Annotated in this window: 52 protein-coding genes, 1 rRNA gene and 2 other annotated features (1 of these 55 running past the window's edge); of the genes, 50 read left to right on the forward strand and 3 right to left on the reverse strand. The window is 39.8% G+C overall.

The annotated features are described in order from the left end of the window. Window positions 1-131 precede the first annotated feature (131 nt). From rrf to BHU72_RS03515, 3 genes are all read left to right on the forward strand, one after another. Window positions 132-248: ribosomal RNA gene (gene rrf / locus BHU72_RS03505) — 5S ribosomal RNA — on the forward strand. A gap of 382 nt (window positions 249-630) precedes the next feature. Further along, window positions 631-1,473, forward strand: a complete 843-nt coding sequence (locus BHU72_RS03510; RefSeq protein WP_069701255.1) for a phosphate ABC transporter substrate-binding protein — start codon at window positions 631-633, stop codon at window positions 1,471-1,473. Window positions 1,474-1,485: 12 nt separating this feature from the next. Continuing rightward, entirely contained in the window at window positions 1,486-3,120 is a 1,635-nt protein-coding gene (locus BHU72_RS03515) for a methyl-accepting chemotaxis protein (protein WP_069701256.1), read from the forward strand. Between the two features lie 248 nt (window positions 3,121-3,368). On the opposite strand, the gene hflC is transcribed toward BHU72_RS03515, so the two are convergent. Together hflC and hflK are read right to left on the reverse strand one after the other, a co-directional pair. Continuing rightward, on the reverse strand, window positions 3,369-4,376 hold the full coding sequence (gene hflC / locus BHU72_RS03520; RefSeq protein WP_083248237.1) for a protease modulator HflC: 1,008 nt from the start codon (window positions 4,374-4,376) through the stop codon (window positions 3,369-3,371). 1 nt (window position 4,377) lies between these two features. After that, window positions 4,378-5,307, reverse strand: coding sequence for an FtsH protease activity modulator HflK (hflK, locus tag BHU72_RS03525; protein WP_069701257.1), 930 nt, complete (start codon window positions 5,305-5,307; stop codon window positions 4,378-4,380). Window positions 5,308-5,688: 381 nt separating this feature from the next. Here hflK and BHU72_RS03530 point away from each other — a divergent pair, with 381 nt between their 5' ends. The 11 genes from BHU72_RS03530 (at window position 5,689) to BHU72_RS03580 (ending at window position 18,561) form a co-directional block, all read left to right on the forward strand. Beyond that, a complete protein-coding gene (locus tag BHU72_RS03530; RefSeq protein ID WP_069701258.1) occupies window positions 5,689-7,170 on the forward strand; it encodes a methyl-accepting chemotaxis protein in 1,482 nt (493 codons plus the stop codon). A 99-nt stretch (window positions 7,171-7,269) separates the two neighbouring features. Further along, a complete protein-coding gene (locus BHU72_RS03535) occupies window positions 7,270-7,701 on the forward strand; it encodes a peptidylprolyl isomerase (protein WP_069701259.1) in 432 nt (143 codons plus the stop codon). Between the two features lie 303 nt (window positions 7,702-8,004). Beyond that, the gene (locus tag BHU72_RS03540; RefSeq protein WP_069701260.1) at window positions 8,005-8,493 is read left to right on the forward strand and encodes a DUF2867 domain-containing protein; all 489 of its coding nucleotides are present in this window, start codon (window positions 8,005-8,007) and stop codon (window positions 8,491-8,493) included. Window positions 8,494-8,495: 2 nt separating this feature from the next. Further along, window positions 8,496-9,113, forward strand: a complete 618-nt coding sequence (locus tag BHU72_RS03545) for an ABC transporter ATP-binding protein (protein WP_069701261.1) — start codon at window positions 8,496-8,498, stop codon at window positions 9,111-9,113. Window positions 9,114-9,145: 32 nt separating this feature from the next. Then, window positions 9,146-9,925 (forward strand): ABC transporter permease, encoded by a 780-nt coding sequence (locus tag BHU72_RS03550; protein ID WP_069701262.1) that lies wholly within the window; start codon window positions 9,146-9,148, stop codon window positions 9,923-9,925. Between the two features lie 147 nt (window positions 9,926-10,072). After that, window positions 10,073-11,089, forward strand: coding sequence for a sodium:calcium antiporter (locus BHU72_RS03555; RefSeq protein ID WP_245671848.1), 1,017 nt, complete (start codon window positions 10,073-10,075; stop codon window positions 11,087-11,089). A gap of 300 nt (window positions 11,090-11,389) precedes the next feature. Further along, window positions 11,390-11,734 carry a cupin domain-containing protein gene (locus BHU72_RS03560; protein ID WP_069701263.1) on the forward strand — a complete coding sequence of 115 codons (345 nt, stop codon included), beginning with the start codon at window positions 11,390-11,392 and terminating at the stop codon, window positions 11,732-11,734. A gap of 221 nt (window positions 11,735-11,955) precedes the next feature. Next, window positions 11,956-12,942, forward strand: coding sequence for an ABC transporter substrate-binding protein (locus BHU72_RS03565; RefSeq protein ID WP_069701264.1), 987 nt, complete (start codon window positions 11,956-11,958; stop codon window positions 12,940-12,942). Next, the gene (locus BHU72_RS03570; RefSeq protein ID WP_069701265.1) at window positions 12,917-13,687 is read left to right on the forward strand and encodes an ABC transporter permease; all 771 of its coding nucleotides are present in this window, start codon (window positions 12,917-12,919) and stop codon (window positions 13,685-13,687) included. Before BHU72_RS03565 ends, BHU72_RS03570 begins: the two co-directional genes overlap by 26 nt. Then, on the forward strand, window positions 13,678-14,400 hold the full coding sequence (locus BHU72_RS03575) for an ABC transporter ATP-binding protein (RefSeq protein ID WP_069701266.1): 723 nt from the start codon (window positions 13,678-13,680) through the stop codon (window positions 14,398-14,400). The genes BHU72_RS03570 and BHU72_RS03575 overlap by 10 nt, the downstream gene beginning before the upstream one ends. Before the next feature lie 33 nt (window positions 14,401-14,433). After that, complete coding sequence (locus BHU72_RS03580) at window positions 14,434-18,561, forward strand: acyl-CoA dehydratase activase (protein ID WP_069701267.1); 4,128 nt, start codon at window positions 14,434-14,436, stop codon at window positions 18,559-18,561. A 116-nt stretch (window positions 18,562-18,677) separates the two neighbouring features. Here the strand turns inward: BHU72_RS03580 and BHU72_RS03585 are convergent, their stop codons facing one another. Next, window positions 18,678-21,335, reverse strand: coding sequence for a cation-translocating P-type ATPase (locus tag BHU72_RS03585; RefSeq protein WP_069701268.1), 2,658 nt, complete (start codon window positions 21,333-21,335; stop codon window positions 18,678-18,680). 209 nt (window positions 21,336-21,544) lie between these two features. Here BHU72_RS03585 and BHU72_RS03590 point away from each other — a divergent pair, with 209 nt between their 5' ends. From BHU72_RS03590 to rpsG, 36 genes are all read left to right on the forward strand, one after another. Beyond that, complete coding sequence (locus tag BHU72_RS03590) at window positions 21,545-22,549, forward strand: sodium:calcium antiporter (RefSeq protein ID WP_069701269.1); 1,005 nt, start codon at window positions 21,545-21,547, stop codon at window positions 22,547-22,549. Window positions 22,550-22,916: 367 nt separating this feature from the next. Next, on the forward strand, window positions 22,917-24,965 hold the full coding sequence (locus BHU72_RS03595) for a sensor domain-containing protein (protein WP_069701270.1): 2,049 nt from the start codon (window positions 22,917-22,919) through the stop codon (window positions 24,963-24,965). A gap of 282 nt (window positions 24,966-25,247) precedes the next feature. Beyond that, entirely contained in the window at window positions 25,248-25,916 is a 669-nt protein-coding gene (locus BHU72_RS03600; RefSeq protein WP_069701271.1) for an HAD family hydrolase, read from the forward strand. Window positions 25,917-26,007: 91 nt separating this feature from the next. Continuing rightward, window positions 26,008-26,475 (forward strand): CtsR family transcriptional regulator, encoded by a 468-nt coding sequence (locus BHU72_RS03605; protein WP_069701350.1) that lies wholly within the window; start codon window positions 26,008-26,010, stop codon window positions 26,473-26,475. Between the two features lie 12 nt (window positions 26,476-26,487). Further along, window positions 26,488-26,979, forward strand: coding sequence for a UvrB/UvrC motif-containing protein (locus tag BHU72_RS03610; protein WP_069701272.1), 492 nt, complete (start codon window positions 26,488-26,490; stop codon window positions 26,977-26,979). Window positions 26,980-26,989: 10 nt separating this feature from the next. After that, a complete protein-coding gene (locus tag BHU72_RS03615; protein WP_069701273.1) occupies window positions 26,990-28,060 on the forward strand; it encodes a protein arginine kinase in 1,071 nt (356 codons plus the stop codon). Window positions 28,061-28,105: 45 nt separating this feature from the next. Continuing rightward, window positions 28,106-30,529, forward strand: coding sequence for an ATP-dependent Clp protease ATP-binding subunit (locus BHU72_RS03620; RefSeq protein WP_069701274.1), 2,424 nt, complete (start codon window positions 28,106-28,108; stop codon window positions 30,527-30,529). Window positions 30,530-30,650: 121 nt separating this feature from the next. After that, window positions 30,651-32,024 (forward strand): DNA repair protein RadA, encoded by a 1,374-nt coding sequence (gene radA, locus BHU72_RS03625; RefSeq protein WP_069701275.1) that lies wholly within the window; start codon window positions 30,651-30,653, stop codon window positions 32,022-32,024. Next, window positions 32,021-33,091, forward strand: a complete 1,071-nt coding sequence (gene disA, locus BHU72_RS03630; protein WP_069701276.1) for a DNA integrity scanning diadenylate cyclase DisA — start codon at window positions 32,021-32,023, stop codon at window positions 33,089-33,091. Before radA ends, disA begins: the two co-directional genes overlap by 4 nt. An 86-nt stretch (window positions 33,092-33,177) precedes the next feature. Beyond that, window positions 33,178-33,819 (forward strand): phosphatidylserine decarboxylase, encoded by a 642-nt coding sequence (locus BHU72_RS03635; protein ID WP_069701277.1) that lies wholly within the window; start codon window positions 33,178-33,180, stop codon window positions 33,817-33,819. Next, on the forward strand, window positions 33,810-34,523 hold the full coding sequence (pssA, locus tag BHU72_RS03640) for a CDP-diacylglycerol--serine O-phosphatidyltransferase (RefSeq protein ID WP_069701278.1): 714 nt from the start codon (window positions 33,810-33,812) through the stop codon (window positions 34,521-34,523). The genes BHU72_RS03635 and pssA overlap by 10 nt, the downstream gene beginning before the upstream one ends. Window positions 34,524-34,616: 93 nt before the next feature. Continuing rightward, entirely contained in the window at window positions 34,617-35,111 is a 495-nt protein-coding gene (locus BHU72_RS03645; protein WP_069701279.1) for a CarD family transcriptional regulator, read from the forward strand. A 128-nt stretch (window positions 35,112-35,239) separates the two neighbouring features. Then, window positions 35,240-36,322 carry a PIN/TRAM domain-containing protein gene (locus BHU72_RS03650; RefSeq protein WP_069701351.1) on the forward strand — a complete coding sequence of 361 codons (1,083 nt, stop codon included), beginning with the start codon at window positions 35,240-35,242 and terminating at the stop codon, window positions 36,320-36,322. 324 nt (window positions 36,323-36,646) lie between these two features. Next, the gene (gene ispD, locus BHU72_RS03655) at window positions 36,647-37,333 is read left to right on the forward strand and encodes a 2-C-methyl-D-erythritol 4-phosphate cytidylyltransferase (RefSeq protein ID WP_069701280.1); all 687 of its coding nucleotides are present in this window, start codon (window positions 36,647-36,649) and stop codon (window positions 37,331-37,333) included. Continuing rightward, window positions 37,330-37,803 (forward strand): 2-C-methyl-D-erythritol 2,4-cyclodiphosphate synthase, encoded by a 474-nt coding sequence (gene ispF, locus BHU72_RS03660; RefSeq protein WP_069701281.1) that lies wholly within the window; start codon window positions 37,330-37,332, stop codon window positions 37,801-37,803. The genes ispD and ispF overlap by 4 nt, the downstream gene beginning before the upstream one ends. A 100-nt stretch (window positions 37,804-37,903) precedes the next feature. Beyond that, window positions 37,904-39,358: a glutamate--tRNA ligase gene (gltX, locus tag BHU72_RS03665; RefSeq protein WP_069701282.1), complete on the forward strand. Its 1,455-nt coding sequence runs from the start codon at window positions 37,904-37,906 to the stop codon at window positions 39,356-39,358. A 46-nt stretch (window positions 39,359-39,404) separates the two neighbouring features. Then, window positions 39,405-39,606, forward strand: a binding site (T-box leader). A gap of 129 nt (window positions 39,607-39,735) precedes the next feature. Then, entirely contained in the window at window positions 39,736-40,389 is a 654-nt protein-coding gene (gene cysE, locus BHU72_RS03675) for a serine O-acetyltransferase (protein WP_069701284.1), read from the forward strand. Beyond that, the gene (cysS, locus tag BHU72_RS03680) at window positions 40,379-41,785 is read left to right on the forward strand and encodes a cysteine--tRNA ligase (protein ID WP_069701285.1); all 1,407 of its coding nucleotides are present in this window, start codon (window positions 40,379-40,381) and stop codon (window positions 41,783-41,785) included. The genes cysE and cysS overlap by 11 nt, the downstream gene beginning before the upstream one ends. A gap of 18 nt (window positions 41,786-41,803) precedes the next feature. Further along, window positions 41,804-42,217 (forward strand): Mini-ribonuclease 3, encoded by a 414-nt coding sequence (locus BHU72_RS03685; RefSeq protein WP_367114445.1) that lies wholly within the window; start codon window positions 41,804-41,806, stop codon window positions 42,215-42,217. A 40-nt stretch (window positions 42,218-42,257) separates the two neighbouring features. Then, complete coding sequence (gene thyX, locus BHU72_RS03690; RefSeq protein ID WP_069701287.1) at window positions 42,258-42,905, forward strand: FAD-dependent thymidylate synthase; 648 nt, start codon at window positions 42,258-42,260, stop codon at window positions 42,903-42,905. Further along, complete coding sequence (gene rlmB, locus BHU72_RS03695; RefSeq protein WP_245671849.1) at window positions 42,898-43,809, forward strand: 23S rRNA (guanosine(2251)-2'-O)-methyltransferase RlmB; 912 nt, start codon at window positions 42,898-42,900, stop codon at window positions 43,807-43,809. The genes thyX and rlmB overlap by 8 nt, the downstream gene beginning before the upstream one ends. A 14-nt stretch (window positions 43,810-43,823) precedes the next feature. After that, complete coding sequence (locus BHU72_RS03700) at window positions 43,824-44,333, forward strand: NYN domain-containing protein (RefSeq protein WP_069701288.1); 510 nt, start codon at window positions 43,824-43,826, stop codon at window positions 44,331-44,333. Between the two features lie 107 nt (window positions 44,334-44,440). Further along, on the forward strand, window positions 44,441-45,073 hold the full coding sequence (sigH, locus tag BHU72_RS03705; RefSeq protein ID WP_436796448.1) for an RNA polymerase sporulation sigma factor SigH: 633 nt from the start codon (window positions 44,441-44,443) through the stop codon (window positions 45,071-45,073). Between the two features lie 169 nt (window positions 45,074-45,242). Beyond that, on the forward strand, window positions 45,243-45,392 hold the full coding sequence (gene rpmG / locus BHU72_RS15375) for a 50S ribosomal protein L33 (RefSeq protein WP_083248240.1): 150 nt from the start codon (window positions 45,243-45,245) through the stop codon (window positions 45,390-45,392). Between the two features lie 35 nt (window positions 45,393-45,427). Then, window positions 45,428-45,637 (forward strand): preprotein translocase subunit SecE, encoded by a 210-nt coding sequence (gene secE, locus BHU72_RS03710; RefSeq protein WP_069701289.1) that lies wholly within the window; start codon window positions 45,428-45,430, stop codon window positions 45,635-45,637. Between the two features lie 35 nt (window positions 45,638-45,672). Further along, on the forward strand, window positions 45,673-46,206 hold the full coding sequence (gene nusG, locus BHU72_RS03715) for a transcription termination/antitermination protein NusG (RefSeq protein WP_069701290.1): 534 nt from the start codon (window positions 45,673-45,675) through the stop codon (window positions 46,204-46,206). Window positions 46,207-46,297: 91 nt separating this feature from the next. Then, complete coding sequence (rplK, locus tag BHU72_RS03720; RefSeq protein WP_069701291.1) at window positions 46,298-46,723, forward strand: 50S ribosomal protein L11; 426 nt, start codon at window positions 46,298-46,300, stop codon at window positions 46,721-46,723. Window positions 46,724-46,808: 85 nt separating this feature from the next. Next, a complete protein-coding gene (gene rplA / locus BHU72_RS03725) occupies window positions 46,809-47,501 on the forward strand; it encodes a 50S ribosomal protein L1 (protein WP_069701292.1) in 693 nt (230 codons plus the stop codon). A 63-nt stretch (window positions 47,502-47,564) separates the two neighbouring features. Beyond that, window positions 47,565-47,714: a sequence feature (ribosomal protein L10 leader region), on the forward strand. Between the two features lie 51 nt (window positions 47,715-47,765). Beyond that, complete coding sequence (rplJ, locus tag BHU72_RS03730) at window positions 47,766-48,266, forward strand: 50S ribosomal protein L10 (protein WP_069701293.1); 501 nt, start codon at window positions 47,766-47,768, stop codon at window positions 48,264-48,266. A gap of 43 nt (window positions 48,267-48,309) precedes the next feature. After that, complete coding sequence (rplL, locus tag BHU72_RS03735; RefSeq protein WP_069701294.1) at window positions 48,310-48,672, forward strand: 50S ribosomal protein L7/L12; 363 nt, start codon at window positions 48,310-48,312, stop codon at window positions 48,670-48,672. Window positions 48,673-48,792: 120 nt separating this feature from the next. Next, window positions 48,793-49,389, forward strand: coding sequence for a class I SAM-dependent methyltransferase (locus tag BHU72_RS03740; protein WP_069701295.1), 597 nt, complete (start codon window positions 48,793-48,795; stop codon window positions 49,387-49,389). 141 nt (window positions 49,390-49,530) lie between these two features. Then, window positions 49,531-53,067, forward strand: coding sequence for a DNA-directed RNA polymerase subunit beta (gene rpoB, locus BHU72_RS03745; protein ID WP_069701296.1), 3,537 nt, complete (start codon window positions 49,531-49,533; stop codon window positions 53,065-53,067). Between the two features lie 22 nt (window positions 53,068-53,089). After that, window positions 53,090-56,701 carry a DNA-directed RNA polymerase subunit beta' gene (gene rpoC, locus BHU72_RS03750; protein ID WP_069701297.1) on the forward strand — a complete coding sequence of 1,204 codons (3,612 nt, stop codon included), beginning with the start codon at window positions 53,090-53,092 and terminating at the stop codon, window positions 56,699-56,701. A 121-nt stretch (window positions 56,702-56,822) separates the two neighbouring features. Further along, entirely contained in the window at window positions 56,823-57,074 is a 252-nt protein-coding gene (locus BHU72_RS03755) for a 50S ribosomal protein L7ae-like protein (RefSeq protein ID WP_069701298.1), read from the forward strand. Window positions 57,075-57,193: 119 nt separating this feature from the next. After that, window positions 57,194-57,613 (forward strand): 30S ribosomal protein S12, encoded by a 420-nt coding sequence (rpsL, locus tag BHU72_RS03760; protein WP_069701299.1) that lies wholly within the window; start codon window positions 57,194-57,196, stop codon window positions 57,611-57,613. A gap of 56 nt (window positions 57,614-57,669) precedes the next feature. Further along, window positions 57,670-57,671, forward strand: partial view of a 30S ribosomal protein S7 gene (rpsG, locus tag BHU72_RS03765; RefSeq protein WP_069701300.1) — a 2-nt sliver only. Its footprint extends 469 nt past the window's final position; only 2 of the gene's 471 nt are visible here; the start codon is cut by the window's right edge — 2 of its three bases fall inside, at window positions 57,670-57,671; its stop codon lies beyond the right edge, outside the window.

Consider the following 57,671-nt stretch of genomic DNA (forward strand, 5'->3'; position numbering starts at 1 on the left):
ATAGTGATATGTTAAGCGGACAGATACTAATCGGTCGAGGGCTTAACCAAAAGGGTTAACCCAAAAACGCACACAGAGTAAGACAAAAAATGTTTCGATGTCGATAGTAGGTTTTAGCGTGTAGTTGAATGTCTGGTGGCGATAGCGGAGGGGACACACCCGTTCCCATACCGAACACGATCGTTAAGCCCTCCAGCGCCAATGGTACTTAGGACGTAGGTCCTTGGGAGAGTAGGACGTTGCCAGGCATACATGAGAAAAGCACTTATGGTAAGGATAAGACCTTACTATAAGTGCTTTTTTTGCGTATCAAAACTTATGATAATTCTGACAATCTATATATGGATAATCTATATATGTAGCTTTGCATTAGCAAAACACAGTAATAAATTACTGTGTTTTTGCGTCAGTGTAACTAGGTCATTCTTAAAGTAAGACTTATGCTAAGCATTTAGCGAGACTTATGCGCTTGTGTGCTTCGCCAAAGCTTTCTTTTTATACTTATAGCTAAGTGAAATCCAGTATACATTTCACAAGGTTCTTGGAAACTTAAGCGATATTTAATACAAATCACCAATAATATGGTACTATTTATATATGCATATATAAATACTATTGGGAGTGATATAAATGAAGAAAATATCGATAACAGCTTTCCTTATTGTGACTTTGTTGCTTATAATATGTCATCCGATTTATGGACAAGCAAATAAAATTGATATTTCAGGTTCTAGTACGATGTTGCCTTTTATAACTGAAATTGCAGAGTTGCATAAAGAAATACAAGGGATAGACTTTTCTATTTCGGCAGGTGGTAGCGGCACAGGCGTCAAGAATACGATTAGCGGTACATCTCACATCGGAATGGCTTCAAGGGTCATTAAAGCGGAAGAGAAACAACAGCTAGCAGACTTGCTTGTTGGATTAGATACGATAGTATTTGTAGTGAATGAAAGAAATCCGGTGAATGAAATTAATAAACAACAACTCATCCAAATATACAGCGATGGTAAGACATCATGGGAACAATTTGGTGGGGAAAAAACTCCTATATTTTTAGTAAGTAAAGAGATCGGAAGAGCAACTTTAGAGTTATTCGAAGAGTTTACAGGTCTGAAAAGTCCAAAGAGAAAATTAGAAAATCAAATAGAGATTCTCGATACAGCTATAGAAGTAGGTGCGAATATTGAAGTAGCAACGCTTGTTGGGGGCATTCCGAATGCTATTGGATATTTATCATTAGGAACGGCTATCGAATTACAAGAGAAAGGTATGCCTATAAAGATACTTAAGCTTGAGGGTGTAGAAGCTAATGTAGAAAACGTCGTAAACGGAAGTTATCCTATACTAAGGGAATTGAACGTTGTATATCGTGACGCGAACGAACTACAGGTTCGAACCTTACTAGATCTGTTATTAAGCGAACAGGGGCAAGCAATTATTGAAAAGCATTCTTTTATACCAGTGCGATAGGGGGACGGACATATGCGAATTACAATTGGTAGAAAAATAATTATTCCATTTGCTGTCCTAGGAATTTTTATTGTAAGTGTATTAATAGGAATGAATTATTATCAGAACAATACATTAGATACGTTATTAAAGACAGAGCGAACAGTAGGCGCTATTCAGAGTAATAGCAAATCGATTATAGGGAATATAAAAAGCGGGATACTTACAGGAAATGATTATTACGCAGTACTTGCAGCGAATCAATCACTAGAAATATATGACTTAATCGAAGAGTTAAAGAAGTTCGACGCAGAGCAAGCACTCAATATTGAGACAGAGTATGTTAGCTTTTACTCTAGTGTAGTGGCAGTGCAAGCTGTTTTCTTAGAAAACCGCATTGAAGAGGGTTCCCAAAGGCTAGCTGAAATTGCAGATAAGGAACATATGATGAACCGTTTCCTTGATGCAATATTAACGAAATTAAATAAGGAATACGAACATGCTCGTAATATAATGGCAATCGTGATGACGATTGTGGTTATTGTATTTGTACTGATGATAACTGCGGTACGTTTTATTGTACTACCGAAATTCGTCTTAAAACCGATAGAACAGACTGTTCATTTCGCTGAGGCATTTGGCGATGGAGATCTTACTAAAACCATTAAAGTTTCTTATGATGACGAAATTGGAGATCTTGCAAAAGCATTAAATCAAGGGATTGAGAAAACCCGTTCTGTTATGAAAGATGTCTTACACTCAGCAACAGAAGTAAGTGCATCAAGTGAAGAGTTATCAGCTACTACACAGGAGATCTTGGCCCAAACACAAAATATAAATCATAGTAGCCATGAGATATCGTCAGATATGGAATCCACCCGTTATGCGACAAAATCAGTAGAATCGATTGGTGGTCAGATTGTTGAACTAGCACATACCTTAGTTGAGAAAGTAGACGATGGAAATCGCTCTGTAAAAGAAATAGAACAAAGAGCAGAATCGCTCAAAACAAACGCTGAAAATTCATTGTCCAATAGTAGAAAGATGTACGATGAAAAACACTCTTCGATTGTTCGAGCCATTGAAGAAGGAAAGATTGTTGAAGAAATAGGGAAGATGGCAGACACTATTTCAGAAATTGCTTCGCAAACCAATTTACTTGCTTTAAATGCGGCGATTGAGGCTGCTAGGGCAGGAGAACAAGGGAAGGGATTTGCTGTTGTAGCTGATGAAGTAAGGAAATTGGCTGAACATTCATCGAAAACAGTTGCAGAAATCCAAAATACTATATTACTTGTTCGAAAAGCTTTTGATAACTTGTCCACCAATACGGAGCAGATATTGCAGTACATTGATGAAATAGTAGGTCAGGATTATCGAGATATGGTGAGCAATGGTGAAGCATACTCAAATGATGCAGAAATGGTAAGTAAATTATTTGCTGATTTCTCTCAAACTTGTGAGCAACTTGTTGCTTCAATGGGAGAGGTCAATCAAGGGATACAAAATGTTTCAGTAGGAGTTGAAAATGCAACGACTAGCTCCCAAGGTATTACATCTAATATTAATGAAACAGCTCAAGCCGTCGAAGACATTGCAAAGGTAACCCAGTCTCAGACTGAACTAGCAGAGCACTTGAATGAGTTAGTACACAGATTTAAAGTATAATAAACATTAGATTGAGGTTATTGGATGTCATTCAGTGTCGATGCAGTGAGCAAGGTATGAATGCAAATTCGTAACGACTTATAAGATTGCAGAATTTCATATCAAAATAGAAAATGTTTAAAAATAGAAAAGGGTAGTGACTGATATGTATTAGATATCAGTCACTACCCTAAGTTTTATATAAGTTTTATATAAGTTTTATATAAGTTTTATATAAGTTTTATGAAAGCTTATTGAAAGCTTAAAGTTTAATTTCCGCGTAAGAATTTTGCGTAAGGAGAGTTAAGTGGAAGTATGATTACAGGTTCTCCGCGTAAAGTGGTACGATATGATTCCAGAGTTCGGTAAAGTTCATAAAAATTAGGATCCTTCCCGTAGGAGTCATTATAAATTCTCGCCGCTTCATTTTCCCCTTGAGAAATGATGATTTTGGCTTCAGCATTAGCAGTTGCAATCATTTCTTGCACTTCACGGTCAGTTTCTGCTTTGATTTTCGTAGCTTCTGCATCACCTTGAGATAAATACTGCTGGGCTGTACTTTCGCGCTCTGAAATCATTCGATTAAACACAGCTTGTTCATTACTTGCCGGTAAGTCCGTTCGTTTCATACGGATATCCACTACTTCAATACCGTTTGAGTTTGCTAGAAGTGTATTATTAACCTGCGTGCGTACCAAATCGTTAATATTTCCTCGGCTACCTTTTTCTTCATTAATAATTTCATCGTAATTTAATCGCCCTAATTCTGTGCGGATATTAGAGTAGATAATGTCTCCTAAGCGACCTTCGGCTGCATTCATCGTTCTGAGAGTCTCTATCATAGACCGCGGTGATGTAATTTTCCACACGGCATAATGGTCTACCATAATTCGCTTTTTATCAAAGGTATTAATCTCGGCTGGAGCTACATCGTATATTAATAAATGCTTTGGCAGAGAAGTAATACTTTGAATAATAGGGAGCTTATAGTTTAAGCCAGGTTCATCAATCACTCTAACGACTTCACCGAATTGTCGGACCAGCTTATATTCATTAGGTTTTACAATATATAAGTTACTTAACGCGACCATACTGACTACGAGAAATAACGCTATAGCAATAAAAGATGAACCATACCTTTTGAAATCAAACCCACTTCCCGATGTTTTTGGAGATACATTGATATACTCTTTAGGGTCAGAACCCTTTTGAGAACCGCCACCATTTTGATCGGTAAAAGCATTAATAGCATCTATAAACTTTTTGAAGTCGGACATATTATCGTGCTCCTCCTCTCGTAGCGTCAATCGGCAGATATTTCACAGTACTGCTACTATCTTCCATAATATAGATTTGCGCGCCAGGAAGAATTTCTTCAAGCACCTCTAAGATTAGACGCTGCTTTGTTATATTTGGGTTGTTGGCATATTCTTTGTGAATTGCATTAAACTTCGCAACGTCCCCACGAGCACCTTCGATTCTTTCAATTTTTTGGCCTTCAGCTCTACTGATAATGGCCTCTTTCTCCCCAAGTGCTACGTTAACTTTTTCATTACGATAACGATTGGCTTGATTGATTTTCGTATTACGTTCTTCACGGGCATCCGTCACTTTACGGAAAGCAAGACTCACCTCTTCGTTTGGCAAATCTACGTCCTGTAGGTTGACATTCACGATGGTAATACCAACGTTATACATGTTCACCATTTCTGTTAATAAGTCACGAATATCGTTCATGATAGTGCTTCTACCATCAGTAAGAGCATCATCTACGCTAGAGCTACCTATAACACCCCTTAACGAGGCTGATGTTGCATTGTATAAGACTCTTTGAGGGTCAGAGGTGTTGTAAAGATAAGCAACAGGATCTGTAATTCTCCATTGCACTTCAAGGTCTGCTAAGATAATATTTTCATCACCTGTCACCATTTTGGCATCCTTCTCGTGCTGAATAAAGCTATCGCGTGTTTCTTCATAACCAAAGGTAAGACTGAATGTTTCGCGGGATAACTTTTTTACTTGTTGAATCGGGTATGGCAATTTGAAATGCAATCCTGCTGGGATGATGGATGGGTCTGGATTTCCTAATGTAATTAAAATTGCTTGTTCGGATTGATCGACTGTATACCAGCAAGTAAAGGCACTTATGACAATGATTACAAGGGCAATCACGCCGAAAAAACTAGAAATTAACTTTCTATTACCCATGTTCTTCCTCCTTATCGATTCTATTGATAGACAACAACTAATTAATTATACCTTAAAAACATGTGTATTTATACAGATATCAGAAAACCATACATAATCACTATATAAAATGGCCATATAATATCATCAATTAAATTCATGCGGATTTAGTATATCGGTAAATATACAGGACTGCATCTACACATTCAATATCAAACAATTAAGTAAATTCTATTTATAAAAATGAGTTGTAAGCCTGAGGAATTAATACGTCAGTGTTTTAATCTAACAAAAACAATAATAAATAAATGAAAAAATATACACAGGAAACTGTTAATATAGTATAATGTTAAAATACATAACATACGGTGTCAGAATAATTACAACTGAGGGGTGATGTTGATGTTTTGGAGTAATCGAACGGCACTTAAGAAGCTTACGAATATAGTATCCAAGTATGCATCGGGTAAATTATCGGAAAAAATAAAGTTAGAAGAGTACCCTTCAGAGTACCAAGAGCTCGCTAATTACATCGATCAGTTAGCAGATACGATTCGAGAGTTCACGAAAGCAACACAAGTATCATCTAGTAAGGTTGTTGCTGCGGTGAATCAGGTAAACCAAGCAATTGGCAGTACCAATGAGATTGCATTAGATATTCATAGAGATATCGATCATACGAAACAAATGACAAATAACATTGTCGATGCGGTACAACAAGCGAATGAACAAATTGAAGAAGTGAAGTCCGCGGCAGAAATGATAACATCGATTGCGGGTGGGATTTATCAAGATAGCATCAATACGAATGACATTGCGAAGAAAGGCAGTTTAGCTGTAACGGAAGCAAATCACTCTATGATTGAAATTGCACAAGCTTCAGAAGAAATTGCAGAGAAGATACAAGCGCTAACACACATAACGAAAGAAATAGATAATTTCTTAGCAGCAATTCAAGGGGTATCTGTGCAAACCAATCTATTGGCATTAAATGCATCCATAGAAGCAGCGCGTGCCGGAGAACATGGTAGGGGTTTTGCAGTAGTAGCACAAGAGATTCAGAAGCTATCGAATGACAGTTCCACTGCTGCAGGTTCTGCCAACCGCCTTTTAGTCCAAATCAATAGTGGTGTGAATGATGCGGCTAGAGCCGTAGAAAAGGGAGCAGGTGCTGTAGAAAAGGGCATAAGTGCTACCAATGCGGCAGAAGCAAATTTACGGCTCATTCTTGAGGCGAGCGCAACAATGGAAGGGAAACTTGGGAAAGCCAGTGATGCAAGAAAAGCACAGTTAGATGCAAATCTTAAAGTCTCAAACTTCTTAAATGAAATGGTTGATATATGTAGAGAAGCGGATAAACACGTGTTGGGCATAACAGAAGCCCTGCAATTACAAGAAGAACACCTGCAGGAAACGCAGAATATGGGAGAGCTACTTGAGAATGTGGCGGATACACTAGTGAAAAATACGAATAAAATTTCACTTGTTAACTTATCTGAAGCCGATCGGATTGCATTGGATCAAAAGATTAAACATCTACAGAAAATTTTTGAGCAGGAGATAGCTAATCCGGAAATCTTAACGATGAACAAATCAAGTCATCAAATGATTTTGGAAAGACTAATGAGGCAGCATAAGGAATTAGAAGCTGCATGGACGAATAACCTCAAGGGGGAATTTATTATTTCATTACCTCCGGCAGGAATAGCCAATGCCTCCGATCGTGATTGGTTTAAAGAAGCGGCAAAGGGAAGTTTTTACATATCTCCAATTTATGTATCTGCAATTTCACAACAGTTATGCATTACTATCTCCATGCCAATACAGGCACCTGACAAAAAAATTATTGGAATACTAGGAATCGATTTAACGGTAGGATTTTGATGTTTTGACAGATTTGAAATATGTAGTAGAATATAGAAAGTCAAATATGACTTGAACGAGTAATCGTTCGAGTCAAGTTTATTTAAGGGGTGTAAATATATGGCAAAACAAGCGAAAATCACTATGGAGAACGGCAATGTTGTTGTATTAGAACTATTTGAAGCTGATGCTCCGAATACTGTAGGAAATTTTGAAAAGCTAGTAAATGAAGGCTTTTACAATGGTCTAACATTCCATCGTGTCATTTCGAATTTCGTAGCACAAGGGGGCTGCCCTCGTGGTAACGGAACTGGTGGTCCTGGGTATACAATCAATTGTGAAATCAACCCGAATAAGCATGAGCGTGGATCATTAGCAATGGCGCATGCTGGTAGAAACACTGGCGGCAGTCAGTTCTATATTTGCTACCAGCCACAACCGCACTTAGATGGACAGCACACTGTTTTTGGCAAAGTTGTATCAGGAATGGAACATGTGGATACAATCAAGGGCGGAGACGTTATGCAAAAGGTTGAAGTTTACGAAGCGTAAATCAATTGCGATTTAACGAAAGAATGTTAAAACCATTTATAGAAAAAAGCTGAGCCTATGGCCAGCTTTTTTCATTGCCTATCATGCATAATCATACTGCGTGTTGCGTCACGGCAACCAAGGCATTTACCTACGTCTACATAGACCAAGTGGTTGCCAAGTTATGTATATTGTCATCTTGTAAGACAACGTGAGTAGTATATAATGTGACGTAAGGTAGAATCTTTTCCATAGAGTCGAATGATAGCCTATATTGTTTATTGTTTGTAGTTTACATGTAAAGTGTCTGAAGGGGTTAGCGGAATGTTAGATATACAGAGAGAATACATCACTGATAAAAAAACAATTCATATCCATGCACCTAGGAGCACAGTTTTTGATGTAGTTACTAGTATAGGCGGACAGAATGGTTGGTATTATGCGAATGCTCTTTGGCAAATTCGCGGCTGGATTGATGAGCAGTTAGGTGGAGTTGGAATTGCGCGTGGAAGATTACATCCACAGCAGTTAAGTGTTGGTGATTACTTAGATTTTTGGCGTGTAGAAGCATGGGAAGAACATAAGTTATTGCGTTTGCGTGCAGAGATGAAGATTCCAGGAAAAGCATGGCTTGAATATCAATTGACTACCAACGAAGAAAATAGCACTACTATCGTAAAGCAGACGGCCTATTATGAACCTCATGGAGTATGGGGCTATTTATATTGGTATGCGATGGTGCCAGCACACTATTTCATATTCAACGGAATAGTCCGTGAAATAAAACAACGCACTGAAAAGAAAGGGATGTAGCCATGTTTTCGTTACATCAAGTTACCTATAAAAATATTTTGTCGATTGAGCATATGGAGATTCCAGATAAAAAGTTAACTTGCATTATAGGAGAAAGCGGAAGTGGAAAATCTACGTTATTAAAACTACTGAATCAGATGATCTCTCCAGATAGTGGAGAAATCTTATATAATGGCAAGTCGATAGACGTGTTAGATTCCATAGTCTTGAGAAGGGATGTTGTTATGCTTTCGCAAACGCCAATCATGTATCCAGCTTCTGTAAAGGAAAATTTATTGATAGGATTAGATTTTTCTGAACAAGAGCACCCCAGCGAACAAGCTTTAAACGATGTTTTGCGAGATTTCCACCTAAACAAAAGACTGGAGGACTCCTGTGAGAGGCTTTCTGGTGGGGAAAGACAAAGGATAGCTTTAGCGCGCATTACGCTTATGCAGCCCAAGGTATATTTGCTAGATGAGCCACCAGCATCACTGGATGAAGATACTGCAGATTGGATAATTCAATATCTAAAGGATTTAACCAGGCAACAAGGTGCGACTGTTGTTATGGTTACCCATTCACAAAATATAGCCCAGCAATACGCCGATCATTTGGTTGTGTTGAAAAAGATTGGGTAGTGCTGAAAAAGACGGAGAAGGTGGGATTTTCTATGTCGAGTGTCATTGAACTACAGATGTGGCAGTTAGGGGCTGCTTATGTTTTCATTCTAATATTATTAGTAATAGTAAGAGTCAAAGGGATTAAAAGGGAGACTGAAATTGTCCTTGCCAGTATTCGAATGACATTACAGCTTATTCTGGTAGCATATATTTTGAGCTATATGTTTGATGTGAATCAGCCAATGTTAACGGTGATATTTCTTATTTGTATGCAAGTGTTTGCTATACATAATATTTTTAATCGTGTAAAAATAGAGCTACTTAAAGCAACTAAACTTGTCATTGCTTTTTCTATGGTGGTGGGAACGGTAACGAGTATACTCTACTTTAATTTAATAGTCATTCAATTTAGCCCTTGGCATGACCCGCGCTATTTTATACCAATTGCAGGGATGATTATTGGAAACTCTATGACAGGTATTAGCTTAGGAGTGACTCGTTTAGTGAGTGGCTTTCATGAGCAAAGGGAAATGGTGGAATGTTCATTGATGTTAGGGGCGACACCGAAGATGGCATCTAGATCGATTATAAACCAAGCGTTTGACTCGGCAATATTACCCACGATAAACTCGATGGTTGGGATGGGCATAGTGTTTCTGCCAGGAATGATGACGGGGCAAATTTTATCTGGTATATCTCCGATTGTGGCGGTAGAATATCAAATTGCCATAATGCTAGGAATCGTCGGCAGTGTAACTTTGTCTGTCATTTTATTTGTGCAGTTAGGATACAAGACATTTTTCAATCAAAAGGCGCAGTTGAATATTTAAAATAAGACTCTTTCAATTTTAAAAATAGCCGTAGAGTAGTGTGTTTAGGCTATTGCAGCTTTGTACTGAAAGCAGTACAATCAGATATTGAGATGAAATACAGTAATTATTTACTATTGTATGAAAAGAATTTAGGAGGATATTTTGTTGGACTTTCTTATGTCAGATTTTCTAGTATTTGTGTATTTTTTCATTGCGGCAGGCGTAACAGTTTATTCAGCAGTAAAATTATCAACCTATGCAGATGTCATAAGCGAGAAGACTTCTTTTGGTGGTCTGTTGATTGGGACGGTTCTTCTTGCGGCAGCTACATCACTGCCAGAGGTAACTACTACAGCATCGGCTGTCCTAATTGATAATCCGGACATAGCAATTGGTAATGTGTTAGGAAGTAATATTTTCAACGTATTGATACTAGCGGTGCTCGACATATGGTTCAGAAGAGGACGACTATTCTTATTTGCTTCTGCAACCCATAGAATTACAGCGCTCCTAGGAATTATGATGTCAACGATTGTAATCGTTGCGATGCTATCGAATGTTTCCTACGAGTTTCTTGGTATTGGACTCAGTAGCTATATCATTGTTGCAACGTATATCATTGGCATGTGGGCAATTTCGAAGATTAACATGAAAGTAAAGTCGTCGATTCTCCAAGAAGAGATAAAGCCTCCAGCAAGTGACAATGAAGATATATCTGTAAAAACGGCAGTAATCGGTTTTGCTTCATTCTCTGTGGTCATTATGCTTTCGGGAACTGCATTAGCTGTGTTTGGAGATAAAATTGCAGTCATTACAGGTCTAGGCTCAACATTTGTCGGCAGTTTCTTAATTGCCGCTACAACCTCCTTGCCAGAAGTAGTCAGTGTGTATGCAGCGTTTCGATTATCGAATGTGAACCTGGCAATAGGCGCAGTATTAGGAAGCAATATTTTCAACATGTTAATTATTCCGTTTGCCGATCTTATGTATCGAAAGGGTAATATCTTGACGGCGATTGATTCAGTTCAGGTAATTACAGCCTTTGGTGGTGTTACTCTATCTGCACTTCTAATGTTTACGTTATACTACCGTAAGGCCAAGACAATTTGGCAATACTCTATACCGCCAGCCGTCATTACGGTTGTATACTTTGTCGTTACGTATATCATTTTTAACTATTAAGTCAAATCTAACGCTTAAACAAAATTTAACTGATAAGTCAAAAAGTAGTCTCGTGAAGTGCTTGTGAAAGTACTTTGCGAGACTTTTTTCGTTTCGAAATGTCGATGACTCGCTTTATAGAAGTATATTATGATTAAAATCTTCCTAAGGGGTATGATGAAATTCTTAGAAATGTGTGATGGAATTCACTGCGGAGGGAATTCTATAAGATTATAATCAAGATAACAAGTAACATTGATTATTGATATCGATGATGTTCGGCGAATACTTTTGACAAAAAACTAAGGGGGTTTTTTATTTATGCAACAACAATTTATTAAGAATATACCATTTTCTCAAGCCTTATCTATGCAAGGGCTAATTGATTACCAACCAGGTAAGGTCGTAAGTTTAACATTATCACAAAGGTTAGACTTCAACATGACGCTATTTGCATTTGAAAAGGGAGAAGGAATTAGTGCTCATTCTGCGCCTGGTGATGCGCTGGTTCATATTTTGGATGGTAAGGCGGAAATCACAATTGGCGATGAGAAGATTATTGCTTCCGCAGGTGAAGTGGTAGTAATGCCAGCGAATATCCCTCACGCATTAGATGCAATTGAGAGATTTAAGATGTTTCTAGTGGTGGTAAAGCCGTCAGTGTAAAAAAATAATTATCAAATCGAATAAGCAGTATAAAGAGAACCTTGTAGAAACGGTAGTTTTTACAAGGTTTTTTTGCATGCAAAATGCTGTGTTTTTTAAAAAAACCATAAAAATAATTATCATTATCAAAAATGTGATATAAATCATAGATTTTCAAGAAACAATCCTATATAATTCTGATTGTAAATGATAATTATTATCAAAAACAGGGGGAATGTACGTTGAAAAAAGTATTGTTATTCAGTCTAATTCTTGTAGCAACCTTTGTGTTTATGGTTGGGTGCGATATGGAAGAGGTAGCTCAACCAGCACTAAAGGAAACACCAAAAGAAAATGTGGTAGCAGAAAAAGCAAATTATGTGTTTCTAACACCAAAGTCAGCACCTGCATACCCAGCGTTGTTAATGAAGGAGCAAGGTATTGATAATTTAGAAATTAACACTTGGGACACGGTAGAACAATTAGTGGCTAGCCTGCAGAAAAATGAAGCACAATTTACAGCTGTTCCTTTAAATGTAGCTGCTACTTTAGCTAAGAAAATGCCATTACAGTTGATTAACGTAAATACATGGGGCACTATTTTCATGGTTAGTACGGATGAATCAGTGAAAAGTTTAGCAGATTTACAAAACGAAACAATATTTGTATCACATAAAAGTGGACCACCTGATGTGTTAATTCGATACTTATTAGAAAAAGAAGGTCTACTAGATAAAGTAACTCTACAATATGCAACACCGCCGGAAATCTCTCAACTAATCATTAGTGGAAAGATTAAACATGCGGTACTTCCAGAGCCTTCACTTAGCGGGGTTAGAATGCAATTAAAAGATAAGCTCTTTGAAGTAATCGATTTCCAAAAAACGTGGATGGCAGAGTACAATCAAAGCTTGCCACAAGCAGGCATAGTAGTAAATGCAAATTGGGCAAAAGCGAATCCAAAAGCAGTACAAGAATTCTTAGAAGCATATCAGCATGCTGCTGAAAACATTATGGTCGATCAAGCGAAAACAGCAAGTGTAGTAGCACGAGCTTTTGAGATGAAAGAGCCTGTAGTTCAAAGCTCACTTAATAAAATGATCATTCAAGCAGTACCTGCACTAGAAGCAAAGCCTGCCATTGAAAAATATTTTAATACATTATTATTGCTGCAACCAGAAGCTATTGGGGAGAGTTTACCTGATGAAGGGTTTTATTATAAACCTTAAAAAAATAATATTAGGCTCGTTAGCGATAGCAACGGTGATTCTGATTTGGTGGGGGATATCGAAAAACGTATCCCCTATCGTTTTACCGTCTCCTATAGAGACTATCGAAGCATTACAGAAGCTAGCGGAAAGTGGCAAGCTTTGGAAAGAAATAGCAATTACGGCAGAGCGTGTATGTATTGGATTCACAATATCACTAGTTCTTGGCACCTTTCTAGGATGCATGATTGGATCGTTTCCTATGTTGTTTCATTTTTTCAAGCCAATCATTGTCATAATTCAGACAACCCCACCTATATCTTGGATTATTCTAGCTATCATATGGTTTGATTTTGGGGGCGCAGCGCCAATCTTTGTAGTTGTCATAGCAACGTTTCCGATTTTTGTTATAAACGCGATACAAGGAACTCGCCAGATTCCTTCTTCTTTAGTTGAAATGGCAAAGATATTTCATGCAAGTTTTCTGCAAATTGCAAAAGACATATATTTTCCTGCCCTATGGCCATTTGTATCCTCAGCTATCTCGATTTGTATAGGAATAAGCTGGAAGACAATTGTTATGGCTGAATTGTTAAGTAGTAGTTCAGGAGCTGGTGCTGCTCTAAGCTGGGCGCGCTTGCAATTGGAAACAGCACAGGTGTTAGCTTGGACGTTAGTCATTGTAATACTTGGAGTTACGATTGAACAAGTTTTCCAAAGAATAAGTGATATGACAAGAGCCGGGAGGATTCAAGAATGGAAATAAAAAACCTTACTTTTTCATATCAAGGGAAACACGTATTTCAAGACTTCTCAATGACGATCCCGTCTCAAAAAATCACTTGTATATTAGGAAGGTCCGGGATTGGGAAGTCAACATTACTACAGCTCATCGCAGGAATCAAAACACCTAAGCTTGGAATGATAACTCACCGGAATCACCCGACGAATGATTGTAAAATTAGCTATATTTTTCAAGAACATAGACTTCTTCCATGGAAAACAGCGTTAGAAAATGTTGAATTCGTGCTATTCAATAGTTATGAGCAAGTCAAGAGAAAAGAGCTAGCCAAACAAATGCTAATGGCAGTCGGACTTGAGCAAGATTTACATGCATTCCCCCACGAGTTAAGTGGAGGCATGCGGCAGCGGGTATCGATTGCTAGGGCATTTGCTGTGAATCCAGACATTTTACTATTAGACGAACCGTTACAAGGGCTTGATATTACAACTCGGGGAGAAATCCAAAGACTATTCTTAAAGCTCTATCAAGAGTATAATCCTACGGTTGTCTATGTGACGCACGATTTAGAGGATGCATTGATGGTCGCGGATTGCATTGTGGTATTTGCATATCAGCCAGTATATATCGGTTTCGATGAATGTATTAATATATCAATTTATGAACGTGACAAAGATCCGCAAATACAAGATATTAGGCAGCGGTTATATAAACATATGGGACATATAGGGAAGTAAAGAAAGACATGAATCAATGAGGGGGAAAACATTATGCCATCCAGTCTTGGGATTGATATAGGATCATCTTCAGTTAAGGTAGCAATCGTTGATAAACATAACAAAACGCAATATACAAAGTATGTCTTACATTTTGGAAAGCCGCTAGATATATTGAAAGCAATACTAAATGAAATGCCTGATTCACTTCAAAAGGAAGTCCAATCCGTAGGTTTCACAGGAAATGGCAGTAAACAGTTTAAAGACTTAGACATTCCATATTTTAGCGAGCTATCTTCTCAATCGGTTTGGGCGAAGCATGTTTACCCTGACGTAAAAACGATTATAGAAATGGGTGGGCAAGAGACCAAACGCATTCGCTTTACTGATCGTGGTATGCAAGTCGATATGAGTAGTGATTGTTCTGCGGGGACAGGGTCTTTTTTAGAACATCAAGCAGAACGTTTAGGGTTACCGCTTGATTGCTATCGAGATGCATTAGCAAAACATACAGATATACCAAGAATAGCCGGGCGATGTAGCGTGTTTGCCAAGACAGATATTATTCATTTACAACAAGAAGGCACATCGATTGATAATATCCTCATGGGATTAAGTTATGCCGTTGCCCGCACTTTTAAAGGTGCAGTCATTAAGAAGCAAAGACTTGAATTACCTATCCTTTTTCTTGGCGGTGTAGCATCAAATCCTGCGATGGTTCACGCAATTGAGAAACTACTGGACGTGGAAGGGCAGCTAGTGGTACCAGAAGAACATAATGTTTCAGGTGCTATCGGTGCCGCGATGCAGGCATTACAACAAGCTAATGAATTAAAATGGGACGATATAGTATTAATCATCAACAGCTATAGTGATAATAAAATGGTAAGCACTGCAAGCTTAGCGAAACTAGAAATGGATAGCGATAGACGATTCAATCCGTTAACTGCAAAAAGCAGCAAAGGAATCTATGACGGCCCAAAAAACACTACTATCGATACATCAGAAATAACTGGCGTATATATAGGGGTTGACGTAGGTTCAACGAGTACCAATGTAGTAATGTTAAGCCAAAACGGTGATGTGCTTGATTACCGCTATCTTGCAACGGCTGGAAAACCATTACAAGTAGTTCAACAAGGGTTACAAGAAATTGGAGTGAATGTAAAAGGTATTAAAGTACTAGGGGTAGGTGTGACAGGGTCAGGCAGATATCTAACTGGTGAATATGTTGGAGCAGATCTCGTAAAGGATGAGATTACAGCTCAAGCACGTGCAGCAGCTGAATATAATGCAAACGTGGATACAGTTCTAGAAATTGGCGGTCAGGATTCCAAGTTTATTAGGCTCAACCAGGGTACAATTGTTGATTTTGAGATGAACAAAGTCTGTGCGGCAGGTACGGGATCGTTTCTTGAAGAACAATGCAAGAAATTGAACATACAAGTAGAGGACATGGGAGAAATGGCATTGGCGGCCGAGGAACCGAGTAATCTTGGGGAACGCTGCACTGTTTTTATGGAAACCAGCCTCACATCTTACTTACTGCAAGGGGCAAAGTTGAATGACTTAGTGGCTGGATTATGTTACGGGGTAGCTGCGAACTATCTTAACCGTGTTGTAGCTGGCAGACCATTAGGTGATAATATTGTATTTCAGGGCGGAGTCGCCAATAACTTAGGTGTATTAGCGGCCTTCGAGAAATTAACAGGGAAAAAAATTACACAGGCTCCCCATGCGAGTATTACAGGCTGTATTGGAGCGGCACTATTAGCAAAAGATGCGAACATCATCGAAAGCCAATTTAAGGGTTTTGATAAATTTGCAGGTTCTATCGATGTAGAATCTATAAAATTAAACGTAAAGGCAGTCGGGAATCTATCAAACGCTGACGTAAGTACGGGTAAAAATCCTAGTAGTGAGCCGGAATTATTTGCACTCCGTAACCAGCGATACCTTGCACATTACACTGGCGAAAAAATCCCTGGAAAGAAAACAATCGGGATTCCAAGGGTGCTATTTGTCCATAAGATGTTCCCAATGTTCCGCACTTTATTTACGCATCTAGGTTATAACGTGGTTCTTTCTGATGCTACGGATGAGTCTATTGTCAAGGCAAGTCAGGAGTATAGCTTTGAGGAAGCATGTTTCCCAGTGAAATTAATTAACGGGCATGTGGCCAATCTATTAGGTCAAGGTGTAGATTATGTATTCTTGCCGAACGTCGTAACAATGAAACACCCTGTATCTAAGACTCGACAGGATTATCCGTGTACGTTCATGCAACAGGCAGCACTAACTGTGAAACTGGCAATGGATTTAGAAGGTAAGGGAGTTGAGTTGCTAAACCCCACTCTCTCATTTAAATTCGGTAAATTGTATATGATGAAAACATTCGTTAAGTTAGGACTGAAACTTGGCAGTCTACCACATAACACGATTAAGGGCGTTAAGAAAGCCTTTGGAGCATTTGAAGCTTTTGATAAAGGCTTAGAAACTATGGGCAAGGAATATCTAAGCAAGGTATCTACGAATGAGTTGGTCTTCGTGTTGATGACTCGTCCTTATGGGGTTATTGATCCAGTGCTGAACATGAAGATACCACAAAAACTTCATCAAATGGGCCATAAGGTTATACCGATGGATGTACTACCAGTGCACGGATATGATATGAACGTAGATTATCCGAACATGTATTGGCCATTTGGTCAACATATTTTGGCAGCAGCCAAAATCATTAAGGATACACCGAATCTCTATGCAATCTATCTCACAAACCATGGTTGTGGTCCAGATACGATGATATCGCATTTTATGCAACAAGAAATGGGTGACAAGCCTTATCTTCATCTTGAGGTTGATGAACACTATTCCAGTGTCGGGGTACAAACTCGCTTGGAAGCATTTATAAATAGTCTAGAAAAGCAAATATCGTCAAGGGTTGATGTAACCGATACTGCGCCTAACCAAGTTGCAGCCACTACAGAAGCGCATGTGGAAGCTGTTAATACAGCTACGCAATCAATACTGACCAAACAAGGCCTGCATCAAGTACTTGTATTACCAAACTGGGGTAGCTATTCTAAAGTGGCAGCGAAATACTTAATCAATCGCGGTCATAAGGTGGAGATACTTCCACAAACCACTACTGTTTCGATGGCGATAGGTAGGAAGTTCAGCATATCGAAGGAATATTTCACCATGGTCAGTCTCTTAGGAGATGTGTTTTCTTATTTGGCTAAGCCTACCCAGGAAAACACGCAAGTATCGCTGCTAATACCAACTTCCGAGGGTGCTGAAATTCATGGTTTATATGGGCAGCTAGTACAGAGAGAATTATTGAATGCTAATTATACCGACGTCAAAGTAGTGAGTCCATTCATTGAAGACCTGTTCCAGGATGGAGCGTGGTTGTCTTATGGAGAAGATTTGTTTAAAAGAATGCTAGCAGTTGACTGGTTAAATTATGTATTAAGTCAGTGTGGTGGTATATATGGGGCTAACAAACAAACGCTTACAGAATATGATCATGCGATTGATACGATTGAAGAATGGTTTGAAGATGGTTCGCAATGTAAAGCAATAGCTGCGAAACTTTTACAAGGTCATAACCCTAATCTCATTCCGATAGGGATGATTGGTGAAGCATGGGCAATTTACAATCCTGCTCTGCGCAAAGAGTTTGAGTTGGAAATCAACCGCTTAGGGGGCACATTGATTAATCCTCCCCTTTCAGAGTTAGTGCTTACGAACATCATGCAGAAACGTGATGAACACGCGGCACAAAAAGAAGGGAAGAAATATCTTCAATATATGATGCTTTATATGAAAACACACGGGCTCTATCAAGATTTTGCGAAAAAAGTAGAAGACTCCGGCACTATCTTTGCTGATCCTAAAGAAATTATGTTGGAAGGTACGAAATATTTAAAACATTTCTTTGCAGGTTTGGCGCAGCACCGTTTAGGAAAACCAAAAATCATGAGACAACAAGGCATAAAAGGCGTGATACACTTTACGAGTATGTATGAAAATGTCGGTATTATTGTCAATCTATTGAGTGGTAAAGCGAGGGAAGAAGCGAACGTACCATGGCTTAACTTCGGATATGATGGTAGATTAACACAGAAGGACGAACTCAACTTAGAGGCTTTCGTAGAGTCCTTAAAAGAAGAAAAATAGAGTCCCTAGGTAGAAACGGAAAAATCGAAAAAGTGTATCGAAAAAGTGTATCGAAAAAGTGTATAGGATTGAAGGAAATAAAAGCCAGGCGAATGCCTGGCTTTTATTAGTTATGCTCATTGTTTCTCAAGACGAAACTTAAACAATTCCATTACTACTAGCAGGAAAGATGCTAATAGTAAAAGTGGAAAGAATGTACCGAGCGGTATTGGTTCTACTTGCAGAATGTTTTGCAGCACGCTGTTATGAGTCGCAAAAATATGGATTCCAAAAGCGGCGACAACGCCGCCGATGACATAGTAATTTCGAGAGATGGGAACGCGGAAAGCGGAAAGCGTCTCGGAGCGGCAATTGAATACGTGTATATTCTCAAACAGCACCATTAGCATCAAGATTAGATTTCTTGCCATATGCTCATCCATACCTAATGATAAGAGTGAAGCCCATAATCCAAACGCCCCAATGGCCATAGTGGCTCCAGAAATACAAATTTGTTTGATCATGACTGGATTGAATATGCCTTCGGAAGGTTTTCTCGGAGGCCTTTTCATAATATCTCGCTCTGCGCCCTCTAAGGCTAGTGTTACATGCTGAAAGCCATTGGTTACTAAGTTCAACCATAATATCTGTACGGCAAGGAGCGGAATTGGTAGACCAAATAAAAGAGCAAATAGGAATAATAATACCTCTGCAAAGCCTGTTGCCACAAGAAGGTATATAACTTTGCGGATATTAATATAAGCTGTCCTTCCTTCTTCAATTCCAGCTACAATGGATGTGAAATTATCATCTGTAACAATGATTGATGCGATTTCTTTTGTAACGTCTGTTCCAGAACCCATTGCAACACCAATATTGGCATTCTTGAGGGCGGGAGCATCGTTGGCGCCGTCACCAGTAACGGCAACGAAATTTCCTAATTGCGTCAGGGCCTGTACAATTTGCAGTTTCTGTAAGGGAGTTACCCTTGCAAATACGCGAACACGCTTGACAACTTCAAGGAATCCCGGATGAGTAAAATCTTCGAAAACAGCTAATTGAGATCCTGTGATTACATCTTTCCCATTGTTTGCAATCCCTAACTCTTTAGCAATTGCAAGGGCGGTCAATGGGTGATCGCCAGTAATCATAGCGACTTGGACGCCTGCTTGGTGGCAAGTATCTACAGCTGCTTTTACTTCTGGTCGCAGTGGGTCGATAAGAGCAATCAGACCGAGAAGGTTTAAGTTCCTTACATCGGAAATCGCAGGTGTTACTCTTGGAACGTGTTGAGAAAGTGTAGCGTCAGCAATTGCGATCACTCGGTAGCCTTGATTCGCTAAATCATTTGCTTGTTGCTCAATCGCTTGTGTATCGATTGACGCCACTTCACCAGAGCTCATGGTATGGCTGCATAGGGGTAGAATCGACTCTAGAGCGCCTTTGATTGCTAATTTCACTACCTCCCCATCTTGATAAAAGGTTGCTGAATAACGCAATTCGGACTCAAAAGGGATGTCGTGAATAATTTTCTTGGAATTTCTAAACGCCTTGGGCTGTATGCCATGCTTATACCCTAGCGCTAATAATGCCACATCTACCGCGTCGCCACTATGGACCCATTCTTGTTGTTCGTCATCTAAGGTTGCTTCGTTCGTCATGATAGCCGACTCGACAATTCGATTGAGATGGGATGAATTATTTAGAATCTCCCCCGTGCCATTATAACCTTCCCCTGTGATTTTGAACTTGTCCCCGCTTGGCAGTACAATTAATTTTACAGTTTGTTGGTTCACGGTAAGTGTTCCTGTTTTGTCACTCGCAACAAAAGTACAGCTACCTAAACTCTCCACAGCTGTCAGCTTGCGAACAATGACACTTCGCTTCGACATCCTTTTTGTCGCGACTGACAATGCAACAGTAATGGCCACTGGTAAGCCTTCGGGAATCGCAGAAACAGCCAAAGCAACAGCCAAAAAGAATATGTCTACATAAGCAATACCTTGATAGGAGGCTAGCACAGCCAGTAGAACACAAACTCCTAGCACGATATAACTGATATCCTTTGAGAACTTCTCCATTCGAATAGAAAGTGGCGGCTTATTTGACTCTGTTGAAACAGTAGCATCAGCTATTTTCCCTAACTCTGTGCTATGCCCTGTTGCTACCACAATTCCTATGCCACGACCAGAAACAACAGTTGAACCTGCATACCCCATATTTAAACGATCACTTATAGGATTGTCTGTGGATAAGGACTGTACATCCTTCATTCTAGCTATCGATTCCCCTGTTAGTAGAGATTCGTCAATCGTTAATTGATTGACTTGCACAAAGCGTACATCCGCAGGGACTTTATTCCCGGATTCTAAATAGATAATATCTCCAGGTAATAATTCTTCTGCAGGAAGGTCGATGATTTTGCCATCACGTTTTGTTCTAGCATAAATCTTTAGTAGATTTTGTAGCGCTGCAGCACTTTTCTCCGCTCCATATTCTTGAAACGAGCCAAGTAATGCATTGGCGAGGATTACTATAAAAATAAACAACGCATCAATCGTTTCACCAATCATAGTTGAGAACAAACCAGCCGCAATCAGGATATAAATTAATGGACTTAGAAACTGGCGTGCAAATATTTCAAGCATGGTAGGGAGCTTTTTCGAAGGTAGCACATTCTGACCGTATACCTTTATGCGATTATTGGCATCAACAGTGGTCAAGCCTTCTTGTTCGTTTGTTTGAAGAAAATCTACTACATCTTTTATCTCTAATGCATGCCATTGATGATTCATCTTACCACCTCCCAGTGCTGAGTGTCCGTATAAATTAGTATATAGAATGTGTTGAATGGATTCATTGATTTATGTGTTTCTGCTCGTGTCAAACCCCAAGTTAAAGCCTCGTCTCGTATGCTCGGATTGAATAAACAGGATTGGGGCATATTGAAATTAAGCATAAATCATTTGGAACGAGAATAAATCATTGAAACGAGGCGACTGATTTGGTATTTGTATACTTTTTAATAGCTTCTATAGTTACTGTGTATTCTGCGATGAAGTTATCGAATTATGCAGATGTACTGAGTGAGAAAACATCATTCGGAGGTTTACTCATTGGTACTGTATTGTTAGCCGCTGCAACTTCACTACCGGAAGTTACAACAACGATTTCAGCCATTGTCATTGACAATCCGGACATTGCCATTGCTAATGTTCTTGGAAGTAATATATTCAATGTACTGGTGATAGCGGTCTTCGATATCCTGTTTCGTCGGAAACGACTGTTTTTGTTAGCTTCTTATACCCACAGAATTACTGCAACTTTAGGTATCGTATTAACGATTATTGTCATGGTCGCCATGCTCCTAGATACGACATATCAATTGATTGGTATTGGATTAAGTAGCATCCTCTTAGTTATTGTGTACGGATTAGGGATGTGGGTCATATCGAAAATCAACATCCAAGTAAAGTCGCATATTTTACAGGAGGAAATACAAGCAGAATCGAAGATTACCGAACCTAAAGTTGCAGATATATCAGTAAGGCAAGCGGTGATAGGATTTGCGGTTTTCTCGCTAGTCATCTTAGTCTCAGGAAGCGCCCTAGCAATCCTAGGAGATAAGATTGCGATTATCACTGGCTTAGGGTCTACCTTTGTAGGTAGTTTCTTGATTGCGGCTACAACGTCCCTTCCTGAGGTAGTCAGTGTATACGCAGCACTAAAGCTATCCAATGTGAATCTAGCCTTGGGTGCTGTTCTAGGTAGTAATATATTTAACATGTTGATTATTGCTTTTGCAGACTTAGTATATCGGCATGGTAGTATTCTTGGAGCCATTGATCCAATTCAGTTTGTTACAGCATTTGGTGGTGCAGTGATGGCGTTACTGTTACTTGTTACGCTGTTTTATCGGAAAGCCAAAAATCTATGGGTATACTCCATTCCACCTACAATTATAGTAATCACTTATTTTATCGTGACCTTTATCATCTTTACGCAGTGATGGAGCTATTGTACGATTAAGGCAATCGTATATAAGAATTATACTAGGATGTTATATATTGCATGCCGACAATGGGAAGGACTTATGCCATTTCGTGTAGAATAGATATATAAGGTGTAAAATAGATACATAAATAGATGTGAGTGAATAAATACGGGATTTTAACTTTATGATTTTAAACTTTTTAAATTTGAATAGTATTCTCATAATCAAATAAACAATTATAATATTTAATAATACTTTCAAATTAAGTAAGTGTAATATAGAGTATGTGGAGATAGAGATAGAGATAGAGATAGAGATAGAGATAGAGATAGAGATAGAGATAGAGATAGAGATAGAGATAGAATAGTTATGGGGTGAAAACATGGTAGACAATAACAGTTTCTTTGTTTATCGTCAAAAAACATTTGAAGCTTTATTTGAGCATTCCCCAGATGCGTTTGTTTTTTTTGATACAGACGAGCGAATTATTAACATCAATCGACAATTTACGAATCTTTTTGGGTATACCCTTGAGGACGTTAATGGTGAGAACTTAAACCGTATCTTAGACCCAGCAAAAAAGGCTGAGAGTTACTTTTCTGGAAAAATCCTTAGCGGTGAATTAGTCAATTCTGAGATAGTGAGATATAGAAAAGATGGTCAAGCCATTCCTGTATTGTTAAGAGGGATTCCTGTTATTGTTGATAACAAAACCGTTGGTGGATATGCGGTGTATACTGACTTAACGAACTTGATAAAAGCGCGAGAAGAAGCGAATTTGCTACTAAAAGCGGTAGAAAATAGTCCGTCATGTTTAGTAATCACAGATGTTGATGGGAACATAGAGTATGTCAATTCAAAGTTCATTGAGGTTACAGGTTATACAGCAGATGAAGTGATCGGAAGCAATCCAAGGGTTCTAAAGTCTTCGAATACTAGTCCAAAGACCTACGAGGAGCTTTGGCAAAGCATAACATCTGGCAATGAGTGGCGTGGTGAGCTTCAGAACAAGCGGAAAAATGGCGAGATATATTGGGAGTCTCTTTCCATCTCGCCTATCATGAATACAAAAGGTGCAATCACTCACTTTGTAGCTGTCAAAGAAGATGTGACGAAAAAGAAAGAACTAGAAGCCAATAACTATTACTTAGCATACCATGACCCGCTTACAGGACTCGCAAACCGAGTAAAATTTACTGAATATCTGCACAAGATGATTATCTCTCAAGAAGATGCGCAGCCATTTGCAGTGCTATTTATTGATATCGATCGATTTAAAAACATTAACGATTCTATCGGCCATGAATTTGGCGATTTACTTTTACAAATTGTCGCGGACCGTCTTGCGGAAGAGCTGCTTCCTATGAGTGATGTGTTTCGCATTGGTGGAGATGAATTCACGGTCATTGTGAAGAATTTAGATGACGTAGAAAGAATCGCCCAAGCAATACTTTTGTTACTCACACAACCGTTTATTATTATTGATAAACAGTTATTCATCACGGCTAGTATTGGTATTAGTATTTACCCGAAAGATGGCTTTGAAATGAACATGCTTTTGAGAAATGCTGACACTGCCATGTATAAAGCAAAGGAAAAGGGTAGAAATCAGTATCAGTACTACACGATTGAAATGAATGAACGTGCCGAAGAAATGCTATCCTTGGAAGTTGAGCTTCGACAAGCGATAGACCGAGAAGAATTAAGGCTCCATTTCCAACCGCAAATTGATATGCAAACAGGAAAAGTGATTGGCGCAGAAGCATTGATTCGATGGCAGCATCATGATAGGGGCATGATTTCTCCAGGCGAGTTTATCCCCTTAGCGGAAGAAACGAATCTCATTATTCCAATTGGTGAATGGGTTATACGTACAACTTGTCAGACCATTAGACATTGGCAAGAAGAGGGATTACAACAGGTACCAGTTGCTGTGAACATTTCAGCCAGGCAGTTCATGCAGAATAACTTTGTAGAATTAATCGAGAGAATTATAAAGGAAGAAAATATTCAGCCTCACTTACTCGATGTAGAAATAACGGAGTCTGTTGCAATGGAAGATATCAATTTAGTGGTAGATGTCTTGCATAAATTAAACAAGATAGGCGTATCAATTTCTATTGATGACTTTGGAACGGGCTACTCGTCATTAAACAACTTCCGCCAATTCCCTATTGATAAATTGAAAATTGATCAGTCTTTTATTCGCAGAATTACACAAGATTCAAAGGATTTAGCGATTGTAACAACCATCATTAATTTAGCGCACAGTTTAGGACTTAAAGTAGTAGCAGAAGGGGTAGAAACTAGCGAACAAAGGGATTCCTTGAAAAATTATCAATGCGATATGTATCAAGGATTCTTGTTCAGTCGTCCGATTCCTATTCATGAGTTCAATCAACTGTTAGCATCGGAGAATCAATCTCTATAAGCATTGTGTCCAAGGGCACGATGCTTTTTTTAGTCGAAATTTTAATGCACACGCACAAGTTTATTTGGATAACAATTACAGCAAAATGATTTATAGATAAAAACTCCTTGTGATACACTAACAGAAATATTGAGTTATAAAGAAAACTTAGTTCAGGTGGGGTTTTTACTCCGAATGAACTCTAGTTGCACTTATTTCGAAGCTTGGCGGCACTTATCTCCCGCTTATAGAAGAAGTGGGAGTATTAGTAAAGCCGTTGAGATAAAGTGTGGAGGAACATACATGATACAACATATGATTTTTGACTTGGATGGCACTCTGTTTGAAACAGAGCGAATTGCAGTCCCGGCATTTGTCGATACATTTAAGAAGTTACGCGACGAAGGCTTATTTGATGGGGAAATGCCTAAGGAAGAAACCTTTCTAAGAATGTTTGGGCTCACACTCAACGATATATGGAACAAATTATTACCTAGTACAGATCAGCAGACGAAGGATATAGCCGATCGATACATGGGACAGTTTGAGAAAGATTACATAGATAAGGGAAATGGGAAGCTATATGACGGCGTACTGGAAACTTTGAATGAACTGCGCTCCCGTGGCATACAAATATTTATTGCAAGCAATGGTGCGAAGGAATATGTCGATTATGTATTGGAAAAAATGGGAATCGAACAGGTGATAACAAAAGCATATTCAGCAGGCGAGTATCAAACAGTAAGTAAAGTAGATTTAGTCGCACAACTGCTAAAGGATAATCAGTTGAATCCAACTGACACATGGATGATTGGAGATAGAAGCTCTGACATTGAAGCTGGTCAGAAGAATCATTTGAGAACTGTAGCCTGTGCCTACGGTTTTGCAGATCAGACAGAGTTAGCACATGCTAATGATTTCATCCATTCATTTTCCGAGCTGATACCATTACTTGCAAAACATAATGAATAATTTTATAATAAGGTCAAAGTAAGTCAAAGTTAAGTCGGCGTAAATGAGTAAGAAGTGAATGTGTTCACTAGACGCTAACGGGGTGATTCTCTTGTTAAACGTATCGAATATTATTGAAAAACATCTTAAGGAAATTTTCCTCAAGAATAATACGTCGATGATTGAAATTCGACGCAATGAGCTTGCAGAGCGATTTGAGTGCGCTCCTTCACAAATTAACTATGTGATGCAAACGCGTTTTAGCCTAGAAAAGGGTTATGTAGTCAAGAGTAAACGCGGTGGTGGTGGGTTTATACGAATTCAAAAAATTGATATTCCTAAGCAGCGCAGTTTACATCGAGCAGTGTTGCAGCTTGTTGGCGATGAAGCATCTCAAGAGCAAGGTTTGGGCATTATACAGAGGCTTCATGATGAACGAATTATCACAAATCGTGAGAAACAAATGTTAAAAGCAGCAATCTCCCGCGATATATTGGATTATGAAATGATTCAAAGGGAGAAGTTTCGCGCTAAGATTTTGAGTTCGATGCTTGCTGCTATTTTAGGGAAAGAACTTTAAGGAGGGATAGCGATGGATTGCCAAGAATGTAATCGTCGACCAGCAACAGTTCATTTAACTAAAATTATCAACAACCAAAAAACAGAAAGTCACTTATGTGAACAATGTGCTCAACAAAAAGGAGAGTTTTCACAGGGGTTTAGCTTTCACGAACTACTATCGGGTTTGTTGAGCTCTGATATAAATAAAGCACCAACCCAAGAACATTCACAATGCGATACCTGCGGCATGACATTCCAACAATTTTATAAAGTTGGCAAATTGGGTTGTGCAGACTGTTATAAATGTTTCAACAATCAATTGGATCATATTTTGCGAAAAGTCCAAGGCAATTTAACGCATACAGGGAAAATACCTTCCCGTATGGGTGAGGAAATCCTTATGAAACGTAAAGTTAATGAACTTAGACATACACTTCAGCGAAAAGTCTATGAAGAAAAATTCGAAGATGCAGCAGAAATTCGCGATCAAATCAAAGCACTAGAAACAAAACTACAAGCATAGGAGGTTGAATATGGCACTGAATGATTTTATCGAAAAGGGTCTTAGTGAATGGATGCAACAAGCAGGACCTGATTCCGATGTGGTAATCAGTAGTCGGATTCGCCTAGCTAGAAATATTGTAAATATACCGTTCTCACCTTTTATGACAGATAAGACAACGGAAGAGGTGATGGACAAAGTAGAACATATTATTCATGAAGACAAGTTTAAAGCATTAGGTGAATATGAACTGATTCGTATGAAAGACATCAGCCTTCTGGAAAGAACAATTTTAGTTGAGAAACACCTGATTAGTCCGAAGTTAGAAGCGGAGTACCAGCAGAGTGCAGTCATCTTACGAAACGACGAAGCAGCCAATATTATGATTAATGAAGAGGACCATTTACGCATACAATGTATTTTTCCAGGATTTCAATTACGAGCAGCCTATGATGTCGCGAATACGATTGATGACACTGTTGAACATGCGGCTGAGTTTGCGTTTGATGAGAAAATTGGATATTTAACTAGCTGTGTAACAAATGTGGGTACTGGATTGCGCGCTTCAGTTATGGTTCACATCCCAGCCCTCGTCATGTCTGGCCAAGCGAAACGCTTACTTGGAGCGGTGCAACGCGTAGGGCTTGCTGTCCGTGGATACTACGGGGAAGGTAGTGAAGCGGTAGGCAATATTTTTCAGATATCAAATCAAATCACCTTAGGATTTAGTGAAAGCGAAATCATAGAAAGCCTAGAAGATGTAATTAAACAAGTGGTGGAACACGAACGAGAAGCCCGCAAACAAGTCTTCGAACAGTCAAAAGAACAGCTAGAAGATAAAGTCTTCCGTTCTTTAGGTATTCTGTTACATGCCAGGGTGATTAGTACGAGAGAAGCGATGGAAAGGATATCGAATGTAAGACTAGGGATAGATTTAGGACTGATCGATGGAATCTCATCGAATATTTTGAAGGAGCTTATGGTTCTTACGGGCTCTGGGTTTCTGCAAAAGTATTCAGGAAGAGAATTAACACCAGAGGAAAGAGATATTAAACGAGCCAATGTAATTCGCGAACGTTTGAAATCTGTAGAAATTGAATAGATTGAAATCAAATAGAACTTAAATAGAAAATTGGAGGGATAAACTATGCTGGGAAGATTTACGGAAAGAGCACAAAGGGTTCTGAATTTGGCGCAGGAAGAGGCAATGTCCCTTGGTCATGAAAACGTTGGGACAGAGCATCTGCTTCTAGGATTAATCCGAGAAGGTGATGGGATTGCTGCTAAAGCTCTAAAGGCGTTAGAAGTTAACTTAGATAACATCCAAAAAGAAATAGAGAAGATGATTGGTGCCAGTGAGCAGCAGGTCGACAGTGTTACGTATACACCACGGGCAAAAAAGGTCATCGAGTTATCAATGGATGAGGCGCGCAAGTTAGGCCATACGTATATCGGGACAGAACATATTCTGTTAGGGCTGATTCGTGAAGGTGAAGGTGTTGCTGCGAGGGTTCTCAATAATCTTGGTGTTAGCTTAAATAAAGCCAAGCAACAAGTGCTTCAGCTCCTTGGTGGATCGGAAATCACACATAATCAGCATACCAATCATCAAAAAGGGAATACAAGCACGCAAACACTGGATAGTATTTCTCGTGATTTGACGGAGATTGCAAAAGAAGGCAAGCTTGATCCAGTCATCGGCAGAGATAAAGAGATAGAGCGTGTGATTCAGATTCTTAGCCGCAGAACCAAGAACAACCCTGTAATCATTGGTGAGCCAGGTGTTGGTAAAACCGCTATTGCGGAAGGATTAGCACAAAGGATAATCAACAATGAAATTCCTGAGACACTTCGTAATAAGCGTGTTGTATCGTTAGATATGGGAACTGCGGTTGCGGGTACGAAGTACCGTGGGGAATTCGAAGATCGATTAAAGAAGATTATGGAGGAGATTCGTCAAGCAGGGAATGTCATCCTATTTATTGATGAGTTACATACTCTCATTGGTGCTGGTGGAGCGGAAGGGGCAATTGATGCCTCAAATATTTTCAAACCAGCTCTAGCGCGTGGAGAGTTACAATGCATAGGTGCAACGACCATCGATGAATATCGAAAGCATATTGAGAAGGATGCAGCTTTAGAGCGAAGATTTCAACCAATTAAAGTCGATGAGCCGAATAAGGAAGAGGCAATTAAAATCCTACTCGGTCTTAGAGACCGTTACGAAGCTCATCACCGTGTCAAGATATTAGATGAAGCGGTTGACGCGGCAGTCAATTTATCAGACAGGTACATAACAGATCGTTTCTTGCCTGATAAAGCGATTGATTTAATTGATGAAGCAGCGTCGAAAGTACGATTAAAATCGTATACGCAACCACCAAATTTGAAAGAACTTGAGAAACAATTAGAAGAAGTAAAAAATGAAAAAGAAGCGGCAATCCAAGGGCAAGAATTCGAGAAGGCCGCGTCCTTAAGGGATAAAGAGAAAGACCTTAGAATGCAGCTAGAAGCTATTAAGGAAAGCTGGAAAAGCCAGAAGGTTCGCGAGGATTCCGTCGTCAGTATAGAAGATATTGCGCAAATTGTATCGGTGTGGACTGGCGTACCAGTGGATAAGATATCACAAGATGAATCGAGCCGATTATTAAACATGGAAGAAATCTTGCATAAACGAGTCATCAGTCAGGATGATGCAGTGAAGGCTGTGGCGCGGGCCATTCGTCGCGCAAGGGCAGGTCTTAAGGATCCAAAGCGTCCAATCGGGTCGTTTATATTCCTTGGTCCTACTGGTGTTGGTAAGACAGAGCTAGCTCGGGCATTAGCAGAGAGTTTGTTCGGTGACGAAGATGCGATGATCCGCGTTGACATGTCAGAATACATGGAGAAACATAATGTTTCAAGGCTTGTGGGCTCCCCACCAGGGTATGTCGGTTTTGAAGAAGGTGGACAATTAACGGAAAAGGTACGCCGTAAGCCGTATTCTGTTGTACTATTAGATGAGATTGAAAAAGCGCATCCAGAAGTTTTTAATATCCTGCTACAGGTCTTAGATGATGGGCGACTAACGGACTCTAAAGGGAGAACCGTTGACTTCCGCAACACCGTAATTATCATGACTTCCAATGTAGGCGCAAGTATGCTCAAACAAACAAAACCACTTGGGTTTACTACCGATGCAGGAAGTAAGGACTATGAGCATATGAAGACGAGAATTATGGCAGAATTGAAAAAGACATTCCGACCAGAATTCTTAAATCGTATCGACGAGCTGATTGTCTTCCATTCATTAGAGAAGGAACATATTGCTCACATTGTATCTTTAATGGTGGCGGAACTACAGAAACGTCTGCAAGAGCATCAGATTGAATTTGAGATGACAAACGAGGCATTAGAGTTCCTAGCAAAAGAAGGCTTTGATCCAGAGTATGGGGCAAGACCGTTAAAGCGTGCGATTCAAAAGCACATTGAAGATATGTTGTCTGAAGCCCTGTTAATAGGTGATATTAAGCCAGGAAGTAAAATACAAATTCAACTCCAAGATAATAAATTGATATATAATAATAAATAAAAACGAATTTGAATAAGGGCGCATTTTTGCGTCCTTATTCTACATGTGCGCAGAAGCTCTTGTAGACTGCCAGTAGTAATAGTATCTGGTATGCGAAATTCATTTTGGATAGGAGCTTGTTATGAAAGTAAAATCAAAGTATATATGCCAAGAGTGTGGCCTAGAGTCCCCTAAATGGTATGGTAAATGCCCTAGCTGCAATCAGTGGAGTACCCTTGTAGAAGAACTTACACAGAATAAAACGCAAACGAATAAACATAATTCCTTGGGGATTACTATGCCAACGAAGAAGGCTCAATCTATTCTAGAGGTAGAGTATGAGAAAGAGCAGAGAATTTCCACTAGCATCAATGAATTGGATCGAGTACTAGGTGGTGGGATAGTAAAAGGTTCGTTGATTCTTCTTGGCGGAGATCCTGGAATCGGAAAATCTACAATCATCTTACAAGTAGCATATAATCTAGCCAAGCAAGGTAAGAAGGTTATGTATGTGACAGGTGAAGAATCTTTGAGTCAATTAAAAATGCGTGCAGAGAGATTAACGGCTTTACATGAGAATATTCTAGTTTTAGCAGAAACAAATCTCGAGGACATTACATTACAAGTATATAACGTAAATCCGGATTTACTCATCATAGACTCAATTCAGACTATGTACATACCTGATATCGCTTCTGCTCCAGGTAGTGTTTCTCAGGTCCGAGAGGCGACAGCTAAGCTTATGCATATAGCAAAAGAATTCCAAGTGGCAACTTTTATTGTAGGACATGTAACAAAACAGGGGGCCATTGCAGGACCGAAAATATTAGAGCATATGGTAGACACGGTATTATACATAGAAGGGGATAAGAATCATTTCTTCCGCCTCATACGCACAGTCAAAAACCGATTTGGATCGACCCATGAGCTAGGTGTTTTTGAGATGAATGAAACTGGTTTAGTTGAAGTAGATAACCCATCGGAGATTTTTTTGCCGGAGCGTGATCGTGATACTATAGGAGCGGCAATTGTTGCGAGTCTGGAGGGTAGTAGACCCTTCTTGATCGAGATTCAAGCATTAATTTCACCGACTAGTTATCCAAGTCCGAAGCGGACGGCTACTGGAATCGATTATAATCGTGTTGCTTTAATCATTGCGGTTTTAGAGAAGAAAGCGGGTCTCCAACTGCAGAGCCAAGATGCGTTTGTAAATGCTGTGGGTGGAGTTAGGCTCGATGATCCAGCCGTTGATTTAGGGGTTGCCTTATCAATTGCTTCTAGTTTTCGCAATCTCCAGTTACCAAGGGAATTAGTTGCTATCGGGGAAATCGGTTTAACGGGCGAAATACGCTCGGTACCGCAAATGGAAATTCGCATTGCGGAAGCACATAAATTAGGATTTAAACAAATGATTTTACCGCATACGAACAAGGGGATTGATGGGAAAGGCATGACATTAATATATGTGCGAAATATTACAGAAGCATTAGAAGCCGCCTTAGGAGGATTGAGATGAGGACGGATGATAAAAGCTATAAAATTCTAAAAACAGTAGCGCCAGGCACAGCTCTACGAGAAGGCCTTGATAATGTTCTGCGAGCTAAAACAGGTGCTTTAATCGTCATAGGGAATACTGAGGAATTCAGTCACATTATGGATGGTGGCTTTCCTATCAACTGCGAATTAACTCCGGCAAATCTTTATGAATTAGCGAAGATGGATGGAGCAATAATAATTAGTGAAGATGGCAGGAAGATACTATACGCCAATGCACTTATGCTTCCTGATGCTTCTATCCCTTCTGTTGAGACAGGGATTCGACATCGGACGGCGGAACGCATCGCCAGACAAACGAAGCAATTGGTTGTATCAATATCGCAGCGGAGAAATGTTATAACATTATATAAAGGGTCATGGCGTTACGCATTAAAAGAAATTAATGTCATACTCAGCAAGGCGAATCAAGCAATTCAAACGCTAGATAAATACAAGAATGTACTTGATAAAGCATTATCGAATTTAACGGCACTTGAATTTGAAGATATAGTGACATTCAATGATATTGTGACAGTGATTCACCGAGCAGAGATGGTTTTACGCATAAAAGAAGAAGTAGAGAAATATATTATTGAACTAGGGACTGAAGGAAGACTGATTAGCATGCAGTTGGAAGAGCTAGTCACTGGTGTTGAGTTAGAGGTCTATTGGGTCATTCGCGATTACTGTTTTAACGGTCAAGAGTGTAACGTTCGTGAGTTGTTAAAAACCGATCTGAAGAATTTAACGCCAGATGAATTATTAGACCCTGCAAATATTGTGCGAATTTTAGGATATCATTCAGAGTTTAATTATAGTGAACGTTTCCTACAGCCGCGCGGATATAGAATATTAAACAAAATCCCACGCCTTCCTATATCAGTGATAGACAACCTCGCGGACGCTTTTGATGGATTGTCTGAAATTGTATCAGCTTCTTTGGAGCAGTTGGATCAAGTGGAAGGAATAGGAGAAGCTCGTGCTAGGGCTATACGTGAAGGATTACGTAGGATTCGAGAGCAGGCGTTTTTTGAGCGGCACATTTAGAAAGTTGTGAAAATGTCCAAAATAACGTAAAATATAATGGATACGCTTTTTTAGTATTAAGATTACAATCGGGAAGGATTTGCTTAATGGAAAAACATGCATTACGAGACGAAGGAATAGTTAGTATACTGGTAGCGGTTGCTTTTACTGTTATTTTATATCTAATTTACTTACCGCTTATGGTATTAGGTTTAGGTCTTATTATCTTTATTTTATATTTCTTTCGAGACCCTAAGCGTGAAATTGTACAAGATGAGACGATTATATATGCTGGTTGCGATGGTACTGTCGTTGAAATCAAAGACATTGTAGAAGATAGATTTTTCCACGGACCTGCGAAAGCAATTCATATTTTCATGTCGCCAGCAAATGTGCATGTCAATAGAGCCCCGATTTCTGGGCGCGTTGCTTACACACATTATCAAAAAGGAAAGTTTGTTCCGGCAACTAGAGAGAATTGTTATGAGGTCAATGAAAGGAATTATATAGGTTTTGAAAACGACAAGATGAAAGTCTTAATCGTGCAAGTGGCGGGTATTATGGCGCGTAGGGTTGTCTCTTGGGTGACAACCAACCAAAACGTCCAACAAGGAGATAAGGTCGGTATGATTAAGTTTAGTTCAGGAACCCAACATATGCTACCAATCGATGTAGAAGTACTTGTCAAACCTGGAGATACTGTGCAAGCAGGAATTACTCCTATAGGGAAGGTGTTGCAATGCAAGTAATTAAAGCGGTTCCAAGTGTCTTTACTGTTGGGAATTTATTTATTGGGATATTGTCAATTATTTTGGCATTTCAGGGTCAGGTGGAATATGCCGCCATTATGGTGGTCATTGGTATGTTGTTAGACGGTTTAGATGGTCGCATGGCTAGAATGCTTAATGCTCAGAGTGAATTTGGTAAAGAGTTAGACTCTTTATCGGATATAATCTCATTCGGGGTAGCGCCAGCTTTTATTATGTATGTTGTGATTTTGCAGGATTATAGCTACTTAGGATGGATTATAACTGCTGTGTTCCCAATTTGTGGAGCACTACGTTTGGCTAGATTTAATGTTCAAGAAGGTGCGCCAGGTTACTTTATCGGTTTACCGATTACTGCGGCAGGGGGCATATTAGCAACTTTGACTTTGTATATTGACTCTTTACATCCACTAGTTTTGACGGCAGGGATGCTTGGACTTAGCTATTTGATGGTTAGTAATGTGCATTACCCAAGCTTTAAGAAACTTGGTATTCCGAAGTTTGTGTATTGGATATCGGCGATTTTAGTATTGGTCATTTTAATCGTATCGATGTTTTATCCAACGCAAGTAAATAAAATCTTGTTTGTACCTTTAGCGGTATACGCGTTTTATGGATTAAAAAAAAACGTTAGAATCTTCGGTAAAAAAAAGAAAGTTCCTGGGGAAATTCGAAATAACTATTGACGGATGATATTCTTATATGCTAACATATTTTGCTTTTGACTTTTCTCCCGTTTTCTGATAACCTTAAAATGGAATACTCAGTGGAGGTGTCCTATGTTTAATGTAGGTGATAAAGTAGTCTATCCAATGTATGGCGCAGGCGTCATTGAATCCATTGAAGAAAAGGAAATCCTGGGGGAAACGCGTAGTTACTATGTAATGAGAATGCCTGTTGGAGATATGAAAGTGATGATTCCAATCAGCAATGTTCAAAACATTGGGCTAAGAGACGTAGTGGATGCAAGTTCTATCAACTGTGTGATTGATAGCATGCGACATGAAGAGCAGGATTTATCGATCAACTGGAATCAGAGATACCGTGCGAATATGGATAAGGTTAAAAGTGGTGACATTTTCAAGGTAGCTGAAGTAGTTAGAAGCTTAATGCTAAGAGAAAGAGAAAAGGGACTATCCACGGGAGAACGAAAAATGCTTGAAAATGCAAAACAAATATTTGTTAGTGAACTGGTTCTAGTCAAGGAAATAGATGAAGTAGAAGCAATGTGTATTATAACTGAAATGATTGAAAACAAAAATGCGTCAGTATGACGCATTTTTTGTGAAATGATTATATTTATTTTACATGGACTATTTCATTGGAAATTGAACTATTTATTAGTAATATAGTTATAGAATCAATAAATATGGTAAATAATGAATAAAGGAGGTGAAGGATGTTGTTGAAGAAAATAATCTATAGTTTTTTCATAGTAATGGGGGTTGCTTTAGGGTATCAGTTCGGCCCTGCTTTATTTGTTTTCATGGATTCGGTTTTAAATCTTGGCGGTGTTTCCTATCCTGAATATATAGGGGCAGTGTTAGGCGCAATCATATTCGCATTAATTATAGCTTCCCGATTTATTGATTATGTAATTGGACTCATAAAATGGTTTGAAGAAATTTTATCGAATACTCCATTAGTTGAAATTATTATGGGCGTTGTGGGAATGGTCGCAGGATTACTGGTTGCGTATCTTATCTATCCTGCAGTGAGTGGACTTCCGATTTTAGGGCCAATCATTCCGATATTCATGTCATTGATTTTAGGATATGTTGGGTACAAGGTTGCCATTTCGAAACGTGAAGAATTGCTTGGAGTTTTTCAATTTAAAGGCTTTAAAGAGCGGAATAAAAAAGCGGAAAATTATTCTTGCAAAGGGAAAATTCTTGATACAAGCGTAATCATAGATGGTAGAATCGCTGATATCTGTAACACTGGCTTTGTTGATGGCACCATCATTATCCCGGCGTTCGTATTACAAGAGCTACAGCATATTGCGGATTCCTCGGATACGCTAAAACGTAATCGTGGCCGTAGAGGATTGGACATTCTAAAAAGGATTCAAAAGGAATTACAAGTAAAGGTTGAGATTTGGGAAGGCGATTTTGAAGAAACCAGTGAAGTCGATGCGAAGCTTGTGAAACTAGCCAAACTCATTGATGGCCAAGTGGTGACCAACGACTTTAATCTAAATAAGGTTTGTGAGTTACAAGGTGTATCCGTACTAAACATTAACGACTTAGCGAATGCAGTAAAGCCTGTTGTGTTACCAGGAGAAGAAATGCGAGCGCTAGTAATTAAAGATGGTAAGGAACACGGTCAGGGTGTAGCGTATCTGGATGATGGAACGATGATAGTCATCGAAGGTGGAGGCACGTTTATAGGAAATGAAATTGATGTCATCGTTACGAGTGTGTTACAGACATCTGCTGGTAGAATGATTTTTGCGAAACCAAAATTATTAGAAAAAGCGCAATAATAAAGTTGCCTAAGGATTTAAGTTAAGTTTTACTAGGCATAATTTTTGATAATATGGTATTATATTGGTTGATATTTCTTTGATAGGCTTCTACAATGCAGAAGCCTATCTTCTATTTATACTATCAAAAAGCATATAAGTGCAAAATACGGCATTACTGTGTTAATGCTCACGGCACTAAGGCATTTAGAAGCGATATTTATACTTGCGTGCTTTCGTTGGTGCAGTATGAAAATATAAGCAGTAAAGAAAATATAAAAGTAATAGAAGATTAAGAAGTAATGACTCGAAACTGAGTAATAGAAATGGAGAGGCAGGAAGAACATGACCATTTCCGCAATTATACCTGCTGCCGGTGTCGGGAAACGGTTGGGTGTAGGTTATAACAAGCAATACGTCCCACTACTAGACAAGCCGATGGTGGTGTACACAATCGAGGCTATTAGCTTGCATCCCAAAGTACTGGAAGTTATATTTGTTGTCGGCAAGGACGAGCTCGAATATGCGCAGGAATTAGTTGATACATATCAATTAAGCAAAGTCAGACATGTGATTGCCGGTGGCGCTGAACGAATTTACAGCGTCATAAACGGTCTCAAGATTGTCGATGAGAAGTGTGAATACGTTCTTATTCATGATGGAGCAAGACCACTTATTACTCAGGAAATTATAGAGGAATGTATTGGTAAGTCCATTGAAGTTGGGGCGGCTATTGTAGGAGTCCCAGTAAAGGACACGATTAAAATTGTGAAGAATCAATACATAGAAACAACACCAAGCAGAGAGCATTTATGGGCTGCTCAAACGCCGCAAATCATTAAAAAATCCTGGTATTTAGAAGCCATAGATAAGATTGAAGATCCATTAAGCATTACAGATGATGCGATGATTATGGAGCGTATGGACAGACCTGTCGCCGTGGTGAAAGGTAGTTATGAGAATATAAAAGTAACGACGCCCGAGGATGTGGGCTTTGCAGAAATGATACTACGTAGGAGGATGCAACAATGAAGGTTGGAATAGGATTTGATGTTCATCAATTTGCAGAGAACCGAAAGCTCATCATGGGCGGTGTTGAGATTGCCTATGAAAGTGGCCTGCTAGGCCACTCGGACGCAGACGTCTTAGTTCATGCAATTATGGACGCAATACTAGGAGCCCTAGGTAAAGGTGATATTGGTAAGCATTTTCCTGACACAGATGAAAAGTATCGCGGTATATCGAGCATACTTTTGCTGGAACATGTATGGCAGCTCGTCAAAGATGAGGGTTATACAATGGGAAACCTCGACTGTATAATTATTGCCCAAAAACCAAAGATGTCACCACATATTGAAAGTATGCGTGAGATGCTAGCGAAATCTTGTGGTTGTGCTGTGCAGCAAATCAATGTGAAAGCAACGACTACAGAACAACTAGGCTTTACAGGCCGTGAAGAGGGAATCGCAGCGCAAGCAATCGTGTTGCTACAAAAAGCATAACAACCATTGTCAAAGAAGATATAGGAAGAAACACTAAGACATAGAAGAAGTATGGAATAATGAAGACATAGAAGAAACATTAAATATTGGAGGCTATTCTATGAAAGAGACAAGAGTGCGTTTTGCTCCTAGTCCTACAGGACACTTACATATCGGTGGTGCAAGATCTGCACTATTTAATTGGCTTTATGCGAAGAAACATAATGGCAAATTTATTCTTCGCTTTGAGGATACGGATCAAAATAGAAATGTCGATCAAGCAGAACAAAAGATGATGGATAGCCTTTCGTGGCTAGGCTTGACTTGGGATGAAGGACCAGGGGTAGGAGGGCCGAATGGGCCGTATCGTTCATCGGAGCGACTCCATCTATACCAACCATACATCGACCAATTACTGGGGAAAGGCATAGCGTATCGCTGCTATTGCACCCCAGAAGAGTTGGAGCAAGAACGTGAGACTTTAATGGCGAGCGGACAAACGCCTCGGTACTTAGGCAAGTGCCGTAAGCTATCGGAAGCTGATGAGGCACAGTGCGTGGCGGAAGGAAGAAAGCCTGTAATCCGTTTTCGAGTTCCTGGGAACGAAACAATTGTCATCCACGATCAAGTACGTGGGCGAGTAACATTTGATAGTGAGGGCATCGGAGATTTTGTCATAATTAAGTCCGATGGTATGCCAACATATAACTTGGCCGTTACCATCGACGATTATTTAATGGGAATTACGGATGTGATTCGTGGGGAAGAACATTTGTCCAATACCCCTCGACAAGTTCTGATTTATCAAGCATTAGGGTTTGATACCCCGACTTTTGCACATGTTTCTCTGATCTTAGGAAAAGATCGTCAAAAAATGAGTAAGCGAGACGAGACGGTTATACAATTCGTAGAGCAGTATAGAGATTTAGGTTTCTTGCCTGAAGCGCTTAACAATTTCCTAGCACTATTAGGTTGGTCTCCAGAAGGGGAGAGAGAAATCTTTTCACTAGAAGAATTGGCGCAAGAATTCAGCTTGGACCGCGTAGCGAAGAATCCAGCAGTCTTTGACCCTGAGAAACTCAATTGGATGAATAATCATTATCTGAAACAAGCAGATATTCAAGTCGTAACACAATTATCGATTCCTCACTTACAAAAGGCTGGATACATCGGCGAAGAAGTGACAGAGGAGAAAATGCATTGGATTCGGGCGCTTGTTGCGTTATATGTGGAGCGTATGGACTCGCCTGCGCAGCTTCCGCAACTGGTGAATCTGTTCTTTGAGCAAGAAGTAGTATTTGCAGAAGGGGCAGATGAAGTTCTTCGTGAGGAAAACGTCCCTGCGGTATTGGGTGAATTCATTAACCAACTACAGGAAGTTTCTGAGTTCTCTCCTGAGACAATTCAAAGCGCATTAAAAGCAGTGCAAAAGCAAACGGGATACAAAGGGAAACAATTATTCATGCCAGTGCGTGTTGCTACTACAGGTGTAATTCATGGTCCTGATTTAAATCAATCGCTTTGGCTGCTTGGGAAAAATCGTGTGATTGAGCGTTTGCAGGCGCACTTGTCTTAGTTGCAAAATCAACCGACCTATGATATAAAAAGGATTAATAGAATACGACAAGGCTACGATAAGGAAAGTAAAAAACGGAGCATTACAGAGAGTGGGCAAACAGCTGAAATTGCTTACATGTTGAAGTTTTTGAAAATGCACCTTGGAGCCGTGCAGAATGATTCTGCAACGGGGAAACCCGTTATTCGTTTGAGTGATGCAAAGGACTTTGCATAATCAGAGTGGAACCACGAGAAATCGTCTCTGTTTTTAGAGATGGTTTCTTTTTTATATTTATAGGAAACTAGTGAAATGATAATCCGTTCTCTTGGTAGGAGGATTTGCGAAACGGGTTTATCGATAGATAGAAGTAATATTTCGGATGGGGTGAAGTAGTAATGTTTAAAGGATTAAAATCAGACATAGATGCAGTATTCGAGAGAGATCCAGCAGCGAGGAATATTTTTGAAGTGGTGACTTGTTACTCCGGATTGCATGCCATCTGGTTTTATAGACTTTCGCATAAACTATATAAGAATAATTGGTATGTGACAGCCAGAATCATATCGCAAATTAGTAGATGGCTTACGGGCATAGAAATCCATCCAGGGGCAACAATCGGGAAGCGCTTATTTATTGACCACGGCATGGGAGTGGTTATCGGGGAAACGGCAGAGATAGGTGATGACGTTACCTTGTATCAAGGTGTCACTTTAGGTGGTACAGGGAAAGAAAAAGGAAAACGCCATCCGACAGTGAAAAATGGTGCGTTAATTGCTACTGGTGCGAAAGTGTTGGGGTCTATTACGATTGGCGAGAATGCGAAAGTAGGTGCGGGGTCAGTGGTTCTCCGTGATGTACCAGATAACTCTACTGTAGTTGGGATTCCGGGAAGAATTGTTATCCAAAATGGGGAACGTGTAAGGACGGAACTTGACCACGTCAACCTCCCAGACCCAATCGCGAATATGGTCTGTGATATGCAGAGACAGATTGCGATTTTGAAGAATGAAATCGATGAGTTGAAAGGAATGATGAGAGATGACGATTAAGTTATATAATACCCTGTCTCGCAAAAAAGAAGAGTTAAAGACTGTTGAGCCTGGAAAAGTTAAGATGTACGTTTGCGGGCCTACGGTCTACAATTATATTCACATTGGAAATGCGAGAGCGTTTACTATGTTCGATGTCGTACGTAGTTACCTTGAATATCGCGGATATGACGTGACATATATTCAGAATTTTACCGATGTGGATGATAAGTTAATTAACCGTGCACAAGAAGAAGGGACTACCGTAGATGAGGTAGCGACGAAGTACATAGATGCGTACTATGCTGACGCCGATGCGATGGGGGTCAAGCGTGCAGATGTCCATCCTAGGGTTACGGATCATATTCAAGAAATCATAGAGTTTGTTCAAGGGTTGATTGAGAAAGGCTTTGCTTACGTAACACAAGGGGACGTGTATTTTGATACACAGGCATATCATCAATATGGCAAGCTTTCGCAGCAAGACTTAGATGAGTTGCAATCGGGAGCAAGGGTCGAAGTGGATGTACGGAAGAAGAACCCGCTTGATTTCGCTCTATGGAAAAGCATCAAACCGGGAGAAATTTTTTGGGAGAGTCCGTGGGGAAAAGGTAGACCTGGATGGCACATTGAGTGTTCGGCAATGGTAAAGAAATATTTAGGCGAAACGATTGATATCCATGCTGGCGGACAGGATTTAGTATTTCCGCATCATGAGAACGAAGTAGCTCAAAGTGAAGCGTTAAATGGTAAGCCTTTCGCGAACTATTGGATACATAATGGGTATATTAATATCGAGAACAAGAAAATGTCTAAATCCTTAGGCAATGTGATGACGGTACATGAGTTGCGCAAACTGCACAGTCCAGAGATTTTACGCTTCTTCTTATTGTCAGCGCATTACAGAAGCCCGATTAACTTTAGTGAAGAACTGTTAGAGCAAGCGGCAAACGGTTTAGACAGACTACGGACTACTTATCAGAATCTTTCCCATCGACTAGACACTTCTATGGATATTGGAATTGACATTGAGTCTACAGTGAAACAGTTAGAGGGTATGAAAGAGAAATTCGAAGCATCTATGGACGATGATTTTAATACATCTGAAGCCCTTGCTGTAGTATTTGATATTGCTCGAGATGCCAATGTTTACCTAAGGAATGAAACGACGGACGAGAGAATCTTAAAATTGTATCTAGAAGCTATGGAATCAATGTTAAAAGTGTTCCGCATTTCCGTTAAACAAGCAGATACAGAGATGGAAGCCGATATCGAGGCATTAATTGAAGAGCGTCAAACGGCGAGAAAGAATAAAGATTTTAAACGATCAGATGAAATCCGCGATCAACTCTTAGAACAAGGCATTATCTTAGAAGATACACCACAAGGAGTGCGCTGGAAGCGAAAACGCTCTTAGAGGTTTGTCGCTAGAAAGGTGATAGATTTGCAAAAACCAAACTATAAAGAACTATCAAGCTTAGCGCTTGCCTATATTGGAGATGCCATATATGAAGTCATGGTGCGTCAGCAATTATTGAATCAAGGGATTGCTAAAGTGCAATATTTGCATAAAGAAGCGACGAAATATGTAAGTGCGAGAAGCCAATCGCAATTTATACAAATGCTCATGGATCAACTGACGGAAGAAGAACGGAATATCGTCATGCGTGGTCGTAATACGAAGTCCTATACTACGGCAAAGAATGCAACAGTACTAGAGTATCGCCACAGTACCGCATTTGAATGCTTGGTGGGATATTTATATTTAACAGATCAGAACGAAAGATTAGAATCGATATTTCTACAAATTGTAGATTTTGTATCAGCACAGAAGAAAGAAAAGAAATAAAAGAAATAGTATGATTCAATAAATCTTAGGGGGAAAAGTTATGAAAATACAGTTGATCAACAAAACTCCGGACTTTTTACGAACAATTTGGACGGCAGCCCGTACATGCTACAGCGCCCAAACGCCTTTGCAGCTATGGAATTCTGAAGTTTCTAGAGAAGAGATGCTACGTCTTGCGAGCAGGATTATTGATTCACAGCACCATAGTGTTGTTGAACATTGTAGTGTAACCTATGCGATAGAAGAGATTAGCCGCACGTTATTGGCGCAATATAGCCGTCATCGCATTGGTATCAGCCTGTCTGTCCAATCCCAGCGCTATGTTACAGAGCTTTCGGAAAAGAATGATGGCTTATTCGATATCGTTATGCCTCCTAAAGTTACAAACAATGAGGAAGCCACCAAAGAATACTTAAGAATCTGTCAAGAAATACAAGATTCCTACGACCGTTTAATTTCTCTTGGAATCCCAAAAGAAGATGCTCGCTTCGTGTTACCTGGCGGTGCTGGCACGAATATGGTCACTACGCTAAACCTTAGAGCGCTCTTTGATTTATATAGAAAGCGCTGCATAACGAAAGGTGCACAATGGGAGATTAAAGACATGGTTCAGGTAATGGTAGATCAACTTCTTGAACAAGAGCCATGGTTAGAACAATTCTTTGCAAAAGAGGGATCGAATGAATAGGGATCGCCCAATGAACCCAAAAAATAGACAAGCGAATCATCCAAATTCCAAGAATAAACCGTCAGAGCAGATGAAGCAGACGAAACAAAAACACACGGAAAAAATAAAAAACAAATTGCCTGAGAATCTACGAAATCAGGAACACCAAATACAAGAACAACGAACAGAAGAAGAAACGGAATTCATGCAAATCGAAGGCAAAAATCCAATTATTGAGGCACTGCGTGCTGGCCAACAGATGGACAAGATTCTAATTGCCGAAGGGCTTCATCAAATAGATGAAATCAAACAATTAGCGTCGGAGCGTGGAGTCAAATATCAATTTGTCACAAGACAGAAGATTGAACAAATTGCTACGACGAAAGTGAACCAAGGGCTTATCGCATTTGTAGCTCATGCTCAATATATCGAGATGGATCAATGGTTAGATAGTTTGGATATGTCTAAGAACCCGGTAGTAGTTATGCTGGCGGAATTACAGGATCCTCATAATGTGGGTTCGATTATACGTTCGGCAGAAGCATCAGGAGTAGCGGGTGTGGTAATTGCGAAGCATCGATCGGTAGGGATAACTGCCACGGTAGCGAAATCTTCGGCTGGCGCTGTAGCGCATATGCCAATTATCCGTGTTACGAATCTGGCACAATCCTTGGAAGAGATGAAAGCGCGCGGATTTTGGGTTGTAGGTACAGATGCCAAAGCAGACAAGCACTACTATGACATACAATATAATATGCCAACCGTTTTAATTATTGGCAGTGAAGGTAAGGGTATGGGTCCTTTACTGGAGAAGAAGTGTGATTATTTGACGAAGATACCGATGCTTGGTAACGTAACTTCTCTAAATGCTTCGGTAGCTGCAGGTATCATGCTATTTGAAATAGTGAAACAGCGACTACGATAGAAAGATGTGACTTCATGGAGATTCTAGTAGTAGATGGGTATAATGTAATCGGTGCCTCAATAGAATTGTCAGAACTTAAAGAGGTAAGCCTTGAGGAATCGAGGAACAGGTTACAAGAGGACCTTATGGAATATAGTGCATATACGGGTAGGAAAGTAATTCTTGTTTATGATGCCCATCTTACCAAAGGGACTACTAGTAAGACTACAATGAATAATATCGAGGTGCATTTCACGAATGAAGGGAAAACGGCTGACGAATATATAGAAAAGCTTGTTGCGGGCCTAATAAAGCCAAAAAGCAATACAAAAGTGTATGTAGCTACGTCCGATCTATTAGAACAGCGTTTGGTGTTTGGGCTAGGTGCACTGCGCGTATCGTCTCGTGAACTATTAATAGAAATCAAGATGATGAAAGACCAAATATCAAACGACATCCATCGACATAGTGCAGTTTCGCCGCGAATGAATCGACGAATAAATCCAGAAATCGCTAAAATTTTTGAAAGTTGGCGTAGGCAATAAATTGGAAGTGGATAGAAGTTGACGTAATTTGGCGACATAATGTATAATTATCCTAGCTATGTTCATGGAGGGGATTCATTTTGGTAGTTAACACGAAACTTAACAACATAACAACTACCCTTCATGTAATGGAAGATGAGGATTTGTTAACGAATATTCATAAAGGCGATGAAATTGCTTTAGAATATTTAATCAATAAGTATAAGAATTTTGTTCGTGCGAAAGCAAGGTCATACTTTCTTATTGGTGCAGACCGCGAAGATATTATCCAAGAAGGGATGATTGGCCTTTATAAATCGATTCGCGATTTTAAAGGGGATAAGCTTTCTTCGTTTAAGGCTTTTGCCGAATTGTGCATTACTCGACAAATTATTACAGCCATTAAAACAGCGACAAGACAAAAACATATCCCACTAAACTCTTACATTTCATTAGACAAGCCTATATATGATGAAGATTCCGATCGAACGTTATTGGACGTGATTTGTGGAACGAAAGTAACAGACCCTGAAGAGCTCATTATTAACCAAGAAGAATTTGACGATATTGAAATTAAGATGGCTGAGATATTGAGCGACCTTGAGCGAAAAGTGTTGATGCTATATCTGGATGGCCGTTCTTATCAAGAAATAGCCGTCGATTTAGATCGCCATGTGAAATCGATAGATAATGCCTTACAAAGGGTAAAGCGGAAATTAGAGAAGTACCTGGAAGATCGAGACTTGCCCATTGAAATATAGTGAAACATAAATGGGGCCCTGAAGGGCTCCATTTATGTTTGCATAGATTTTTTCTTGAAAAAAAGGAACTTTATTGACATTGGATTCTGTTTGTGATAAATTACTTTAGGTAACCGTGAGAAAATAGGATTCTTGCGACATAGATATTTTGACTCTAGGAGGTGTTCCCGTGCGCGTAATCGTTACTTTGGCTTGCACAGAATGCAAAAGACGTAACTACTCATCTAAGAAAAACAAGAAAAACAACCCAGATCGTATCGAATTCAAGAAGTACTGCCCTTACTGTAATTCACACACATCACACAAAGAAACTCGTTAATACCTGGTAGTCGCACGCGGAAAGAAGGTGTTGAAATGTCATTTGTTGAAAAAATCAGAGGTGGTTTAACAAGCACCAAAGAGTTTATTGTCGAAGGATGGCATGAACTGAAAAAGGTTCGTTGGCCAAACCGCAAGGAACTTAAGGGTTATACGGCTGTAGTACTGAGTGTAGTTGTCGGTATTACTTTGTATTTCTATGTGTTTGATTTGGCGTTGAAATACGTGTTGAACTTATTCTTTTAAAGTTGAGTTGGTTGGGAGGGTAATATTCCAAAATCATGGAAAAACACTGGTATGTAGTTCATACCTATTCAGGGTATGAAAATAAAGTTAAGGCGAATCTGGAAAAGCGCGTGGAATCTATGAATATGTTAGATAAGATTTTTCGCGTGCTAGTACCGATGGAAGAAACATCTGAAACTAAAAACGGAAAAAAGAAAATCGTCATGAAAAAAGTGTTTCCAGGGTATGTACTTGTGGAAATGGTTATGACTGACGATTCTTGGTATGTCGTTAGAAACACACCGGGCGTGACTGGTTTTGTTGGTTCTTCAGGTTCAGGTTCTAAGCCTAGCCCGCTCCAACCTGACGAAGTTAAAAGACTCCTCAAGAAAATGGGCGTAGAGGTAACTAGGGTAAACATTGACTTTAGTGTAAAGGAAAATGTTCGAGTTACAGAAGGTCCGTTTAATGATTTTGTTGGAATCGTCGAGGAAATTAATCACGAAAAAGGGAAGCTAAAAGTTTTAGTTTCTATGTTTGGTAGAGAGACCCCAGTTGAGCTTGATTTTACTCAAGTGGAAAAAATATAGGTTTCTAGTGTAAGGCTATGGTTTGCATAGGCTTTTCAAGTGGGAGGGAATCATCCCGTATACCACATATTGGACAAGGAGGTGTATTGATATGGCTAAAAAAGTCATTAAGGTGATAAAGCTTCAAATTCCTGCTGGTAAAGCAAATCCAGCGCCACCAGTTGGTCCTGCATTAGGTCAAGCGGGTGTTAACATCATGGGATTCTGTAAAGAATTCAATGCTCGTACAGCGGAACAAGTGGGTTTAATTATCCCAGTTGAAATCACAGTTTACGAGGATCGTTCATTTATCTTCATCACGAAGACTCCACCAGCAGCAGTTCTATTAAAGAAGGCAGCAGGTATCGAGTCTGGTTCAGGAGAGCCTAACAAGAAGAAGGTTGCTACTGTAAATAGAGATAAAGTTCGTCAAATCGCTGAAGAAAAAATGGAAGACTTAAATGCAGCAAGTGTTGAAGCTGCTATGCGCATGATTGAAGGTACTGCTCGCAGTATGGGTATCGTGATAGAAGGTTAGTCAACAGATATGGGTTGGTGCTTAGCGCCAGCCCTCGTTAGTGGGAGGTATCAACCGCTAATACCACAAAGGAGGATATTTTATTATGGCGAAACATGGTAAGAAGTATTTAGAAGCTTCGAAGCTTGTAGATAAAGAAACTGCTTATGATCCAGAACAAGCAGTAGAATTAGCGAAAAAGACGACTGTAGCAAAATTCGATGCTACTGTTGAAGTTGCTGTTCGTTTAGGAGTAGATCCTAAGAAGGCAGACCAACAACTTCGTGGTGCTTTAGTATTGCCACATGGCACAGGCAGAACACAACGCGTGTTAGTATTTGCTAAAGGCGAAAAGGCAAAAGAAGCAGAAGCTGCTGGTGCAGATTTTGTTGGTGATGACGACATGATCGCTAAGATTTCTGGCGGATGGTTTGATTTTGATGTAGTAGTAGCAACACCTGACATGATGGCTAACGTGGGTAAGCTTGGTCGTGTACTTGGACCTAAGGGCTTAATGCCAAACCCTAAAACGGGAACTGTTACATTTGATGTTGATCGTGCAGTGAAAGAAATTAAAGCAGGTAAAATTGAATACCGTGTAGACAAGGCTGGAAACATCCATGCGCCTATCGGTAAAGTATCTTTTGACGATGTTAAGTTAATTGAAAACTTAACGGCAGTGATTGATACATTAAAGCGTGTTAAGCCTGCAGCTGCAAAAGGGCAATATGTTAGAAATATTACTCTATCAACAACAATGGGTCCTGGTGTTCGCGTAAACTTACAAAAGTTCCTATAGGATTCAACGGTTTGTTTGAAGTTGTTGACTTTAGATAAACGTTATGATATAGTATCATCTGTTCGACAAAAAATGAATACTCCGTAGACAGTAGGTTGCTTAGGCATAAAATATCCTACCGAGGTAAAGCTTGAATGCATAGTAATCAATTGATTTGATTCCTTATGATATTTATTGCCCTCGCGTGTCTGCGAGGGCTTTGTTTATTCTCAGAATAGAAAAGAAGCTATATTTCATTGATATTTGAAACCAGGAGGTGTGTTCATGGGCGTTCGTGAGGAAAAAGCACAAGTTGTTGAGCTATTAGTTGAGAAAATTCAAAATAGCAAAAGCACAATTGTAGCTGACTACCGTGGATTGAATGTTAAGCAAGTAACAGAGCTTCGTAAGAAACTTCGTGAAAGTGGAATCGAGTTTAAAGTAGTGAAAAATACTCTAACTCGTCGTGCTACTGAAAAGACGAATTTTACTGCTCTTGATGAAGTTTTAGTAGGACCTACTGCAATTGCATTTGGTGAAGAAGATGCAGTTACTGCAGCAAAGGTACTAGTTGACTTTGCTAAGAAAAACGACAAGCTTGAAATTAAAGGTGGAATCGTTGAAGGTCAAGTAGTAAGTGTGGATGAAATTAAAGCACTTGCAAGCCTGCCTTCACGCGAAGGACTTATCTCTATGTTCTTAAGCGTTCTTCAAGCACCTGTGCGTAACTTCGCATTGGCAGTTAAAGCAGTTGCTGAAAAGAATGGAGATACGCAACAAGCGTAATCACGAAAAAATTTTAATTTAACTATAACGGGAGGTTTTTTACGTGTCAAAAGAGCAAATCATTGAAGCGATTAAAGGTATGAATGTATTAGAATTAAACGAGCTTGTTAAAGCTATCGAAGAAGAGTTTGGTGTAACTGCTGCAGCTCCTGTAGCTATGGTTGGTGGCGCTGTTGCTGAAGCTGCTGAAGAGCAATCAGAATTTGATGTAATTCTTACAAATGCTGGAGCTTCTAAAATCAATGTAATTAAAGTTGTTCGTGAGTTAACTGGCTTAGGCTTAAAAGAAGCTAAAGCTGTTGTTGACGGTGCTCCTGCACCTCTTAAAGAGAAAATCGGTAAAGAGGAAGCAGAAGCAATCAAAGCTAAGCTTGAAGAAGCTGGCGCTGTTGTTGACATTAAGTAGTCATATGATAATAAAACCCTTGTCTATGGGCAGGGGTTTTTATTATCGAAATTTCAGTAATTGGTATAATTTGATGGATTATGCCGAAGCTAGAAGTAGACTGTGTCAGGAGTGAAGCGCGTGGATTATTATTATAGTAAGAACCCGCAAGTTAGCTCGAATGAATCTACTATTAAAGCGCATTTGCGAGGGAACGAATGGACTTTTGTTTCGGACGCAGGAGTCTTTTCTAAAAAAGGCATTGATTTTGGCTCTCGGCTATTAGTAGAAACAATTCAAATCACGAATGGTGAATCGCTATTAGATTTAGGGTGTGGTTATGGAGTTGTAGGAATTGTGTTAGCTTATGAGACGCCAGCAGGCAGAATTCTAATGACCGATATCAATGAGCGTGCGATTTCGCTTGCTCGCAAAAATTGTATAATCAACCTTGTTAGAAATGCCAATCAATTAGTGAGCGATGGCTTTGAACAAGTCCCGCGTACACCATTTCATCATATCGCACTGAACCCGCCAATACGGGCAGGGAAAGCTAAAATCTATAGTATGTTTGAAGACTCAGTACAATTTCTTGACGAAAAAGGCTCTTTTTGGATTGTCATGCACAAGAAGCATGGCGCAATGTCTGCGGTGAAAAAGTTAGAAAGTATGTATAAAACCGTAGAAATTGTCAATAAAGAGAGCGGATATCAAATAATAAAGGCAACGAACGGTTGACAAAAATAGATGCGCATTGACACGAAAAAATGCTTGTGATATTATGATTTAATGTATAATAATCAGTTTTTTTGTGAAAAATGGTTTTTATCCATTTTTTATTTTTGTTTGCACGAAAACGGGCATGAGGGGTGAAAGTCATTGGCGGGCAAGTTGGTTACATACGGAAAACGTCAACGCAGGAGCTATTCGAGTATTAGAGAGGTTTTGGAACTGCCAAATCTTATTGAGATTCAGCAAGCCTCCTATCGATGGTTTCTAGAGAATGGACTTAGGGAAATGTTTGAAGATATATCCCCAATTCAAGATTTTACTGGGAATCTAGTCCTTGAGTTTATTGATTATCAATTAGGTGATCCAAAGTATTTAGTAGATGAATCAAAAGAAAGAGACGCAACTTACGCTGCTCCTCTTAGGGTTAAGGTTAGACTTATCAACAAGGAGACAGGGGAAGTAAAAGAGCAAGAAGTATTTATGGGAGATTTCCCATTGATGACAGAAACGGGTACCTTTGTAATTAACGGAGCAGAACGCGTTATTGTCAGTCAGCTTGTTAGATCCCCAAGTGTGTATTTTAGTTTAAAAAACGATAAAACTGGTAAAGAGACCTACACGGCTACTGTGATTCCAAATCGTGGCGCTTGGCTTGAACTTGAGATTGATGCGAAGGATATTATCTATGTGCGCATTGATCGTACGAGAAAGCTACCTGTTACGGTTCTTTTGCGTGCCCTTGGTTTTGGTAGCGATGTAGAGATATTGGATCTTTTCGGTGAAAACCAGTTTATAAAGAATACATTAGAAAAAGACAACACAGATAATACGGAGAAGGCATTACTTGAGATCTATGAAAGGCTTCGCCCTGGTGAGCCACCTACGGTAGATAATGCAAAGAGTTTGCTATACTCTAGATTTCTAGATCCAAAACGCTACGATTTAGCGAGTGTTGGTCGATATAAAATCAATAAAAAGCTGCATATTAAAAATCGTATCTTCAATCAAAAGCTAGCAGAAACCATTGTGGACAAAAACACTGGTGAAATTATAGCGGAAGCTGGAGATTTAATCGATAGAAGACTATTAAATAAGTTAATAGCTTTAATCGAAGAGGGCATTCTTGACACTTCTGTCATGCCGCATAACGGAGTTCTAGAAGATGAGCCTGTGAACCTGCACTCCCTTAAGATATATTCACCACTCGAAGATGGCGAAGTCATTCGTGTCATTAGCAATGGTGCCATTGATAAAAAAGTTAAAAACATTACAGGGTCCGATATCGTAGCATCATTAAACTACTTTATCAATCTATTGCAAGGGGTAGGTGATGTTGATGATATCGACCACCTTGGTAATAGAAGACTTCGTACAGTCGGCGAGCTTTTACAGAATCAATTCCGTATCGGTTTATCGCGTATGGAACGTGTAGTACGTGAACGCATGTCAATCCAAGACATTAATGCAATTACGCCACAAGCGTTAATTAACATTCGTCCAGTAATTGCTTCTATTAAAGAGTTTTTTGGAAGTAGCCAGTTGTCCCAGTTCATGGACCAGACAAACCCGCTAGCAGAATTAACGCATAAGCGCCGTTTATCTGCGTTAGGGCCTGGTGGTTTGACAAGAGAAAGAGCCGGCTTCGAAGTTCGTGACGTCCATCACTCTCACTACGGCAGAATGTGCCCGATTGAGACACCAGAAGGACCGAACATTGGACTGATTAACTCCTTATCCACATATGCAAGAATCAACGAATATGGTTTTATCGAAACTCCATATCGAAAAGTAGATCAAGATTCCAATCAAGTAACAGAGAAAATTGATTATTTAACAGCTGACGAAGAAGATAATTTCGTAGTAGCACAGGCGAATGCTGAGCTTAACGAAGATGGAAGCTTTACAAATGATCAAGTGGTATGCCGCTATCGTGATGAGATACAGCCAGTGAATCGTGACAAGATTGACTATATGGACGTATCGCCAAAGCAAGTTGTTTCTGTAGCTACGGCGCTTATTCCTTTCTTAGAAAATGATGACGCCAACCGTGCTCTAATGGGATCAAACATGCAACGTCAGGCAGTACCTCTGTTAGTAACAGACGCACCTCTCGTAGGCACAGGGATGGAGCACAAAGCTGCGAAAGATTCAGGAGTTGTAACGACGATTCGTCACGATGGAGTGATTGAATTAGTTACAGCGAATGAGATACGTGTAAGAAGAATAGCAGAAGTTGATGGCAAGCAAGTCAAAGGTGACGTCGACGTTTATAAATTACAAAAATTTGTTCGTTCTAACCAAGGGACATGTATCAACCAGCGACCAATTTGCAAGCTGGGAGACCATGTGAGAAAAGGTGATATCGTAGCAGATGGACCAGCTACTGATATGGGAGAACTAGCATTAGGAAGAAATGTATTAGTAGCATTTATGACTTGGGAAGGTTATAACTACGAGGATGCGATTCTATTATCTGAAAAGCTAGTAAAAGAAGATGTATATACTTCTGTTCATATTGAAGAGTATGAATCGGAAGCTAGAGATACAAAGCTAGGCCCTGAAGAAATAACACGCGACATACCGAACGTCGGTGAAGATGCTTTGAAGAATCTTGATGAGCAAGGTATTATCCGTATCGGTGCCGAGATCAAGCCAGGAGACATTTTAGTTGGTAAAGTTACGCCAAAGGGTGTTACGGAATTAACAGCCGAAGAGCGACTTTTACATGCAATTTTCGGTGAAAAGGCAAGAGAGGTAAGAGATACTTCATTGCGCGTTCCTCATGGTGAAGAAGGTATTGTAGTCGACGTTAAGATTTTCACTCGTGAAAATGGCGATGAGCTTCCACCTGGTGTGAATCAACTGGTCCGTGTATACATTGCGCAGAAACGTAAAATCTCTGTAGGGGATAAGATGGCAGGACGCCACGGTAACAAGGGTGTTATTGCACGTATTATGGCAGAAGAAGATATGCCGTTCTTACCGGATGGAACTCCAGTGCAAGTAGTTCTTAACCCGCTTGGTGTACCTTCACGTATGAATATTGGTCAAGTACTAGAAACCCACTTAGGGATGGCGGCTCGTTATTTAGGAATACACATGGCAACCCCGGTATTTGACGGAGCAACAGAAGAAGATGTATTTGATGCATTAGAGGAAGCGAGATTGCCAAGAGATGGCAAGACCGTCCTATATGATGGAAGATCAGGAGAAGAGTTTGAAAGTCATGTAACCGTAGGGGTTATGTACATGTTGAAACTTGCTCACATGGTTGATGACAAGATTCATGCTCGTTCGACTGGACCATACTCTTTAGTAACGCAACAACCCTTGGGTGGTAAAGCACAGTTTGGTGGACAGCGTTTTGGAGAGATGGAGGTATGGGCACTTGAAGCATATGGTGCCGCGTACACGCTTCAAGAAATCCTCACAGTTAAGTCCGATGATGTCATCGGCCGTGTGAAGACTTATGAAGCAATCGTTAAAGGTGAAAACGTACCAGAGCCAGGAGTTCCGGAATCGTTTAAAGTATTGATTAAAGAACTTCAAAGTCTTGGTATGGATGTAAAAATCCTATCGGCGAACGAAGAAGAAATCACTATGCGCGAATCGGATGATGATGATGAGTCACCTGATAAGTTGAACTTAAGCATCGATGATATTATCGAAAATGAAGGAAAATAGATTAACATAGGGGGAATGACCCTTGTTGGATGTCAATAACTTTGAAAGTATGAAAATAGGATTAGCATCACCGAACAAGATTCGTTCATGGTCTTTTGGTGAGGTTAAAAAACCTGAAACGATTAACTACAGAACGTTAAAGCCGGAGAAAGAAGGTCTTTTCTGTGAAAAGATCTTCGGTCCTACCCGCGACTGGGAATGTCATTGCGGTAAGTACAAGCGTGTTCGCTATAAAGGCGTTGTTTGTGATCGCTGTGGCGTTGAAGTGACAAAGGCTAAAGTTCGAAGAGAGCGTATGGGGCACATTGAATTAGCAGCACCTGTATCGCACATTTGGTATTTTAAAGGCATCCCTAGTAGAATGGGTCTTGTCCTTGACATGTCACCGAGGGCTTTGGAAGAGGTAATTTATTTCGCAGCTTATGTGGTAACGGATGCAGGGGAGACAACTCTAGATAAGAAGCAACTACTATCTGAGAAAGAATACCGCAGCTATAAAGATAAGTATGGTGATAGCTTCAAAGCATCAATGGGTGCGGAAGCAATTAAGAAGTTACTTCAAGACATTAACATCGAAAAAGAGAGTGCTCAGCTAAAAGAAGAGCTAAAAACGGCACAAGGTCAACGCAAGAACAAAGTTACAAAACGATTAGAAGTGCTGGAATCTTTTAAAGCATCTGGCAATCTACCAGATTGGATGATTCTTGACGTACTTCCAGTCATCCCACCGGAGCTACGCCCAATGGTACAGTTAGATGGTGGACGTTTTGCAACTTCTGACCTGAACGATTTATATCGCCGCGTGATTAACCGTAATAACCGTTTGAAGCGTTTATTAGATTTAGGCGCACCAGAAATCATTGTACAAAATGAAAAACGCATGCTTCAAGAAGCGGTCGATGCATTAATTGACAACGGAAGAAGAGGTCGTCCTGTAACAGGTCCTGGTAACAGACCACTAAAATCTTTAAGCCATATGCTTAAAGGAAAGCAAGGGCGTTTCCGTCAGAACCTATTAGGTAAGCGTGTTGACTATTCTGGTCGTTCCGTTATCGTAGTAGGCCCGAACTTAAAGATGTATCAGTGCGGATTACCGAAGAAGATGGCGCTTGAGCTATTTAAACCTTTTGTTATGAAAGAGTTAGTAGCCAAGAAGATTGCCCATAATATCAAGAGTGCAAAACGTAAGGTTGAGCGTGTACATCCAGAAGTGTGGGATGTTTTAGAAGATGTAATTCGCGAGCATCCAGTACTGTTGAACCGTGCCCCTACATTGCATAGATTAGGAATTCAGGCATTCGAACCTGTACTTGTAGAAGGAAAAGCAATTCGTTTGCATCCTCTGGTATGTACAGCATATAACGCGGACTTTGACGGTGACCAAATGGCCGTCCACGTGCCATTATCATCTGAAGCTCAAGCAGAAGCTCGACTTTTGATGCTTGCATCAAATAACATTCTAAATCCTAAGGATGGGAAACCAGTTGTAACACCTACCCAGGACATGGTATTAGGTTGCTATTACCTAACGATCACGAAAAAGGGTGACAAGGGCGAAGGAAGCATATTCTCGAACCCTAATGAAGCAATTTTGGCGTACCAAGTAGGGAAGACTTCGCTACATGCATTAGTAGCAATACCGGCGAAAACTTTAGGAAAAACTAGTTTCAATGAAAAACAACAAAACGCATTTCTTGTGACTACTGTTGGTAAGATTATTTTTGATGAGATATTCCCTCCAGAATACCCGTTTATTATGGAGCCAACGGCGAGTAACATGACCGATCGTATTGATGATCGTTTCTTTATCTTTGAAAAGGGAACGAACATTAAAGAGTTCATTGAAAAACTAGACGAAGTACCAGCATTGACGAAGGGAAATCTAGGGAAAATTATCGGTGAATGTTTTGATCGATACAAAACAACTAGAACTGCCCAAATCCTTGATAAACTTAAGGCTCTTGCGTTCCAATATGCTACAAAAGCAGGGATCACGATTGCCGTTTCTGATATCATTGTTCCAGATGAGAAGCATACAATTCTAGCAGCAGCAGAAGAAAAAGTAGAAACAGTAGTTAAGCAATTTAAACGTGGTCTAATTACAGACAACGAAAGATACGACCGTATTATCTCCATTTGGAGTGCAGCTAAGGATGAGCTTACAAAGGCACTTATGTCAACCCTTGACCGCAACAACTCCATTTATATGATGGCTAACTCTGGTGCCCGTGGTAACGTATCGCAGATCACTCAGTTAGCAGGTATGCGTGGACTTATGGCAAATCCTTCAGGACGTATCATTGAATTACCAATCAAATCAAACTTCCGTGAAGGATTAACAGTACTTGAGTACTTTATCTCGACACACGGTGCGCGTAAAGGTTTGGCCGATACAGCCTTAAGAACAGCTGACTCAGGATACTTAACACGTCGTCTTGTTGACGTAGCACAGGATGTAATTGTTCGTGAGAACGACTGTGGTACAGAACGCTACCTCGAAGTTGAAGAAATGCGTGATGGAAGTGAAATTATTCAAGATTTACATGATCGTATGGTAGGTCGTGTAACCTTTGGAGAAGTCGTTCATCCAGAAACAAATGAAGTGATTGTAGCAGATGCTGAGATGATTGATGATGCGAAAGCAAGTCGAATTCTAGCGGCTGGAATCAAGAAAGTCAAAATTCGTTCCATCATTACTTGCAAAACAAGTCATGGTGTATGCATAAAATGCTACGGAAGAAACCTTGCAACAGGTCACAATGTAGAAATCGGTGAAGCGGTAGGAATTATTGCTGCTCAATCGATTGGGGAACCAGGTACACAGTTAACAATGCGTACGTTCCATACAGGTGGAGTAGCAGGGGACGACATCACACAAGGTTTACCGAGAATTCAGGAGCTATTTGAAGCGCGTAACCCGAAAGGGCAAGCAGTAGTATCGGAAATCGAAGGTAAGGTCGTTGAAATTCGCGATATTAAAGGCAAGCGTGAAGTTGAAATCCAGAATGACCGCGAGAATAAGGTATACCAAATTCCGTATAACTCTCGTATAAAAGTATATAAAGATATGGAAGTTATCCCTGGTCAGGAATTGACGGAAGGATCTATTGATCCAAAAGAACTTTTAGCTGTACGAGGTATTCGCGGAGTTCAGAATTACCTGATTCGTGAAGTACAACGAGTATATCGTTTACAGGGTGTTGATATTGCCGATAAGCACATTGAAGTTATGGTTCGCCAAATGCTAAGAAAAGTTAAAGTTCTAGAAGCTGGAGATACATCATTGCTACCTGGAACATATATCGATATTAGCGATTTTGAAGAAGCTAACAAAGTTGCGTTCCGTGCAGGAAAAGATCCTGCGGTCGCAAGACCAGTGCTATTTGGTATTACCAAAGCATCGTTGGAAACAGATTCCTTCTTATCAGCAGCGTCCTTCCAGGAAACGACTAGAGTTCTTACGGATGCAGCAATCAAAGGTAAGATTGACCGCTTAATCGGACTAAAAGAAAATGTTATCATCGGTAAATTGATTCCTGCCGGAACTGGCATGGCGAGATACCGGAATACAAACATAGAGGTAAGCACACCAGAGGAACCAATAGAGAACGGTGCAACCGTTGTAGCTGAGTAATATTATCACGGGATGTATACAATAATAGCAACATTAAAAAATAATATTGACTTTAGTATTTCTAAGTGCTAATATACTCTAGTGTGTGAATATGGATGAATAGGTTAGGGGGATTCGTTCATTGCCATACCTTAAATTAAAAGATGCTAATCATATAACCATTGGCTCGAAGCAAACACTGAAAGCCATTGAAACAGGAGTGGCACTGGAAGTTCTGATCGCTAAAGATGCAGATCTGAAGGTGACAGTAAAAATTGCAGAAAAATGCAAGGAAAAGAATGTGCCTGTTATATATGTCGATTCTATGAAGAAGCTTGGAAAAGCCTGCGGAATTGAAGTAGGAGCTGCAACAGTAGCAATTACAAAAGCATAACGGATTACAAATGCGTTTTTGATGCGGCGCAGGAAACTTTGCCGCATCAAAGACTTTTCATTTGGAGAAAAATGAATCGCCTGGAACTGTGGGCTTATTTTGAAAGGAGGTGGACGAAAGTGCCAACAATTAACCAATTAGTACGTAAAGGACGTCAAGATAAAATTGAGAAGTCTACTGCTCCTGCTCTTCAAAAGGGATACAATAGCTTCAAAAAGACTCAAACGAACCAAAGCTCACCTCAAAAGCGTGGGGTTTGCACTCGTGTTGGAACAATGACACCTAAGAAGCCTAACTCAGCGCTTCGTAAGTACGCTCGTGTACGTTTAACTAACGGTATTGAGGTTACAGCTTATATTCCTGGAATCGGACACAATCTACAAGAACACTCAGTAGTTCTTGTTCGTGGTGGTCGTGTGAAAGACTTACCAGGGGTGCGTTACCATATTGTACGTGGTGCGCTAGATACTTCTGGCGTTCAGAACAGACTACAAGCTCGTTCTAAGTACGGAGCAAAAAGACCTAAGAAAAAATCATAATATTGCCTAAAATAGGCAAGCGGAATCATTGAATTTCCCGTAAAGGAGGTAACAGAAT

This window comes from Desulfuribacillus stibiiarsenatis (assembly GCF_001742305.1).
Taxonomy (GTDB): Bacteria; Bacillota; Bacilli; order Desulfuribacillales; family Desulfuribacillaceae; genus Desulfuribacillus_A; species Desulfuribacillus_A stibiiarsenatis.

Bases quoted from the DNA above. Each gene is read 5' to 3' on its own strand.
- BHU72_RS03635 (WP_069701277.1), top strand. From the start codon at position 33,178: ATGGAAAAACATGCATTACGAGACGAAGGAATAGTTAGTATACTGGTA.
- rlmB (WP_245671849.1), top strand. From the start codon at position 42,898: ATGAATAGGGATCGCCCAATGAACCCAAAAAATAGACAAGCGAATCAT.
- rplJ (WP_069701293.1), top strand. From the start codon at position 47,766: ATGGGCGTTCGTGAGGAAAAAGCACAAGTTGTTGAGCTATTAGTTGAG.
- rplK (WP_069701291.1), top strand. From the start codon at position 46,298: ATGGCTAAAAAAGTCATTAAGGTGATAAAGCTTCAAATTCCTGCTGGT.
- secE (WP_069701289.1), top strand. From the start codon at position 45,428: ATGTCATTTGTTGAAAAAATCAGAGGTGGTTTAACAAGCACCAAAGAG.
- BHU72_RS03580 (WP_069701267.1), top strand. From the start codon at position 14,434: ATGCCATCCAGTCTTGGGATTGATATAGGATCATCTTCAGTTAAGGTA.
- BHU72_RS03615 (WP_069701273.1), top strand. From the start codon at position 26,990: ATGGCACTGAATGATTTTATCGAAAAGGGTCTTAGTGAATGGATGCAA.
- BHU72_RS03560 (WP_069701263.1), top strand. From the start codon at position 11,390: ATGCAACAACAATTTATTAAGAATATACCATTTTCTCAAGCCTTATCT.
- rplA (WP_069701292.1), top strand. From the start codon at position 46,809: ATGGCGAAACATGGTAAGAAGTATTTAGAAGCTTCGAAGCTTGTAGAT.
- BHU72_RS03600 (WP_069701271.1), top strand. From the start codon at position 25,248: ATGATACAACATATGATTTTTGACTTGGATGGCACTCTGTTTGAAACA.
- disA (WP_069701276.1), top strand. From the start codon at position 32,021: ATGAGGACGGATGATAAAAGCTATAAAATTCTAAAAACAGTAGCGCCA.
- BHU72_RS03595 (WP_069701270.1), top strand. From the start codon at position 22,917: ATGGTAGACAATAACAGTTTCTTTGTTTATCGTCAAAAAACATTTGAA.
- BHU72_RS03550 (WP_069701262.1), top strand. From the start codon at position 9,146: ATGTCGAGTGTCATTGAACTACAGATGTGGCAGTTAGGGGCTGCTTAT.
- BHU72_RS03530 (WP_069701258.1), top strand. From the start codon at position 5,689: ATGTTTTGGAGTAATCGAACGGCACTTAAGAAGCTTACGAATATAGTA.
- BHU72_RS03575 (WP_069701266.1), top strand. From the start codon at position 13,678: ATGGAAATAAAAAACCTTACTTTTTCATATCAAGGGAAACACGTATTT.
- hflC (WP_083248237.1), bottom strand. From the start codon at position 4,376: ATGTCCGACTTCAAAAAGTTTATAGATGCTATTAATGCTTTTACCGAT.
- gltX (WP_069701282.1), top strand. From the start codon at position 37,904: ATGAAAGAGACAAGAGTGCGTTTTGCTCCTAGTCCTACAGGACACTTA.
- cysE (WP_069701284.1), top strand. From the start codon at position 39,736: ATGTTTAAAGGATTAAAATCAGACATAGATGCAGTATTCGAGAGAGAT.
- BHU72_RS03700 (WP_069701288.1), top strand. From the start codon at position 43,824: ATGGAGATTCTAGTAGTAGATGGGTATAATGTAATCGGTGCCTCAATA.
- BHU72_RS03535 (WP_069701259.1), top strand. From the start codon at position 7,270: ATGGCAAAACAAGCGAAAATCACTATGGAGAACGGCAATGTTGTTGTA.
- BHU72_RS03510 (WP_069701255.1), top strand. From the start codon at position 631: ATGAAGAAAATATCGATAACAGCTTTCCTTATTGTGACTTTGTTGCTT.
- thyX (WP_069701287.1), top strand. From the start codon at position 42,258: ATGAAAATACAGTTGATCAACAAAACTCCGGACTTTTTACGAACAATT.
- cysS (WP_069701285.1), top strand. From the start codon at position 40,379: ATGACGATTAAGTTATATAATACCCTGTCTCGCAAAAAAGAAGAGTTA.
- BHU72_RS03570 (WP_069701265.1), top strand. From the start codon at position 12,917: ATGAAGGGTTTTATTATAAACCTTAAAAAAATAATATTAGGCTCGTTA.
- hflK (WP_069701257.1), bottom strand. From the start codon at position 5,307: ATGGGTAATAGAAAGTTAATTTCTAGTTTTTTCGGCGTGATTGCCCTT.
- BHU72_RS03620 (WP_069701274.1), top strand. From the start codon at position 28,106: ATGCTGGGAAGATTTACGGAAAGAGCACAAAGGGTTCTGAATTTGGCG.
- BHU72_RS03545 (WP_069701261.1), top strand. From the start codon at position 8,496: ATGTTTTCGTTACATCAAGTTACCTATAAAAATATTTTGTCGATTGAG.
- nusG (WP_069701290.1), top strand. From the start codon at position 45,673: ATGGAAAAACACTGGTATGTAGTTCATACCTATTCAGGGTATGAAAAT.
- BHU72_RS03645 (WP_069701279.1), top strand. From the start codon at position 34,617: ATGTTTAATGTAGGTGATAAAGTAGTCTATCCAATGTATGGCGCAGGC.
- ispD (WP_069701280.1), top strand. From the start codon at position 36,647: ATGACCATTTCCGCAATTATACCTGCTGCCGGTGTCGGGAAACGGTTG.
- BHU72_RS03610 (WP_069701272.1), top strand. From the start codon at position 26,488: ATGGATTGCCAAGAATGTAATCGTCGACCAGCAACAGTTCATTTAACT.
- BHU72_RS03540 (WP_069701260.1), top strand. From the start codon at position 8,005: ATGTTAGATATACAGAGAGAATACATCACTGATAAAAAAACAATTCAT.
- BHU72_RS03515 (WP_069701256.1), top strand. From the start codon at position 1,486: ATGCGAATTACAATTGGTAGAAAAATAATTATTCCATTTGCTGTCCTA.
- BHU72_RS03585 (WP_069701268.1), bottom strand. From the start codon at position 21,335: ATGAATCATCAATGGCATGCATTAGAGATAAAAGATGTAGTAGATTTT.
- radA (WP_069701275.1), top strand. From the start codon at position 30,651: ATGAAAGTAAAATCAAAGTATATATGCCAAGAGTGTGGCCTAGAGTCC.
- pssA (WP_069701278.1), top strand. From the start codon at position 33,810: ATGCAAGTAATTAAAGCGGTTCCAAGTGTCTTTACTGTTGGGAATTTA.
- ispF (WP_069701281.1), top strand. From the start codon at position 37,330: ATGAAGGTTGGAATAGGATTTGATGTTCATCAATTTGCAGAGAACCGA.